This is a genomic window from Vreelandella halophytica (assembly GCF_968193635.1).
The window spans coordinates 2793738-2849474 of record NZ_OZ309107.1 but is presented as its reverse complement, the minus strand read 5'-3'; the positions used below and the strand labels follow the sequence as shown (position 1 = coordinate 2849474).

Genomic DNA, 55737 nt, shown 5'->3' with positions numbered 1-55737 from the left:
TCGGCGCCGCGGATATCCTCTAATCGTCGCTTAGAAGCGACAGCTGAATATCGTCCGGGTCGCCGTAAGGGCCTTCGCCCACCCGGTTGCGCCCGGCGCCTTTCGCGGTATAAAGCGCTTGATCCGCGGCTTTGATCAAACGCGGTAACCCCTCGCCGTGCTCCAGACTCCCCGTGCAGACGCCCACACTGACCGTCACGTACCCCGTGTGGGAGGCCTGGTGGACGATCGCGAGCGCTTCGACGCCGGCCCGTATCTGCTCGGCCAGCAAGGCCCCCGCTTTGGCGCTGTCCGAACTATCGGTATGAAGGACCAAAAACTCTTCGCCGCCGTATCGGCAGGCCGTATCGTGCCGGCCACAGGCGCTTTGAATGGCCCGGGCGATTTGTTGCAGACAGGCGTCGCCTTCGTCATGGCCGTAGGCGTCGTTGAACGCCTTGAAATGGTCCACGTCGATCAAAATGACCGCCGCGAACTTGTCCGGTACGCGCCGATTGCGCGTCAGCGAAGCGGCGTGCCGGTTCAGGCCCCGGCGGTTGGCGAGCCCGGTCAACGGGTCCAGGTGAGAAAGACGGTCCAGCGTCTCGTTACGTTTGGCAAGCTCGACGCGGAGCTCTTCCGCGTTGGCGTGCTGTAAATAGAGCTGCAGCGATTCCGTCGAGAAGCGGTAGTTCGCCAACAGGGTCAATATCAAGGTGGGCACGCCCACCACCAGGTGATTGATCACGTACTCCGTATTGGCGCCGGGTAAAAACCAGATGACGGTGTAAATGCATACGCAATTGAAGAGCGAGGCGACCAGGGTGTACTCGAACGGGTGGGCCAGCACGATGGCCAGCGCGAGCTGAAACACCAGGCCTGCGTAGAAGTAGTGCAGTACGCGCGGGTCGCTGGTGCCCAGCAGGCCCAAACACCATACCAGCAGGGCCAGGCTGACCATGATGGTGCTGGCAAGCTCCTTATGACGAATGGGAACGGGACGTTTTAGATACCAGAACATGAAGGTAGCAAGCGGCGTGGCCACGGCAAAGCGCATTATCGCCGAGTGCAGGCCGGTGTCCGACAGTAGATAGATGTCCACGGGAATGTAGGAGAAATAAAAAATCGTCAGCAGCGCGCTGAGCAGGCGCAACGTGCGAAGCCGCCGGTCGTGGCGGTCGATATCGTAGCGCTCCTTGACCGTGGAGGTGCCATTGGTCTGGGCCAGCAGCTGGAAGTAGGGCAGTCGGTACACAGTGATCTCGTAGGTTATCGCTTTTCTGAGCTACTGCGCGAAGAGAAAGGGAAATTCCTAATTCAAGGGCTGGTAAATTTGGCTGAAAGCCCTTGGGAGGATATTAGCACCAAAGAGCGCGGACCATGGCTTGGTCATATCCGTGAAACCTGCGTTTTAATCGCTTTCGGTCCTTCGCGAAGTGTGCTCGCCAAAAAAAGTAGCGTTAATAGCGGGGCTGGCAAAAAAAGGGCCGCTCGTTGTGCGGGTTTTCAAAAACACTTCGTGCGCGTTTTTCCTTAGGCTGAAATAAGGGCAGGCGGCACGTTTTGCGTCGTCTGCCGATCGTTCACGCGCAGCCAGGCCGTGCTTTAAACGAGACGGCTTAAGGAAAATGTTCATGACCACGCTATCGACAACGCTTGCCAAACGACTGGAGGACCCGCGTCTTTTCCGCCAGTACGCCTACGTGAACGGTCAATGGACCCACGGCGAGGGCGGGCGCGAAGAGGCCGTGGTCGACCCGGCCACCAACGAGGTCATTGGTCATATCCCGCTTCTCGAGGCCCGCCAGGTCACCGCCGCCGTGGATGCGGCGGAAAATGCTTTCGGCCAGTGGCGCCTGCTGCGCGCCGACGAGCGCTGCGAGCGGCTGCTCGCCTGGTATGATCTGATCCAGGCGCACCGCGAAGACCTGGCGATGATCATGACCCTGGAGCAGGGCAAGCCGCTGCCGGACGCCCGGGGCGAGGTCGAGTACGGGGCCAGTTTCGTACGCTGGTTCGCCGAAGAGGGCAAGCGCACCTACGGCGAGACCATTCCCAGTCATATTCCCAACGCAACGCTTGGCACGATCAAGGAGCCGGTGGGAATCGCGGCGATGATCACCCCCTGGAACTTCCCGCTTGCGATGATCACCCGCAAGGCCGCCGCAGCGCTTGCGGCGGGCTGCCCGGTGATCATCAAACCCGCCAACGAGACGCCGTTTTCCGCGCTGGCGCTGGCGGAGCTTGCCGAGCGCGCCGGCATTCCCGCCGGCATTTTCAACGTGGTGCTGGGCGAGCCCGCCGAGGTTTCCAAAATACTGTGCAGCGAACCGCGCATTCGCGCGCTTTCGTTTACCGGCTCCACCCGGGTCGGGCGGCTTTTGATCGAGCAAAGCGCCCACACCGTCAAGCGGCTTTCCCTGGAGCTTGGCGGCAATGCGCCGTTCATCGTCGGCCCGGACATGGACCCGAAAGAGGCGGCTTATGCCGCGGTGAACGCCAAGTTCCAGACCGCCGGGCAGGACTGCCTGGCCGCCAACCGCATTCTGGTCCACGAATCGATCCATGACGCCTTCGTTGCCGAGTTTGCCGAGCGCATGGCCGCACTTACCGTGGGTAACGGCCTGCACAGCGAGAGCGATCTGGGCCCGCTGATTCACCGCCAGGCGGTGGAGAAAGCCGCCGCCATCGTCGACGACGCGATCTCCCAGGGCGCCACCCTGGTGGCCGGCGACCAGCAAGATGCGCCGGGGGAGAATTACTTCATGCCGGTACTGCTCAAAGGCGTCACGCCGAAGATGAAGGTCTGGCGCGAGGAGAACTTCGCCCCGGTGGCCGGTATCACGGCCTACGCCAGCGACGACGAGGTCATCGCCATGGCCAACGACACCGAGTACGGCCTGGCGGCCTACGTCTATACCCACGATATCCGCCGCATCTGGAAACTGATGCGCGCGCTCGAGTACGGTATGGTCAGCGTCAACTCGGTCAAGATGACCGGCCCGCCGGTGCCCTTCGGCGGTGTGAAGCAGTCCGGCCTTGGCCGCGAGGGCGGCGCCACCGGGATCGACGAGTACCTCGAAACCAAATACTACTGCCTCGGGGCGCTGGGCTCGGTTTCCGGAAGCTAAGTGCCGGCTACGACCCATCGACAAGACCCTCCCCTTGTGGGGAGGTTTATTTTTTTCAGAGAGAACGCCATGAGCTTGCACCAGGATCTGATCGAGCGTGACCGTAAGGTCACGTTTCACGCCTCCACCCACCTCAAGGATTTCGCCCAGGGCGACGCTCCGGGCCGGGTCATCACCGGTGGTCAGGGCATCAACATCGTCGACAAGGATGGCCGCGAGTTCATCGACGGCTTCGCCGGGCTATATTGTGTGAATGTCGGCTACGGGCGCACCGAAATCGCCGAGGCGATCTACAAGCAGGCGATGGAAATTTCCTACTACCACACCTACGTGGGCCACGCCAACGAGCCGCAGATCGAGCTCTCCGAGCGCATCCTGAAAGCCGCTGGCATGAACATGTCGAAGGTCTACTACGGCATGTCAGGCTCAGATGCCAACGAAACCCAGCTCAAGATCGTGCGCTACTACAATAATGTGTTGGGCCGCCCACAGAAGAAAAAGGTGATCTCGCGGATGCGCGGCTACCACGGCTCCGGCATCGCCTCCGGGTCGTTGACCGGCTTGAAAGCGTTTCACGACCATTTCGATCTGCCCATCGACACCATTCGCCACACCGAAGCGCCGCATTACTACCTGCGCGCCGCGGAGCAGCACGGCATGACCGAACGCGAATTCTCGGCGTACTGCGCCGAGAAGCTCGAGACGATGATTCTCGAAGAGGGCCCCGAAACCGTAGCAGCCTTCATCGGCGAGCCGGTACTCGGCACCGGCGGTATCGTGCCGCCGCCGGAAGGCTACTGGGAAGCCATTCAGGCGGTGCTCGCTAAGTACGATGTGCTTTTGATCGCCGATGAAGTGGTCTGTGGCTTTGGCCGTACCGGCTCGGAGTTCGGCAGCCACCACTACGCCATGAAGCCGGATCTGGTCACCATCGCCAAGGGACTGACCAGCGCCTACCAGCCGCTTTCCGGGGTGATCGTCGGCGACAAGGTGTGGAAAGTACTCGAGCAGGGCACCGGTGAGTTCGGCCCGATCGGCCACGGCTGGACCTACTCCGGCCACGCTTTGGGGTGTGCGGCGGGGCTTGCCAATCTGGACATCATCGAGCGCGAAAACCTGGTGGGTAACGCCGCAGAAACCGGCAGCTACTTCCAGCAACAGCTCAAGGCCACGTTCGAAGGCCACCCGCTTTTGGGCGACGTGCGCGGTGTGGGCCTGATGGCCGCCCTCGAGTTCTCCCCGGATGCCCGGGAGCGGTTGCACTTCGACCCGGCGTTGAAAGTCGGCCCGCGGGTCGCCGCCGCGGCGCTTGAAGAGAATCTGATCGCCCGGGCCATGCCCCAGGGCGATATTCTCGGTTTTGCGCCGCCGCTGACGATTAATCGCCAGGAAGTGGACGAAGTGATTGCCCGCACCAAACGCGCCGTCGACCGGGTGACCGACGAGCTGACCCGCTCGGGGGATCTCAAAACCGGCGACCAGGAAGCGGCGTTTACCGTTTGAGCCGCTGAGTCTTCATTACCGGCAAGGTTAGAGCGCCGCTACGCCCTGTAGCGGCGCTTTTGTTGGGTCTTGCCGTTGCGCGCTATTGACGCCGTCTCATCCACCACCTATAAGCATTCAAGCCCTCCCTCACTCTCAGGTCGCCAGGCACTCATGTTCCTGCTCGTCGTTACCGCAACGCTTGCCATTGCCCTTTCGTTTGTATGCTCCATCCTCGAAGCCGCACTGTTGTCCATTACGCCCAGCTACATTGGCCGGCTCAAGGATGGCGACCCCGGGCTTCACGCCGCGCTCGAGGGTTTGAAGACCCATATCGACCGGCCGCTGGCGGCGATTCTCACGCTCAATACCATTGCCCACACGGTCGGGGCGACGGCGGTCGGTGCCCAGGCGGCGGTGGTGTTCGGCGAAAGCTCGATCGCGATCGTCTCCGCGGTGATGACGCTGTTGATTTTGGTGCTTTCCGAAATCATTCCCAAGACGATCGGGGCGACCTACTGGCGGGGGCTGGCGCCGTTTCTGCCGCGCCTTTTAAGGCCCATGATCTTGGCACTTCTTCCCTTTATCTGGCTCTCCGAGCAGATCACTCGCCGTTTGGGCACCGCCGAGCACGATGTCGACCTGCGTGGCGAGATCAAGGTGCTGGCGCGGGTGGGCCTCGAGCAGAAGGTGCTCGACGAGGACGAATCGCGCACCATCGTCAATATGCTCAACCTGCACGAAATCGCCGTATCCCAGGCCATGACCCCGCGTACGGTGTGCGTCACGGTCACCCCGGCCATGACCGTCGCAGCCTTTTTCGAGGCGTTCGGCAAGGCGTCGTTTACTCGCTTTCCGGTCATGGATAGCGGCGAGCAGCCTTTTGGCTACGTGCACAAAGCGGATATCTACCACGCCGACGACGACAAGACGATGAGCGAGCTTGCCCACCCCATCGGGCGAGTGGAGGGCGCCCATAACGTCGAGCGCGTTTTCGTCTCCATGCTGAAGGATCACATGCACATGCGGGTGGTCTTTGACGAGCACGGCACGTTCGTGGGCTTGATCACCCTGGAGGACATCATCGAAACCATTCTGGGTCAGGACATCGTCGATGAAACCGACCGCGTGGCGAATCTTAGACATTACGCCCGGCAGCGCTGGCTTTCGCGCATTAGACGCAACGAAAAAAGCCAGCCACCGCCCCCGGATGTTTTGATCGCAAGCGAAAAATAACATACTGGGGCCTCACGGTGGCCAGTCTCATCGCGCGCCGCCGGGTCGAGTAGCGACGTGGTGGGGGCTGGCAAGCCGGCTACTCGAGAAACCGACGACTTAAAACCGCAAGCGAGGTGAACATGCAACCGGTACTGGCTTTTGACGTATACGGCACGCTCATCGATACCCAGGGCGTTGTCGTGGAGCTCGAGCGCCGCCTGGCCCAGCCCGACAAGGCCGCGGAGTTTGCACGGCGCTGGCGCGAGAAGCAGCTGGAGTACAGCTTTCGCTTTGGTTTGATGGGCGCCTACGTAAACTTTGCCGAATGCACGCAGAAGGCGTTGGTCTTGACCGACCGCGCGATGCAAACCGGCCTTTCCGACAACGACTGCGACCACCTGATGGCCGTGTACGGTGAGCTGCCCGCCTTCGATGATGTGGCGGGCGCGCTTGGCCAATTAAAAGAGGCCGGGCTACGCTGCGTGGCGTTTTCCAACGGCACCGAAGAGGCCATGGGGGCGCTGCTCGGCAAGGCCGGGGTCACCGCCTATATGGACGACATGGTCAGCGTCGATCGTATCAAGCGCTTCAAACCCGACCCCGCGGTCTACGCCTACCTGCGCAGCCGGCTCGATACCCGCCCGGAGCATACCTGGCTCATTTCCAGCAACCCCTTTGACGTGATCGGCGCCAAACACGCCGGCCTCAAAAGCGCCTGGGTGCGCCGTCGCTCGGATGCCCCTTTCGACCCCTGGGGGATCGAACCGGATATGACCGTGACCGGCCTGGACGACCTGGCCAAGCGAATGGTGAGCCAGGCGGGCACCAGCGCTTGATAGTGGCATGACGCTATAGCGATATAGCGAAAAAATCGGCCCGCCATAACGGCCAGGGGTGGGTCTATTAGCGTTTAATGTTCTATAGTGTGCGTGCTAAAAGTCATTTTCGTTATGAGGGGTACTTGCCCCGCCGAGGAGGAACGATGTCATTACGTATCAATGCAGTCGTACCGGATTTCGACGCCGATACCAGCCAGGGCAGCATTCGCTTTCACGACTGGATTGGCGATAGCTGGGCGATTTTGTTCTCTCATCCGAAAGACTTTACCCCGGTCTGCACCACCGAGTTCGGCGCGGTCGCCAAGCTCAGTGAAGAGTGGAAAAAGCGCGGCACCAAAGTGATCGGTGTGTCTGTCGACGGCGTCGACGACCACAAACGCTGGGCGGGGGATATCGAAAGCTACAGCGGAAGTTCGGTCGAGTTTCCGATCATCGCCGACGAAGGCCTCGCGGTCTCCAAGCTTTTCGATATGCTCCCAGAAGATGCTTATCTTCCCGATGGCCGCACCCCGGCGGATAGTGCCACCGTGCGCTCGGTGTTCATCATTGGCCCGGACAAGCAGCTGAAGCTTTCCATGACCTATCCGATGACGGTCGGGCGCAACTTCGGTGAAATCCTGCGTGCCCTCGATGCGCTGCAGGCGACGGCCAAGCACGGCGTTGCCACCCCCGCGGATTGGACCGTGGGTCAGGACGTTATTATTCCGCCCAGCGTATCCAACGAAGACGCCAAAGAAAAGTTTGGTGATTTCGATGCGGTACTGCCGTACCTGCGCAAGACCAGCCTCAAGTAACGGGCACGAAAAAGCCTGCAAGGCCAGGCCTTTGATAAGAAGAAGGGCGGCGATTAGCCGCCTTTTTCTATACTCGCAGGGTCGCTTACGCGGACTGTAGAGCGAGCTGATCCACCGAGTTCGACACGCCCCGGGCGCCGGTAAGGATCTCGTTGACGATGGTCTCGATTTCACCAACGCTTATCTGGCTGTTTTTACCTTGCTCGACGACCTGCTGAACGGCCAGGCTCGTGCGCTCGACCAGGTCACTGTTTTCCTTGAGCACGCGCGTGATCTCTTCCACGGCTTCGCTCGAGCCCTTGGCCAGCTGGCGTACTTCGTTAGCGACCACGGCGAAACCACGCCCCTGTTCGCCGGCCCGGGCCGCTTCCACCGCCGCGTTGAGCGATAGCAAATTGGTTTGGTTGGCAATTCTGGCGATCGAGGCGGTGATTTTATTGATGGTTTGCGCCTGCTGGTTGAGCGCGGCCATCAGTGCCTGGGCATCCTCCAGGGTTTTGGACGCCTGCCGAGACTCCTCGACCACCTTATGCAAGTGAGTCAAACCGTTTTGGGCGATCTGTTCGGTTTGGCTGGACGTGCTTTGGGCGTTGAGCACCGCGCGCCGGGCAGCCTCGTTCTCTTGAACGGCCGAGGTGATGTCGGTGGCGAACTTGACGACCTTGATGACGTTGCCTTTGCTGTCGAACACCGGGTTATAGGTCGCTTCCAGCCAGATGCTCTGGCCCCGGCTGTTGAGCCGCTCGAACTTACCCTGCTTGAATTGGCCGCTGGCAAGCTCGCCCCAGAACACCGCGAGTTGGGGAACGAAGTCCGGCGTGCAGAAAATACGGTGATGCTGGCCGGTGATTTCGCCGCTTTTATACCCCATGGTGCGCTCGAAGTTGACGTTGGCGTTGAGGATGGTGCCATCCGGGGTGAACTCGATGACCGCCATGGAGCTATCCAGCGCTTTCAATACCGCGCTGTGGCTCTCTGCCGACTGGTGCTGCTTGGAGATGTCGCTTGCGATCTTGATGATTTTGACCACCTTGTGGCGGCGGTTTCTCACCGGCAGGTAGATCGCTTCGAGCCAGACATCCTCCCCGGTCGCGCTGATACGCCGAAAGCTGCCCTGCTGGGGCTCGCCGTTGGCAAGCGCTGCCCAGAAGCGCCGGTAATCCGGGGAGTCGACCTCTTCCTGAGCGCAGAAAATACTGTGGTGTTGGCCAACGATATCTTCCAGGCAGTAACCGACCTTCTCCAAAAACAGGGGGCTGGCGTCTTCGATGACGCCCGCCGGGGTGAAATGGATGCTGGCAGTGTGTTCCTGCAGTGCGACCGGTAGGGCGGAGTGTGTGAAGTAAGTGAGCATGGTGGCTTCCCTGTGAGCTGCGTATTTGTATAAGTATTTTTTTGAGTTGTACGGCTTGTATACAACTTTTATCTGATTATATTAGTGCGAAAGTAGCCAAAGTCTAACTATTTTTGATGAAGGCGCATGGGCAGCTGTGTAGACGATGGTGGGCGGGGGATTGTGACCATGATCCTGCTTTATTCCCCGTTTGGCTAATAGTGGTTTACTACATACAAAATAGAAGTTGACTAATAGTGGGTGGCAATCGAAGACTTGCTTGCTATAATCCACCGCCCAAGCGAAAGCTCTATCCGGGCTTATCGCGCAATATTTATTTCAAGATAGTTGCCGTCCATGTCCTTCAAACTGCGTTGGAAGATCCTTCCACCCTAGCGTTATGCCCCCCCCTCCTTGCGGCTTCGAGCCGTGTTTTGTCGCCCCCGGACGACGCGTTTTCGCGTGTCTATGGCGGGTAGTGAATAATTCAGCACACTTTTGACCAGGATATGGGTATGGCGCTTTTTAGCAAGCACGAATGGTTTTCAAACATCAAAGGCGATTCGCTTTCGGGAATAGTGGTGGCGCTTGCGCTGATCCCCGAGGCGATCGCGTTTTCGATCATCGCGGGTGTCGACCCGAAAGTAGGGCTCTACGCGTCGTTTTGTATCGCGGTGATCATCGCCTTTACCGGCGGACGCCCGGGCATGATCTCGGCGGCCACCGGCGCCATGGCGCTTCTGATGGTGACGCTGGTGCGCGAGCATGGCCTCGAGTATCTGCTGGCGGCCACGCTGCTGACCGGTGTCCTACAGATCGCGGCCGGCTATCTGAAGCTTGCCGAGCTGATGCGCTTCGTCTCACGCTCGGTGGTGACGGGCTTCGTCAACGCGCTGGCGATTCTGATCTTCATGGCGCAACTGCCGGAGCTTACCGATGTCACCTGGCACGTCTACGCCATGACCGCGGCGGGGCTTGGCATCATTTACCTGTTTCCTTACTTACCCGCTATCGGCAAGTCGCTGCCGTCGCCGCTGGTGTGCATCGTGGTGCTGACCATCGTGTACGTGGTAAGCGGCATGGATATTCGCACGGTCGGCGATATGGGCGAACTACCCGATACGCTGCCGGTCTTCTTGTGGCCCAGTGTACCGTTGACCCTTGAAACCCTGACCATCATTTTCCCCTACGCCATCATGCTGGCGGTCGTGGGCCTTCTGGAATCGATGATGACGGCGACCATCGTCGATGATCTGACCGATACCCCGAGCAACAAAAACCGTGAGTGCAAGGGGCAGGGCGCGGCCAACATCGGCGCGGGTCTGCTTGGTGGCATGGCGGGCTGCGCGATGATCGGTCAGTCGGTGATCAACATCAAATCCGGCGGGCGTACCCGGCTTTCCACGCTGATTGCCGGCGTGGTGCTGCTTTTAATGGTGGTATTTCTTTCCGATTGGGTCTCGCAGATTCCCATGGCGGCGCTGGTGGCGGTGATGATCATGGTGTCGATCGGTACCTTTAGCTGGGAGTCGATTCGCGATCTGAAAAAGCATCCCATGAGCACCAATATTGTGATGCTGGCCACGGTGGCCGTGACCGTGGGTACCCACAATCTGGCGCTTGGCGTATTCGTCGGCGTGCTGCTGGCGGCGCTGTTCTTCGCCAACAAGGTGGGCAATATCATGTACATCGGCTCGACCGAGGTCGAGGCAGGGCGTGCACGCGAGTATCAGGTGGTCGGCCAGGTGTTCTTTGCCTCTTCCGAGCGCTTTTTAGCGGCGTTCGACTTCAAAGAGAGCCTGGATAAGGTGACGATCGATCTATCCCGTGCGCACTTCTGGGACGTGACCGCCGTGCAGGCCCTTGATCGCGTCGTGATCAAGTTTCGCCGCGAAGGGACCGAGGTGGAACTTGTAGGCTTGAGCGAAGCCAGCGCCACGGTGGTCGACCGTTACGCGGTGCATAACGACCCCCAGGCCGTCGAAAAACTGATGGGCGGCCATTGACGCACGGCCACTGACGAACAAGGAGAACAGCATGACCGAATACGTTGTGACCGAATACGTCGTCGCCGCCATCGACGGCTCCCGATTTTCAGAGGGCGTCTGCGATTACGCCGCCTGGGCGAGCCGTGCGTTGAACGCGCCGCTGAGTTTCGTCCACGTGGTCGATAATCACTCCACGGCCCCCGGCGAACAGGATCTTTCCGGCAACCTGCGTTTTGGTGCCCGCGAGCACCTGATGGAAGAACTCTCTACCCTCGACGAGCAGCGCGCCAGGATAAACCGGGAACAGGGGCGGCTGATGCTGGAAGCCGCCCAGACGCGCGCCGTTGAAAAGGGCGTGATCGACCCCGGCGTGCGCCAACTGAACGGCACGCTGGTGGAAACGCTGGTCGGGCTCGAAAACGAGACGCGGCTGGTGGTGGTGGGCAAACGCGGCGAAACCGCGCATCAGGCCAGCCATCATTTGGGCGCCAATCTCGAGCGCGTCGTGCGCGAGATGCACCGTCCTGTGCTCATGGTTCCGGCCGGTTTCAAAAAGCCCCAAAAGGTGCTGATCGCCTTTGACGGCAGCAAGACGGCCCGCAAGGGGGTGGACATGCTGGCCCGCTCGCCGCTGTTTACCGGCTGCGAGTGCCACGTGCTGATCACCGGGGCCGAGACGGCGGAAAATCGTTCTCAGCTCGACTGGGCGCTGACCACGCTGCGCGACGCGGGTCACGAGGCGCTGGGTGCCATTCGCGCAGGCGAGGTCGATGAGACGCTCGATACCTACGAGCGGGAGCACGGCATCGATCTGCTGGTCATGGGGGCCTACGGGCATTCGCGCATCCGCCACCTGCTGGTGGGCAGCACCACGACACGCATGCTGCGCCAAAGCGAGCTACCGGTTCTGGTTCTTCGCTAAACACCTCTGAGCCAGCCGCTCGCCCAGCGCTACGCCACAAAGCCACATGACCAGGCTGAGCAAAACGTAGAGCAGGGCGAGCCCGGGCTCGCTTTGAAGCAGTGAAAGCACTTCCAGGCTGAACAGCGAAAAGGTCGTAAAGCCTGCGCAGAAACCCGTCACCAGCAAGGGCTGCAGGCGCGCCCAGACGCTTTCGCCCCGGTGCGACGCCATGGTGGCAAGCCAGCCTATCAAAAGTGACCCTAAGGCGTTGACGATCAGCGTGCCCCAGGCAAAGGCACCGCCCAGCGCGGCCAGCGCCCAGAGCGACACCCCGTAGCGGCAAACGCTGCCAAGCGCGGTACCCAACCCCACCGCCAGGTACGCTTTTACGCCGGCCACGCGCCACCTCCCGCCAAAAACCAGCCCACTCCCGCCATCAATAGCCCCAGGCCAAGCGTGCCCGTAAGATTGGCCGACGCCGCTAGACGGCGCTGGTTTTGCCAAAGCGAAAGCGTTTGCAGGCTAAGCGAGGAAACGGTGGTGTAGCCGCCGAGCAAACCGGCGACCACCATAAGGCCGAGCGGGGAGTTTGAAAGGTGCGCCAGGCCGTAGTGGCCCAGCAGGCCGCCGGCGGCCAGGGCGCCACTGGCGTTGACCAGCAGCGTGCCCCAGGGAAACCCCGGCCCCCAACGCCTTGCCGCAAGGTTGACGACGGCGAAACGCCCCATGCCGCCAAGCCCGGCGCCCAGGGCCAGCAGTGTCACGTTGATCAATCCTTGCCCCATCGATTCCTCTCGTCAAAGGCGTCATCGGAGGGAGTATAACAGGCCCGCGGCGGCGGGCCCTGGACGATGGGGTCAGACCGTGGCGTTGTCCGCTGGAGCGGGGGTGTTGGCACCGGATTCGAGCGAGGCGTTGATGCCCGCAAGCAGCGCTTTCAGCGAGGCGCTGACCGTGTCGCTATCTTCGGCGAAGGCGCAGATGCGCTGGCCGTCGACATTGAGCTGCACGAACGCAATGGCGTTGGCTTCGCTATCGCCGCCCAGCGAATGCTCGCTGTAGTCGACGATCGCCACGTGGCTGCCGGAGTGCTTATGCCAGGCATCGGTAAAGGCGGACATGGCGCCGTTGCCGGTACCCGCCAGTCGCAGCGTTTGGGAGCCTTCCCACAGGGTGATTTCGATACCTTCGTTTTGGCCCCTGGAGAGGCGGTAATCCGCCAGGGCCAGCGGCGCCGGGTGGCTGAAATGATCGAACATCACCTGGCGGACCATTTCGCTGGAGAGCTCGCTGTTGCGCACTTCGCTCTCTTTTTGAACGTAGGGGGCCAGCGCCAGCATCATCCAGCGCGGCAGGTTGATGCCGTAGTCGCGCTCCAGCAAGAACGCCATGCCGCCCTTGCCGGACTGGCTGTTCACGCGGATCACCGCCTGGTAGTCGCGGCCGATATCGTGGGGGTCGATGGGCAGGTACGCCACCTGCCAGGGCTCGTCCGCCTTCTGGTGCTTGAGCGACTTGCGGATCGCATCCTGGTGGCTTCCGGAAAACGCGGTGTAGACCATCTCGCCGACCCAGGGGTGGCGAGGGTGCATGGTAATGCCGGTGCATTCGTGGACCACCTGGATGATCTCGTCCGGGTTGGAGAGATCGAGCATGGGGTCGATGCCCTGGCTGTAGAGGTTCATGGCCAGGGTCACGATATCCATGTTGCCGGTGCGCTCGCCGTTGCCCAGTAGTGTGCCTTCCACCCGGTCGGCGCCGGCCAGCAGCGCAAGCTCCGCCGAGGCCACCGCGCCGCCGCGGTCGTTATGCGTGTGCACCGAGATAATCACGCTGTCGCGCCGGCTGATGTGCTGGCAGAAATACTCGATCTGGTCGGCGTGGTGATGCGGGCCGGCCACTTCCACGGTGGTGGGCAGGTTCAGGATGCAGGGGGTGTCCGGGGTGGGCTGCCACACGTCCATCACCGCCTCGCAAATCGCCAGCGAGAAGTCGATCTCGGTGCTCGAGAAGCTCTCCGGCGAGTACTGAAAACGCCAGTCGACGCCCGGGTACTGGTCGGCGTAGGTCTTGACCCAGGTGGCGCCCTGCACGGCGATATCGGTAATGCCGCCGCGGTCCATCTCGAAGACCCGCTCGCGCTGAACGGTGGACGTCGAGTTGTAGAGGTGGATGATCGCGCGCTTCACGCCAACGAGCGACTCGAACGTCTTCTCGATCAGGTGCTCGCGACACTGCACCAGCACGGCGATGGTCACATCCTCCGGGATCTGGTCCTCCTCGATCAGCCAGCGCACGAAATCAAAATCCGGCTGGCTCGCCGAAGGAAAGCCGACCATCACTTCCTTGATGCCGACCTTGACGATCTGGTGCCAGAAGCGTTTTTTCTGCTCGACGCTCATCGGCTCGAGTAGCGCCTGGTTGCCGTCGCGCAGGTCCTCGCTCACCCAGATGGGGGCGCGCTCGAGATCCTGGTCCGGCCACGTGCGGTTGAACGCGGGAACGCGGGGGGCAGGGCGGTATTTGCGATGATCGAAGGCGGACATAAACGCTTCCTGACGGTTGTTCGGAAAAGTGAGCAAGGCCTGGCGAACACTGGGCTTCTGGATCACAGTGGCCCCGTCGCCGGGCTTTTACGATAGCACCAGTATAGCGCTGTAGCCGTAGAAGATTATTGCTAATCAAGAGAACTTGCGCGGATAATTGGCAGAAACTATCTTTAAAACTCTATTTTACGGCAGGAGATAGCTGATGTTGCCGACTCCGTTAGAGCTCGATCGCTATGACCGGCATATTCTCGATGTGCTTCAACAGGAGGGGCGCATCAGCAATCAGCTGCTCGCCGAACGGATCGGGCTTTCGCCTTCGCCGTGTCTTCGCCGGGTACGCGCGCTGGAAGAAAACGGCCTGATCACAGGCTACCGCGCCGAGGTCGATGCCCGCCAGCTCGGGTACGACCTGATGGTCCTTTTGCATATTGCCATGGACCAGCATACCCAGGAGCGCTTCGATAACTTCGAGCGCCACGTCCGCGAGATTCCCAACGTCATCGAGTGTTTGATCATCACCGGCCAGGCCGCGGATTTCCAGCTCAAGATTTTGATTCGCGATATGGACGAGTACCAGCACCTGCTGCTGCGCGTCATCAACCGCATCGAAGGCGTTACCGGGGCGCACACGAGCTTCGTGCTGCGCCGGGTGTTCGAGCACCGCCCGGTCTCCACCCGGCCCTGACGGCGCCGTCATCAATTACTCTCAAGCTCTTCTCAAACCGTTTCAAGGAGAAAAACCATGTCGATCGAGCGCCACGATACCAAAGCACGCATGAGCCGCGCGGTCATCCATCAAGGGGTGGCGTATCTGTGCGGCCAGGTGGCAGGCCCCGACGCCCGCCAGGGCGATATTACCGAGCAGACGCAAAGCATGCTCGAGCGCGTCGATGCGCTGCTAAAGGAGATCGGCTCCAGCCGCGAGCAGCTTTTGAGCGCCACGGTGTATCTCAAGGAGGGCGGTGACGTGGCGGCCATGAACGCGGTGTGGGACGCCTGGGTGCCGGAAGGCTACGCCCCGGCGCGCACCTGCGTGTGCGCGGCGATGCCTTCCGAGGAGCTCAAAGTGGAAATTACCGTAACCGCTGCGGTGGGCGAGTAGCGCTCACGCGGCGCCGTTTGAGCGCTACTCCAGCGGAAAGCGCGTGTCGCGCAGGCTCTCCTTGATCTTTTTAAGGTGGGGTAGAAAATCCTCGCCCCGGCGAAGCGTCACGCCGGTGGCCAGCGCGTCGATCAGGGTGAGCTGGATGACCCGGGAGGTCATCGGCATGTAGTGGTCGGTGTCCTCCGGGGTGGCGACGTCCAGGGTGGCCGTACACTCCCGGGCCAAAGGCGAGTCCGGCGCGGTAATGCCCAGTACCACCGCCCCCGCCGCTCGGGCGATTTGGGCGATATCGACGAGCTCCCGAGTGCGGCCGGTGTAGGAGATGATCACCACGACATCCCCGGTATGGCAGGCCGCAGCCACCATGCGCTGCATCAGGACATCGATGTAGGCCATGACCGGCAGGTTGAAGCGAAAGAACTTGTGCTGGGCATCCTGGGCCACCGCACCGGAAGCACCCAAACCAAAAAAGTGAATGTGCTTGGCCTGGGTGAGGTAGTCGACCATGCGCTCGACCGCGGCCATGTCGACCTGGCGCTCGGCGTCTTTTAGCGCCGCAATCGTGGCGCCGAAGATTTTCGGGGTGTACTGGGTGGCGTTGTCGCCAGGCTCGACGGCGCGGGTTACGTAGGGCGTGCCGCCGGCCAGGCTCTGGGCCAGCTTGATCTTGAAATCCGGATACCCCTTGGCGCCAAAGTTGCGGCAAAACCGGTTGACGGTAGGCTCGCTGACCCCCGCCGCCTGGGCGAGGCTTGCGATGCTCAGGCTCGTCGCCGCTGCCGGGTCGTTCATAATGACGTTGGCCACCTTGAACTCGGAGCGGTTTAAGTCATTGAGCCGTTCGCGTAAGCGGTCAAGGAGGTCGTGGGCCATTGGGTTTCCTGAGCGTTCGTCGTGGGGGAGTGGGCGCCCCACCGAGTACAAAAGTCGTAAAATTCATCGGCGGGCAGAGGCTGGGAGTAATAATACCCCTGCGCCGCTTCACAACCAATGGAGCGCAGGTAATCCGCCTGGGCTTTCGTCTCGATTCCCTCGGCCACGACGTCGCAGCCCACCGCATGGGCCAGCCGGGTAATCGCCAGCGCCAGGTGGCGGTCGACCTCCATGTCTTCGAGGTCCATCACGAAGGCGCGGTCGATCTTTAACGTCGAGAAGGGCAGCGTCTTGATGTAGGCAAGCGAAGAGTGGCCGGTGCCGAAATCGTCGATGGCGACGGCGATGTTGTTCTCGGAGAGCTTGGCAAGCTGGGCGCGCGCATTGTGCATATCGCTCAAAAGGCCGGACTCGGTCACTTCCAAAGCGAAAAAGCGCATGGGAACGTTAAATGCGGCCAGGGTGCTTAAAAGCGTCTCGGCAAAGTCGCGCCGGCCGAGCTGGCGAGCGGCGACGTTGACCGCGATATGAAAGTTATCCTCCAACAGTCCTTGCCCACGCCAGGCCACGATGTGGCGCAGCGCCTCTTCGATGACCCACTCGCCGATGGTGAGAATATCGCCGCTGGCTTCGGCCAGCGGAATGAACTCCGCCGGTGATATACGGCCAAGCGAAGGATGATCCCAGCGCAGCAGCGCCTCGGCGCCGATCACCTGATTGGTCGAAAGCGACAGCTTGGGCTGAAAGGCCAGGCTCATTTCCCCGCGCTGGGTGGCGCCGCGAATCGACTGCTGTAAGTGCAAGCGGTGGCGCTGGAGCGTTTCGAGCTCTTCGTTGTAGCTCTGCACGCGCACGGGGCCGTTTTTCTGCGGCAAGGCAAGCGCGGCCATGTGCACCAGGCGCTCCGGGTCGAAGGCGCCTTCCGCGCTGCTGATGCCGATACGCACGGCCAGCGGCAGCAGTAAATCGTCCAGCGTCTGGTCCTGGTTGAAGCACTCCAAAAGCTGTACCGCCTGGCCGATCAACTGATCGATGCTGGTTTCTTGTAGCACGACCAGAAGTTCGCTACCGCCCCACATGCCAAGCTTGGCAGTGTCGTCTAGCCGAGCATAGAGCTGTTGGCTTACGTGTAGCATGAGTTTGTCGGCAATCGCGTAGCCATGAAAGCGCACCACCTCGTCGAGCTGGTCGATGGCGATAAACAAAAGCCCGGTCGGGGCGTTTTCGTTCGCCGCCATACGCAGCGTCTGGGTCATCGCCCGGCGGTTGGGTAGCTTGGTGATGGTGTCCGTCCGCGCCTGGTGGTCGAGCGCCTGATGCTGCTGCGCCGTTAGCCGCTCCAGGTTTTCGGCTTGCTGAGTGCGCAGCTGGTAGCGGTGTTCGACCTCCAACACGTTGTGAACGCGCTGCATGACGTCGTCGTGCTTGAAGGGTTTGGTGATGAAATCGCGCACGCCCATGGATTGGGCGCGACGGCGGGTCTCATCGTCGATTTGTGCCGTCAGCACGATGATGGGAAAGGCGTGGTCGCCGAACGCCGCGTTGAGCGCCTCCATGACCGCATAGCCGTCCATATGCGGCATGCGGATATCGAGCAGCATCAGATCCGGGCGCTTTCTTTGGCAGTAGCTCACCACCTCCCGCGGGTCGCTCATGCCATGGGTATTGTCAAAGCCGTGATCATCCAAAAGATCGAGTAGCAGCTCGACGTTGGCCGTATTGTCATCGACCACTAACAGGTGTTTGCGGGCTAGTTTCATGGATCACTTCCAGGCGCAACGTGGAGAAACTCTTTGAGCATGCTCGAGAGTTTCTCGATATTGATAGGTTTGGTCAGGTAGTCGTTAAAGCCCGCCGCCAGGCCTTCTTCTATATCCCGCGGCAGCGCATTGGCCGACAGCGCAACCACCGTCATGGCCTCGAGTCCTGGTGTTTGGCGCAGGGCTTTAAGGGCCTGATAACCGTTCATGCCCGGCAGGTGGATATCCATCAGCACCAGGTCCGGGACCGCGTGACGCAGGATATCCAGCGCAAGCTCGGCGCTGGCAACGGTTTGCAGCTCGATCTCGTCGAAATCGTCGATAATGTCCTGCATCAGCTGCTGATTCGTAGGGTTGTCCTCGACGTAGAGCACTTTAAAGCGCCGCTTGCTGCTTTGCGGGCCCGGCACGGCGGAGGCGGGCGTGTCCGCTTTCGCCACGCCGTGTTCGGCCAGTGGTAGCGTGAACCAGAACGTCGAGCCTTGTCCCGCTACGCTACTGACCCCGATATGGCCCTGCATGCGGGTGACGAGCTCCCGGGTGATGGCAAGCCCGATACCGGTACCCTCGATGGTGGTGTGTTCGGCCTCCAGCCGGTTGAAGGGCTGAAAGAGCTCGTGCTGACGCGCCTCGTCGATGCCTATGCCGGTGTCGATCACGCTGATCTTCAACGTGTCTTGCTGGGGCGTCACGACGATCTCGATCACGCCGTTGTCGCAGTTGTACTTGATCGCGTTGGAAATCAGGTTCAAAAGCACCTGCTTGGTGCGGGTGTAGTCCGCCATGACGTTTAAGCCGGCCTCCACCCTGGCGCGCTTGAGCGTGATGCCTGCCGCTTCGATATTGGCCTCGAGGGTGGCGCAGGCGTCGTCGAGCACGTTGGCGACCAGGATCGGCTCGAGGGACAGCGCCAGATGCCCCGCCTCGATTTTGGCAAGATCGAGCACCTCGTTGATCAGGCTTAAAAGGTGCTGGCCGCTGGTTTCGATCTGGCCGACTTGGCGCTGCTGTTTTTCGCTGAGGGGGTCGCGGCGGCCCTTGCTCATCAGCTGGGCAAAACCGATGATGGCATTGAGCGGCGTACGCAGTTCGTGGCTCATCGACGAGAGGAATTCGCTTTTCGCCTGGTTGGCCTTTTCGGCCTGGTCCCGGGCGGTCGCCAAATCGCAGGTGACCTGTTCGCGCTCGGCCATTTGCCGGTACAGATTGATCAGCAGTGCACAGGTATCGGTAAACGGCTGAAGCCAATCGAGCAGCGCCTGGTTGAGCGGCTGCTTGCTGTTGGCAATGGCGTACATGCCGATCAGACGTTCGCCGCTGTAAATGGGCACGCCGAGGTAGTTGTCCAGACGCGGGTGCCCGGGTGGAAAGCCGCCGCGCTCGCGGTGGCCATACACGTCGTTGGTCATCACGACCTCGCCGTGGGCAAATACTCGGCCAAGGAGCGAGCCGGGATGGGTCAGCGTCATGTCGCCACTGCGCAGGCGAGACATCAGCTCCCGGGAGGAGGCGCTCCAGGAAAGATCGGTAATGGCGTGAATCTTGAGGGCATTGGTGGTATCGGTGGGCAGTACCTCGCCAATCAGCGCGTAGTCGCTGTCGGTGAGCTCGCGCAGCGCCTCCAAAAGAAACGTCCAGAGCTGCTCGCCGGACATCAGCGCCTGGTAGTCGGTAATCCCCTGATGCAGCACCTTCAAAAGGCTCTGCTCCTTTACGATCCGCCGGTTGGCTTCGTAAATGGTGGTCAAATCGGTCAGCACGCCCAAAAACTCGACCACCTTGCCCTGGTTATCGTGAATGGCATTGACCGCCAGGTGCACCGGCACCCGGTGGCCCTGGCGGTGCATCGCCTCGACCTCGCGCCCCCGGCCAATCACCTTGGGCTCGCCCCCGTCCAGATACCGCGAGATGAACAGATCGTGTTCGCTGGCAATGTGGGGCGGGGTCAAAACGGCGATGTTTTGGTTCAAAAGCTCGTGCGCTTCGTAGCCCAAAAGGCTCAGGGCGAAGGGGTTGATCGCGATGATGGAGCCTTCGCGGTCGATGCGAATCTTGGCGGTGGCGCTTTTGCTGAACAGGGCTTCGAAGCGCCGCGCGGTGCGCGTAAGCTCGGCCCGTAGCTTGTGCTGGCGTAAAAGCTCTTCGACCTGGCCTGCCATGTTGGCCAGAAGCCGCTGTTCGCGCTCGGTAAAGTGGCGCGGCGTTTTGTCGATCAGGCAAAGCGTGCCGATCACCTGGTTGTCGACCGGGCGCAGCGGGTAGCCCGCGTAAAAGCGAATGTGCGGGGCCCCCAGGACCAGCGGATTATCGGCAAAGCGCAGGTCCTTGAAGGTGTCTTCGACAACCAAAATGTCGTTTTTGTAAACGGCGTGGGCGCAAAACGAAAACTCCTTGGGGGTTTCATCGACGTCCAATCCGGTATGCGACTTGAACCACTGGCGTTTTTCATCGACCAGTGAAATCAGCGCAATGGGCACTTCGAAGATATCGCAAGCAAGCTCGGTCAAACGTTCCAGCGTTTCGTCGGGAAGCGTGTCCAGCACCTCCAGGCTATGCAGGGCCGCTAGGCGCTGGGATTCGTTATCGGGGATGTCGGCGGCTTGCATATGTCGTCCATAAAATTGAGCCAATTCATTGTTTATCGGACATTTGGGCCCGGGCTTTAATAATCCGGCACTGAGCGGGGCGTTTTACAGGCCAAAGTAGGTAAATCGCCCGGCCGGGTTCTAGTGGGCAAACGATTGAGCGATACTGAACGTCTTGAGTGTTAATGGTTCAATGTGAGGTGCTCATGCAAGGTGGCATGTCTTCCCAGGCGCTAACACTGGTGACGCTCTCAGCAGTCGACGGCGTTACTCCCGCGCAGTGGGATGCGCTGGTAAGCCCGGAGCAGCCCTTTTTACGCCATGCGTTTTTGCGCGCGCTGGAGCAAAGCGGCTCGGTAAGCGAGGCCACCGGCTGGCAGCCGCGTCATCTAAGCGTGTGGCAGGGTGAGCGGTTGGTCGCGGCGCTGCCGATGTATCTTAAAAGTCATTCCAACGGCGAGTACGTCTTCGACTGGGGCTGGGCCGAGGCCCTCGAGCGCGCCGGCGGCGACTACTATCCCAAGGCGTTAAGCGCCATTCCGTTCACGCCGGTGCCGGGTCAGCGCATGCTCATCGCAGATGATATCGACCCGCAAAGCGCCTACGCGCTGCTGGCCAAGGGGTGGCGGCGCCAGTGCGATGAGTTGGGCCTTTCGAGCTGGCACCTGCTGTTTGCCAACGACCAGGAGGTGGCCGCCTGGCAGGCGCAAAGCCCTGATCTGATTACCCGCCAGGGCGTGCAGTTTCAGTGGCACGATCGGGGCTTCGAGGATTTCGACGGCTTTTTGGCAAGCCTGACCGCCAAGCGGCGAAAGACGATCAAGCGCGAGCGGCGTCTGGTGGCCGAGCAGGGGATTACGCTGCGCCGTCTGGAAGGTGACGAGATCGACGAGGCCGCCATGGCACACTTTTTTCAGTGCTATACGATCACCTACCACGAGCGCGGCCGCCCGCCGTACTTGAACGCGGCATTTTTTGACGCGCTGCGCCGGGACATGCCGGCCTCACTGGTGCTGGTTCAGGCGCTGGTGGAAGGCCGACCCGTGGCCGCCGCGCTCTATTTTCGCGGTGCTACCACGCTTTACGGGCGCTACTGGGGCAGTGAAGTGGTCGCCGACTGCCTGCACTTCGAGGCCTGCTACTACCAGGGCATCGAGTTCTGCCTCGCGCGGGGGCTGACGCTTTTCGACCCCGGCACCCAGGGCGAGCACAAGCTGGTGCGCGGGTTCGCCCCCACCCCCACGCAGTCGCTTCACTATGTGGCGCATCCCGGCCTTGCCGCCGGGGTGGCCGAGTTCTGCGCCCAGGAAGGGCAGCACGTAAAGGCGTACCGGGCAGCCGCGTTAGAAGCGCTACCGTTTAAAACCGAAGGCTAAAGACACGGCTCGCCGCTTCGCCCGCTAAATGGCATAATGCGCGCCGTTCACGCCTGCCCCAAAGGCACTTGATTACAGGAACTTCAGATGCATCGATGGCTGGTCGTCGCCTTGCTGGGCGTTCTAGGTTTTTTACAGTATCAGCTATGGCTGGGTAACGGCGGCTGGCAGGATCTGCAGCGCGTCGAGGCGCGCGTGACAGTGCAGGAAGCGGCGAATGCGCCCATGCGTGAGCGCAACGCCCGGCTGGCCGCCGAGGTCACCGACCTTAAAACCGGTTTGGATGCGATCGAAGAGCGCGCGCGCAGCGATATGGGCATGGTGCGAAGCGACGAGCAGTTCTTCTGGGTGCCAGGGGTGGCGATCCAAAACGAATTGATCGGCCTGAACGCGGCACTGGTGACCCAGCCAAACCTTGCGCCTGCGGCGAACGCCCCGGACAGCGACGATGAGTAAGGCGTTGTGGCTGGTGGTGCCCGCGGCGGGGCAGGGGCGACGCATGGGTAGCGCCACCCCCAAACAGTATCTGCCGATTGCGGCGCGCCCGGTGCTGGCGCATACCCTCGAGCGTCTTTACCGCGCCTTTCCCGAAGCGCGTCTGGTGCTCTGCCTGGACCCGGCGGATCGCTGGTTCGACCCGGCCTGGGTGCCGTTTGCCCAGTGGCAGCGGGTCGAGGGCGGTAACGAGCGCATGGACAGCGTGCAAAATGCGCTCGATGCCATGGCCGCCGCCCCGGACGACATCGTCATGGTGCACGACGTGGCGCGCCCCTGCGTGACGTCTCGGGATCTGCACGCGCTTTACCAGGCGGCGATGGAGCACCCGAGCGGGGCGCTTCTGGCCATGCCCGTGGCGGATACCATGAAGCGTGAAGGCGGGCCTGGTTTGAGCGCGACAACCGAGCCCCGCGACGGGCTTTGGCACGCGCTGACGCCCCAGGGCTTTCGCTTCGCGCTTTTAAAGCGTGCCCTCGATCAGGCCGTTGAAAATGGCGTAATGGTGACCGACGAAGCCTCGGCCGTCGAGGCGCTGGGCCAGGCACCGCGGCTGGTCAGTGCGCGGCGCGACAACCTGAAAATCACCCACCCTGACGACCTTGCCTTGGCGGCGGCCATTTTGGCGCTACAGGCAGGCAACAGCGAAGAGTAGTCTCGATGCGTATTGGCCATGGATTTGACGTACACCGCTTCGGCCCCGGCGACCATTTGATGGTCGGCGGGGTCGAGCTCGCTTTCGAACAAGGCTTCGTCGCCCACTCCGACGGCGACGTGCTGCTCCACGCGATCAGCGATGCCCTGTTGGGCGCCTGCGCGCTGGGCGATATCGGCCGCCACTTCCCCGACACCGACGCCGCCTGGCAAGGCGCGGACAGCCGCGAGCTGCTGCGCCACGTAGTGGCGCTGGTGCGGGAGGCGGGCTTCGTGGTCGGTAACCTGGACGCCACGATCATGGCCCAGGCGCCTAAAATGGCGCCGCATATCGACGCCATGCGCCGCGTGATTGCCGAGGATGTCGGGGCGGATATGGGGCTGGTCAGCGTCAAGGCCACCACCACCGAGCGCCTCGGTTTTACCGGCCGTGGCGAAGGTATCGCCGCCGAGGCGGTCGTGCTGCTACAGCCGGCGGCCAACTAATGGGGGCACTGCCCGTTTGGCCGCGGGTGCTCGACGCCCGCTTTGGGCCCCGCGCGCCGGGAAGTTACCGCGCCTCGCCGGAGGATTTTTGGGTCGACGAGCAGCTCGACTTCACCCCGGAAGGCAGCGGCGAGCACCTTTGGCTGCGTATCGAAAAGCGCAACCAGACCACCCTCGACGTGGTGAACGCGCTAAGCCGGCTCTGCGAGGTGAGTCCCCGCGCCGTGGGCTACTCGGGTATGAAGGATCGGACCGCGGTCACGCGCCAGTGGCTCAGCGTACAACTGCCGGGGGCGAGCGCACCGCCGACCCTCGATCATTCGCTCGAGTCGCTGGGTATCAAGGTGATCGAGCAGGGGCGCCACCCAAGAAAGCTCAAGCGGGGCGTTCACCGCACCAATCGCTTTCGCCTGCGGGTAAGCGGTGAGGCCATCAACACGGAGACGTTCTTGCCTCGCTGGGAGGCGCTCTGCCGTGAGGGAGTGGCCAACTACTTCGGTCCCCAGCGCTTTGGTAGTGAGGGGCGCAACCTGCAAAAAGCGGCGGCCATTTTGCAAAAAGGCTGGCGCAAGCGCGACGACCGCCAGGGAATGCTGCTTTCCACCGCACGCAGCTTTCTATTCAACGAAGTGTTAGGCGCGCGGATCGCGGACGGCCGCTGGAGAACCCCGCTTTTAGGCGATACCTTGATGCTCGACGGCACGCAAAGCGTGTTTAATGCCCGGGCCGAGGACGAGGGGCTCGAAGCGCGGGCCGACGCCCTCGACCTGCACCCGACCGGCCCGCTTTGGGGCACCGGCGAGCCGGCAACCGGCGAGGCGCTGGCCTACGAGCAGGCGCTTTACGCCTCCCACCCGGCGCTTTGCGATGGCCTGGTCAGGGCGGGCGTGAAAAAGAGCCACCGGGCGCTGCGCGTACGTGTCATCGAGCCCCGGCTTACCTGGGAGAGCGCGGCGGCGGTGCTCGAATTTTCGCTGCCCAGGGGAAGTTTTGCCACCTCGCTTCTCGGCGAGCTGATCGATCATCCGGACTTTTGAACCAGGCGTTACGCCCGAGACAATGCCCCAGGAGAGGCCCATGCGACGACTGCTGCTATCCAATGACGACGGCGTGTATGCGCCGGGTTTGCGCGCCCTGCACGACGGCCTGGTGAATCATGCCCACCTGCGCGTGGTCGCCCCGGACCGGGACCGCAGCGGGGCGAGCAACTCGCTGACGCTTTCGCGTCCGCTGTCGCTCACCGCACTTGATAACGGCTTTTACAGTGTCGACGGCACCCCCGCCGACTGCGTGTATCTGGGCGTCAACGGCGTGTGGGACGAGCGCCCGGACCTGGTCATTGCCGGTATTAACCACGGCAGCAACCTGGGCGACGACGTGCTCTACTCCGGCACGGTGGCTGCGGCCATGGAGGGGCGCAACCTGGGCATGACCGCGATGGCGGTGTCGCTTTGCGGTGGGCGCCACTTCGAGACCGCGGCGCGCATGGCGGCCACGCTGGTGGGCGCCGCGGGCGCACTTTCGCTGCCGCCGCGTACGCTTTTGAACGTCAACGTGCCTGACCTGCCCTGGGAGGAGATTCAGGGCGTCAAGGTGACCCGGCTTGGCTATCGGGGGCCGGCGGAAAAAGCGCTGCCGGTCCAGGACCCAAGAGGGCGCACGCGGTACTGGATCGCCCCGGTGGCGGCCAACGCTGACGACGGCGAGGATACCGATTTTGCCGCGATCAACGCAGGTTTTGTCTCGATTACCCCGCTCCAGACCGATTTAACCCGCCACCCCGCCCGCGCGGACGTGCAAGCCTGGCTGGACGCTTTTGACTGAGCTCTCGTCAGGAGAGCGCCGTGGGCGGGGCATGACGTCCCAGCGCACGCGTAATCGTATGGTCGAACGTCTGGTGGGCCAGGGCATTACGAATACCCGGGTGCTCGAGGTGATGGCCCGCGAGCCACGCCATTTGTTCGTCGACGAAGCGCTTGCCCATCGCGCCTACGAAGACACGGCGCTGCCGATTGGCTGCGGGCAAACGCTCTCGCAGCCGTTTACCGTGGCGCGGATGACCGAACTGGTGCTAAAGGCCAGGCCGCAGCGCGTGCTGGAGGTGGGCACCGGGTCCGGGTATCAGGCGCTCATTCTGGCGCGGCTGGTGCCCTCGCTCTACTCCGTCGAGCGTATAGCGACGCTTGCCGGCCGCGCCGCCAAGCGGCTCGAGTATCTGGACGCCCGCGTCCAGCTGGCCCTGGCCGACGGCGGCGAAGGCTGGCCGCAAAAAGGGCCTTTCGACGTGATTTTATTGACCGCCTGCGCGCAGTCGCTCCCGGAACCCTTGTTGGAGCAGCTAACCCGCGACGGCGTACTGATTGCCCCGCTGGAAGCGCCGGACGGCAGCCAGTGGTTAACGCAGGTCAAGCGTATCGGCGGCGCCTTCGAGAAACGAAGACTCGAGCCGGTACGGTTTGTCCCTTTATTGCAAGGAGTGGTGGATTGAAGCATCGACGCTTGGGCGTATTTTTCAAAGGCGCGGGGATGGGCGCCGCCGACGCGGTCCCCGGTGTCTCCGGTGGCACCATCGCCTTCATTACCGGTATTTATGAAGAGCTGATCCATACCATTCGCCAGTTCGGCCCCAGCGCCTGGGGGGCCTGGCGCCGGGGTGGCTGGCGCGGGCTTTTTGCTCACCTCAACCTGGGGTTTTTGCTACCGCTACTGGCGGGCGTTGCGGTGAGTCTGGTCAGCGTAGCGCATGTGGCGCTTTGGCTGATGCAGGCGCATCCGCTCTTGCTCGACGGTTTCTTTTTTGGTTTGGTGGCCGCCTCGGCGCTGGTGGTCAGCCGCGCCACCGGGCGTTGGCGGCTTATCTATATACTGCCGCTTTTGGCCGGTTTTCTGCTCGCCCGCGGGCTGCCGGCGCTGATGCCGCTTATTTTACTACTGGGTAACGAGGCGCTGATCGTGATGACCGCCGGTGCCATCGCCATCAGTGCGATGCTGCTGCCCGGGGTCTCGGGGAGCTTTTTGTTACTCACCATGGGGCTTTATGGCACCATCATGGGGGCTATCAAAAGCCTTGATATGAGTATTATCATGCTGTTTGGCGTGGGATGCCTCGTCGGCTTGATGCTTTTTTCACGGTTTTTGGGCTGGCTTTTAAAGCGCTACCACGCGGGCACCATGCAGCTATTGCTTGGCTTCATCGTCGGCTCGCTACCGGTGCTATGGCCCTGGCGCGAACTACTGAGCTACCAACAGGGGCCAGAAGGGCAGATGATTCCACTGGCTCACCGCTACTTACTGCCAAGCGAGTACGCCGCGTTGACCGGCGCTTCCGCCCAGGTGGTGGGCGTGGTCGCATTGATGCTCGTTGGGGCGCTTCTGGTAGTATTACTCAATCGGCGTGCAGCTCAAAGGCCACGCAGTTCGACATAAAGCGCGCGGCGTTGAAAAGGAGTAGGGTTTGCATGCGTAAGGTTTTGACACTGTCTTTGTTAGCGCTGGCCGTTAGCGGCTGCGCGAACCAGCAGCCACACACCCCGCAGGTACGGGACTTGAGCGAGGCGAGGCGCGCCGTGGAAGACTCGCCTCAATACACCGTCGCCCCGGGCGACACGCTTTACGGTATCGCCTGGCAGCACGACCTGGACTACCGCGAGCTGGCGGCGCTCAACGACATCGACGCGCCTTACCAGATCCATCCGGGCCAGACCATTGCGCTGCGCCAGGGAGCGGGAAGCGCGCCGGCGCGTAATCAGGCCTCCCATCAAGGCGGTGACGCTCAAGCGTCGCGTCAAAGCGGCGCGGTCGCCACGGGCTTGAACTCGACGACCGTAGCGGCCAGCAATCAGGCTGCCAGCCAAAGCGACGACCAGCAGATGGACTGGCTCTTGCCGGATGAAAGCGCGATCGAGCGTAATCAGCGCATCAATGCCGAGCGGGGCGAAAGCGAGACGCCGGATGGCCCGAGCGCCAGCGAGCCCGAAACGGCACAGGACGCCCCGCAAAGCGAGTCGCCCCAGGCGGACGAGCGCCCCCCGGAGCCCGAACCGGAACCCGAGCCGACGCCGGAACCCGAGCCGGAACCCGAACCCGCCGCCGAGCCAGAGCCCGAACCGGCGCCCGCCGCTTCCGCGCCGGATCGCTCCTCGCGAAGCTTCACCCCGGTCGACGATGTCAACTGGCGCTGGCCCACCGATGGGCAGGTGAGCGGAAACTTCGGTGAAGGCGGTACGATTACCGCCGGGATTGATATCACCGGACAAAAGGGGCAACCTGTAAGAGCCGCCGGTCCTGGCATCGTGGTATACGCCGGTAGCGGTGTGCGGGGTTACGGCAACCTCATACTGCTCAAACACAACGATCAGTATCTAAGCGCCTATGCTCACAACGACAGTTTGAGCGTCAGCGAAAACGATGTGGTCGAAGCGGGAGAAGTCATTGCCACGATGGGCGATAGCGATACCGACAGCGTCAAACTCCATTTTGAGGTGCGCCGCGATGGCCAGCCCCAAAACCCCTTGGAATTTTTACCATCGCGCTAACGCGTTCTCTCTAAACGGCTTGGTAAGGGCGCTCGGCGCCATTGGAAGAACCCGGATAGCTTGATAAGAGCGTCATATAACAATAACGGTGTACGCGCACATTGAAGTGCGACCACCCATACTTTTCTACATGGCGGTTAGGCAAGACAACGGGGGTAAGACCATGAGTATGCTGGAGAAGGACCTACAGGAGGTTGACCTGGAGACGGTGGAAGAAGCGTTGGACGACGCTGAAGACACCGCCACCGAAGAGGAAAACGCCTTCGAAAAAGCGCTGGGTCGCGAGGATCGTCAAGCGACCCAAAGCCTGGACGCTACGCAAATTTATCTCAACGAGATCGGTTTTTCGCCGCTGTTGACGCCAGAAGAAGAGGTCTATTACGGCCGTTTGGCGCGCAAGGGTGACCCGCTTGGGCGCTCGCGAATGATCGAATCGAACCTGCGCCTGGTGGTAAAAATTGCCCGGCGCTACCTCAATCGTGGCCTGACGCTGTTGGATTTGATCGAGGAAGGCAATCTGGGTCTGATCCGCGCCGTCGAAAAGTTCGACCCCGAGCGCGGTTTTCGTTTTTCGACCTACGCGACCTGGTGGATTCGCCAAACGATCGAACGGGCGCTGATGAACCAGACCCGCACCATTCGTTTGCCCATTCACGTGGTCAAGGAACTCAATATCTACCTGCGCGCCGCGCGGGAACTCACCCAAAAGCTCGACCACGAGGCAACGGCGGAAGAGATCGCCGAACACCTGGATAAACCGGTCGAAACCGTCAAGAAGATGCTGGGGCTCAACGAGCGCGTCTCCTCCGTGGACTACCCCATGGGCGGCGAAAGTGACAAGCCCTTGATCGATACCCTGGCAGATGACGATGTCTCCGGCCCGGAATCGCTTCTGGTGGATGGGGACGTGCGCGAGCACGTGGATCACTGGCTCGACGAGCTGAGTGAAAAGCAGCGTGAAGTCGTGGTTCGCCGCTTTGGCCTGCGCGGACACGAATCGGCGACCCTCGAGGAAGTCGGCGCTGAAATCGGCCTGACCCGGGAACGGGTTCGTCAGATACAGGTGGAAGCCTTAAAGAAGCTTCGCCGCGCGCTGGAAAAACAGGGTCTTTCTCTCGACGCTATTTTCGAGAGCTAATACCCCCAGCGAGCCTTACAAAAGGCAAGACCTAACGCACCGGATTAACTATCCGGTGCGTTAATGTTAGTGGGCTACCCATTCGGGCGCCTTCAATATCCGATTTCATGAACGACCGTCGTCAGGCGCCGCGAGACGTCTGTAAGTGAGAACCGTTAAAATGCGCCCGCTAGCGGCCCATATCGATTTAGACGCGCTGCGTCATAACTATCAGCTAGCCGCGGGCTGCGCGCCCCAAAGCCAGTCCGTTGCGGTCATCAAGGCCAACGCCTACGGCCACGGCGCGCTTGCCTGCGCCCGCGCGCTGGCGTCCCAGGTGCCGGCCTTCGCGGTGGCCTGTATCGAAGAGGCCATCACCCTGCGCGAGGGTGGCATACAAGGGCCCATCGTGCTGCTTGAAGGCTTTTTCAGCGCCGACGAATTGGCCCTGGTGGATACCCTTGGCCTATGGGTCAGCGTGCACAGCGACTGGCAGGTCGAGGCGCTTTTAGCCTGCACGCCCAAAAAACCGATCCCCGTGTGGGTGAAGGTGGATTCGGGGATGCATCGGCTGGGCTTTGACCCAGAGCGTGTGAAGCAGGTATGGCACCGCCTGAGCACCGCGCCTCAGGTGGGCGCGCTTCATCTGATGAGCCACTTCGCCACGGCGGATGCCGGCGAGCGTGGCTATTTCGACCGGCAAATGACGACGGTCAAAGCGCTCGCTGAAACCCTCGGCGCTTCGCTTTGCCTGGCGAACTCTCCCGCAACGCTTGCCCACCGCGCCGCCCACGGCGCCTGGAACCGGCCCGGCGTGATGCTTTACGGCAGCAATCCACTCGAGGTGGATAACGCCATCACCCGCGCGCTTCGCCCGGTCATGAGCCTGCGCTCAGAAATCATCGCCCTGCGCAGTGTCGAAAAAGGCGAGCCGGTGGGCTACGGGGGGCGCTGGTTAGCGCCGCGGCGCTCGCGCATCGCCGTGGTGGCCGCAGGCTACGGTGATGGGTATGACCGCCACGCCGTTGACGGCACGCCGGTACTCGTCAACGGTCAGCGCTGCCCCATCGCCGGGCGGGTGTCGATGGATATGCTCACGGTCGATGTGAGCGATATCGACGCCGGGATTGGCAGCGAGGTGGTGCTTTGGGGCCAAAGTGCCCACGGGGCGTTGCTGTGCGTCGATGAAGTGGCCCGCCACTGCGATACGATCAGCTATACGCTGTTGACCGGGGTCTTGCCTCGCGTGCCGCGCATTTACAGCGGCGCGCTCACTTAACGGTTACTGGTATGTCTAAAAAAACGTTTCCCCGCTCTTTCGCGCATCCGCGCTACTGGCCCACCTGGGTCGCCATTGGCGCGATGTATCTCGTCGCCTGGCTGCCCTGGCGGCTTAAGCTTTGGATCGGCAAGATGATCGGCCTGCTCGCCTGGGCGCTGATCAAACGCCGGCGCCACATTACCGCCACCAATATCGCGCTCTGCTTTCCCGAGAAAAGCGTTGATGCCCAGCGACAGCTGGTCAAGGAGACCTTCATCGCCAACGGGATCGGGCTGGTGGAAACCGCCACCGGGTGGTGTCGCAGCGCGCAGGGCTTCAGGCACCGTGTCGCCTATAACGGCGAGGAGCACCTGGCCCGGGCGAAGGCCCAGGGCAAGGGCGTACTGGTGGTTGGCATTCACTTTTCGACGCTGGATTTGGGCGGGGCGCTGCACTCGCTCTTCTTCCCGGCGGACGTGGTGTACCGGCCCCACAACAACCCGCTGTTCGAGCGTTTCATGACCCGTGCCCGTTCGCGCATTTTCGGCCAGGCCATCGACCGCCACGACCTGCGCGGGGTGGTGCGCCGTATCAAGGCGGGCCATATCGTCTGGTACTCGCCGGATCAGGATTTCGGCCGCGATGTCAGCGTCTTCGCGCCGCTATTCGGTCAACAGGCGGCGACCATTCGCTTGACCTCCAAGATCGCCCGTATGACCGGCGCGCCAGTGGTGCCATTGATGTTCCATAGAAACCCGGATAACCGCACCTATACCATCGAGTGCCTGCCCGCCTTCGAGAACTTCCCGAGCAAGGACGAGGTAGAGGATGCCACCCGGGTCAACCAGTTCATCGAACGGGCGATTCGCAAACACCCGGAGCAGTATCTGTGGCTGCACCGGCGCTTCAAAACGCGCCCGGAAGGAGAGGAAAAGGTTTACTAGCCGAGGATCGATACAAAGCTATGCGCTCAGTGGGAGGAGGATCGTGTAACCCGTAGCGGGGGTCTTTCGCCAGGGAAGGCGAAAGTAGCTTACAGGGAAGTATTCACAGCGCCCCCGCGTAGGGTTGCGCGAGCCTCCGGGCCCGGAGCCGCCATCAAAAAAGCCGACGCGCAGGCGTCGGCTTTTTTGTTTTCGATCGCCAAAGGCTAATCGATATTGCGCGAGTAGAAGATCTCCAGCATCTCCTTGCGCAGGCGGTTTTCGATTTCCCGCGCTTCCTCAAAAGTGATGTCCCGGCGCGAGGTGCCGAACAGGTAGTTATCCAGTTCGAAATCCTTGAGCAGCATCTTGGTATGGAACATGTTGTCCTGATACACGTTCACATCCATCATCTGATACGCCTGCTTGGTATCCTCGGCCAGGTAGTCCTGAATCGAGGTGATGGCGTGATCGATGAAGAGCTTCTTGCCGTCCACATCCCGGGTGAAACCGCGTACCCGGTAGTCGATGGTGACGATATCGGAATCGAAGCTGTGGATCAGGTAGTTCAGCGCCTTGAGCGGGCTGATGTGGCCACAGGTGGAGACGTCGATATCCAGCCGGAACGTGCTGATGCCGTTATCCGGGTGGGATTCCGGGTAGCTATGCACCGTGACGTGGCTTTTATCCAAATGGCCGACCACGGTTTCCGGTAGCGGCCCCGGGCCCGGCTTGGTCTGCGCGGGTAGCGGCTCGTCCAACTCGTGCTCGGCGATCAGCACCGTCACGCTCGCGCCGTGGGGCTCGTAATCCTGACGTGCGATATTGAGCACGTGAGCACCAATGATATTGGTCACATCCTTGAGAATCTGCGTCAAACGCTCGGCGTTATAAAGCTCGTCGATATAATCGATATACTCGCCGCGCTGCTCTTCGGTCTTGGCGTAGCAGATATCGTAAATGTTGAAGCTTAACGAGCTGGTGAGGTTGTTAAACCCGTGGAGTCGGAGATTATCAGGCAATTCCGCGCCTCCTGGTAGCAGTGAAAACACCCCGACGAGCCAGCGCCGGAACCGGATCCGTACATGTTCCTGATTTTACGTTGCCCGGGGACCGGGCGGGCGTATTATGCCCGCCCGGTCCCCGAGTTGCATCCAGCGACGCGATTTTAATCCGCCGCGGCGTCCTGAATTTCGAAGGAGTGAGTCACGTCGACCCCGCCCTTGACCAGCATGATCGAGGCGCTGCAGTACTTCTCGGCGGAAAGCTCCACGGCGCGCTGTACCTGCTTCTCTTTGAGCGCCCGCCCGGTCACCACGAAATGAACGTGGATGCGGGTGAACACCGACGGCACCTCGTCAGCGCGCTCGGCGTCGATCTCCGCTACGCAGTCGGTGACGTCTGCCCGGGCCTTGTCGAGAATGTTGAGCACGTCAAAGGCGGTGCAGCTACCCATGCCCATCAGCAGCATTTCCATGGGGCGGGGGCCGGTATCGCGCCCGCCGTGATCCGGCGGGCCATCGATCACAACGCTATGGCCACTGCCCGATTCCGCCACGAACTGGCGGCCGTCTGTCCACTTCACCCGTGCTTTCACGCGGCTCTCCTCTCTCAACGATTCGTACGTGGCGCGCAGCATAACACGCCTTTGCGCCAACCGGCGCTATCCCTCTACCGGCCAGCCGCCTTCGCCGATGGCGCTCAGTGCGGCGGTATCCGGGTTGTAGAGGTACACCCAAGCGTCGCCAAAGCGAGTGGCAAGCGTGACGCGCTGATACTCGCCGTCAAAGGGCGCTTGTGGGCGGTGATCTTCCAGTACATCCAGCGCCGCCAGGGTCTCTTTACCGACGCGGTAAATCTCCAGCGCGATCCCTTTGGAGTCACGGCGTTTGGCGCCAGGGTAGGGGCCGACGTCGTAGAGCGTAAGGAGCGCGCTCCGGTCACCGCCCAAAAACTCGGCGCCCTCCAGCACGTGGGCGTTGTTGAGGCCTTTTTTCAGCGTGCCGTAAACCGCGACCAGCGGCGTCAGGGCAATATCATCGGCAAGGCTCACGGGTCCTCCTGTCAAAAGGGTGAATCAGTTTAGCGCGCTGCCAAATGGCGTTCGAGCACGCCAAGCCGCGCCGGCGTGCCCACGTCGACCCAGTGGCCGGCAAAGTGCTCGGCGCTGACCAGGCCCTTGGCTATCGCCGCTTTAAAAAGCGGCGCCAGGGCGAAGGCGCCGGCGCTGCAGTTTTCAAACAGCGCCGGGTGGAGAACGCCGATGCCCGAATAGGTGAGCGCGGGTGTGGCCATCCGGGCCAGGCCTTCGATGATGGCGAAGTCGCCCTCCGGGTGTTGTGGCGGGTTATCCACTAACACCAGATGGGCCAGCTTGCCCGGGGCAAGGGTGGGCGTGGGCAGCCAGTCGCACCAGACATCGCCGTTGACCAGCAAAAAGGGCGCCTCGCCTAAAAGCGGTAGCGCGTTGAAAATGCCACCGCCGGTCTCCAAAGGCGTTGGCTCGACGCTATAGCGAATCGAAAGCCCGAAGCGCTCGCCATCGCCCAGCGCCTCGATGATCTGATCGGCGCGGTAGCTTACGTTGATGACGACCTCGTCGATACCGGCCAGGCGTAGGTGCTCCAGGTGGTGCTCGATCAGCGCCTTGCCGCCTACCGGCAAAAGCGGCTTGGGGCAGGTGTCGGTCAGCGGGCGCATACGCGTGCCAAGCCCGGCGGCCAGAATCATCGCCTTCATGCAGTCTCATCCAGCTTTGCGGTGATCGCGGGGCGCAGGGTGTCACGCAGCCAGGTGGTGAACGCGGCGTGCTGGCCAAGTGCTGCCAGGCTGTCCTCGAGGTGGTTCAAAAAGTGCGGCAAACGCGCCAGGTACCCGGTTTTGGCGTCGCGCAGGGTCAGGCGGCAGAAAATCCCCAGCACCTTGAGCGAACGCTGGGCGGCCATGGCGCGGCACTGGGTCAAAAACGTGGTTTCATCGACTTTCGAGCAGAGGCGCCCGTCCCGGCGTGCCTGCGTGTAGAAGTGCCTGACCAGGGCGTCGAATTCGGCGGGCTCGAAGCGCCAGTAGCGCCCGCAAAGAATCGAGATGACGTCATAGCTGATGGGGCCGGCCACCGCGTCCTGAAAATCGATCATGTAGAGCTTTCCGGCGTGGGGCATGAGGTTCATGGCATCGAAATCCCGGTGTACACTCACCACCGGCTGCGCCAGCGCCTGGGCGATCAGGTCGTCGTTCAGCGCGGCCAGGCTTTCCGGCGCCTCGAGGCCAAGCCACTGGGTTAAACACCAGGTGGGGAACAGCTCGAGTTCGCGGCGTAGTAGCGAGGCATCGTACGGCGCCAGAGCGTCAGGGCTGGCGGCGTTTTGCAGCCGACCGATCAGCTCGAGCGCTTCACCGGTGCGCGCGCGGGCGCTGGCGGCATCGGTAAACGCCGCCTGAAGCGGGGTATCGCCCAGGTCTTCGAGCAGCATGAAACCGGCGTCAAGATCGGCGTGGTAGATGGCGGGCACGGGGAGGTTCGCCGCGTGCCATTGCCGGCCGATGGCGACGAACGGCGCCGAGTCCTCTTGCTCGGGCGGGGCGTCCATGACAATTTGTGTTTCGCCTGAGGGCAGTATCAGGCGAAAATAGCGGCGAAAACTCGCATCTCCCCCGGCCGGGGCGAGGGTGAGAGCGGACGGCGCGAGACCGTTTTTTTCAGCGACCCATCGGGTGAGGGCGTCGATCCTGGAAGTGGGCATGCAAGCTCCTTGCTGGTCGGACATCTAGCGAGCTGTATAATACCGATTCTGAATGCCAAGGATAACGAACATGGGCAAGCGATTTACGCGCACTGCGCCGGTAGGACACACGCTGGTGGGCATTTTTGCGCTCACCGCGTATTCAGCGATGGCGCAGAGTGAACCCTTGCCTGCCGAGGCGCTGGACTGGCAACCGTACCGGCCCGCCGAGGCCGAGGGCCAGCTATGCCGCGGGCGCTACGTCATGCCCGGCTACCGGTTACCCGCCGAGCAAAACCCCGAAACGCTCTCGATTGAAACGACACAAGCCGACTACGCCCAGAATGGTGAAGCGCTGCTGCGCGGCGACGTAGTGCTGCGCCGGGCGGATAGCGAGCTTCAGGCCGCGCAGGTTTTTCTGCCGTCCAGCCGGGAACAGGTCGAGGTCGAAGGCGGACTGGCACTGCGCAACGGCCAGGCGCTTTTGCGCGGTGACCAGGCCACCCTGCGTCTCAACGAAGACCGCGGCCGTATCGACGACAGCCGTTTCGTGCTCTACGAGCCCCACCTGCGCGGCCAGGCCAGCCAGCTCGAACAGACCGGCGAAAACCAGTATCGGCTGCACGATGCCCGTTTTACCACCTGCGATCCGGGCGAAAACACCTGGCAGTTGGTGAGTAGCGATATCCGCCTCGATCAGGCCGCGGGCTTTGGCACCGCGCGCAACGCCCGCCTCGAGGTCAAGGACGTGCCGGTGTTTTACTGGCCCTGGGTGCGCTTTCCGCTGGATGAGCGCCGCCAAACCGGCTTTTTGTGGCCGACCCTGGGCTTTTCAAACAGCGGGCTGGACTACGCCCAGCCGTTTTACTGGAACATCGCGCCCAATCAGGACGCCACCATCACCCCGCGCTTGATGAGTGACCGCGGCCTTCTTTTAAACGGCGAATACCGCTACCTGCTCGATGAGAGTCAGGGCATGGTCGAGGGTGGCTATCTGGCCGACGACGGCGGTCGGCGCACCGGCGATAACCGTTTCGAAGGCGAGGATCGCTGGTATATCGACGCCCGCCACCGCGGCCGCGTCAACCCGCGCAGCAACTACAGCCTGCGCTACGGCGGGGCCAGCGACGGGCGCTACTTCGACGACTTCGGCGCCGAGTTCGGCCGCAGCGACCGCGCCGCGATGGAGCGTTTGGCCCAGGTCGACTACCGCGGCGAGCGCTGGCAGCTCGACGCCCGCGCCCAGGGGTTTCAGCGCCTGGAAGACCCGCTAAGCGACAGCGACAAGCCCTTTTACCGGCTACCGAGTTTGACGGCCAACACCAACAACTGGCAGCTCGGGAACGGCTTTTATAGCCAGTGGCGCTCCAACGCCACCTACTTCTGGCGCGATGTCGATGAAACTCTGGTGCCGGAGCGCGAAGCCGCCAACGGCTCCCGGCTTCACCTTTCGCCGGCGGCGGGCTGGCGTTTCGAGGAGCCCTGGGGGTATATCGAGCCGCGCACCGAGTTTTGGAACACCGCCTACGAGCTCGATTACGGCAACCGTGACACCAGTCGCAGCACCTCGCCTACGCGCAGCGTCGCGATTACCTCTATCGACAGCGGCCTGGTGTTCGAGCGCGAACTGGCGCTGGGCGAAAGCGACTACCGCCAGACCCTGGAGCCGCGGCTCCACTACGCCTACGTTCCACGTACCGATCAGGTGGATTTGCCCGAGTTCGACAGCCGCGAGCGCGCCTTCTCTTGGGATCAGCTTTGGTCGCCCCATCGCTTTTCCGGCGCCGACCGGGTGGGCGATCTCAACCGGGTGTCGTTAGGCGTTCAGTCACGTTTGATCGAGGATGGTGCCGGGCGGGACCGGCTGAGCTTCGGCGTCGGCCAAAGCGTGTACTTCGCCGAGCGGCGCATCGACAGCGACGGCGACCCGGATACGCTGCCCGACCGCCCGGAAGAGAACCCGAACGTGAACCCGCAAAGCCGCTACCAGGCGACCCGCGAGCGCTCGCCGCTGGTCACCCGGCTCGATTGGCAGATCAGCGATCGCTGGAGCACCGGCTACGAGTGGCTGTACGATGATCAACGCGAGCAGACCGAGCGCTCCAGCGTCGACGTAGCTTATCGTCATCCCGAGGGCCACGTAGTGAACCTTGGCTACCGTTGGGAGATCGAAGGGTTCGACCCGGGCGTGGTACCCGGTGACGACGGCTTTCGCGACTATAGCCGCGAAGAGTGGGATCTCTCGGTGGGCTACAAGGCCGCCCCGCAGATCGACCTGATCGGGCGCTATCTGTATGACCAAACCAACGACCGGGCGCTGGAGCAGCTCGCCGGTGTGCAGTGGAACGACTGCTGCTACGGCGTGCAGGTGGTCTGGCGCGAGTGGATCGACGATAACGACACCGCCCGAGCAGGGGACGATTTCAGCGACCGCGGGCTGTTTCTGCGCTTCGTGTTCCGCGGTTTGGGCGGCGTTGGCCAGGGAGCGAACACGTATTTCGACCGGGCGGTTCCGGGCTATACCCCGTCACCTTTGTAACGCATGACCATCCAATACCCCGCTTTTATTCAATAGCGACGACAAGAGATTTTTCTATGACGATGAACAAGAGCCTGGCAGGTGGCGGTTTTTCACGGCAGCTAAAGTGGCTATCGACGGCCGGGGCGCTGGCGCTGTGTCTGGGCGCGAGCGCGGCGCTGGTAAGCGTTAATGCCCACGCCCAGGATTTCCAAAATAGCCAACGCCAAACCCTGGACAGCGTGGCCGCGGTGGTCAACGACGGCGTGATCATGCAAAGCGAGCTCGACGAGCGTATGGCGCAGGTCGAGCAGCAAGCCCAGGCCCAGGGCGGGAACCTGCCGCCGCGCCGCCAGCTCCAGGAGCAGGTGCTCGAGCGCATGGTGCTCGACGAAATCCAGCTGCAAATGGCCCGCCAGGCCAATCTGAGCGTCGACGATACCGAGCTCAATCGTCAGCTAAGAACCATCGCCGAATCCAACGGCCTGAGCATGGACGCCTTTGCCGACGCCGTCGAAGCCGACGGTATGTCGCTTGCCGAGGTGCGCGAAGACGTGCGCCGCGAGATGCTCATGCGCCAGGTCCAGCAGCGCCAGATTCAGCAGCGCGTCAGCGTCAGCGACCGCGATGTCGAGCGCTTCCTCGAGCAGCAGCCCGCGCAGCAGGGCCAGGCGTTCATCGAAGAGAGCCAGGCGCGCCATATTCTGGTGGAGCTTACGCCCACCCGCAATGAAGACCAGGCGCGGGAGCGCGCCGAACAGGCCCGCGCGCGCCTGCAGCAGGGCGAGGCGTTCGGTGCGGTGGCCCGTGAACTGAGCGACGACCGGGGCAGCGCCATGAACGGCGGCGACCTTGGCTGGGTACGCCCGGGCCAGACCGTGCCCGCCTTCGAAGAGGCGATGAACGACCTAAGTGCCGGCCAGGTCTCCGCGCCGGTGCGCTCGCAGTTCGGCTACCACATCATCGAAGTGCTCGACCGCCGCCGTCAGGACGTGACCGACGAGAGCCGTCGCGAGCAGGTACGCCAGGCGATTTTCCAGCGCCGTGCCAACGAAGAGCTGCAAAACTGGCAGCGTGAGATTCGTGACCAGGCCTTTGTGGATATCCGCCGGTAATGGCTGAAAGCGCTCCTCTTCCGCTGTTGATCACCACCGGGGAGCCCGCCGGCATCGGCCCGGAACTGGTCCTGATGCTTGCAGCCCAGGGGCGTCTCGGCCCCGAGGTGCTGGCGGTGGGCGACCCCGGGATGCTGCAAGATCGCGCCGCGCGCCTTGGCCTGGACCTGGAAATCGTCGTCGCCGAGGACGGGCATTTGGAGCGCCCCGGCACGCCGCATCTGGGGGTTTGGCCGGTAGCGCTGAAAGCACCGTGCACCCCGGGTGTCCTCGACCCGGCCAACGCCGCCTACGTGATCGAAACCCTCGAGGTGGGCGTTCGCGCCTGCCAGCAAGGCCTGGCCGGCGCCATCGTCACCGCGCCGCTGCACAAGGGCGTGATCATCGACGGCGGCTTCAAGGATTTTACCGGCCACACCGAGTGGCTGCGCGACGCCTGTGGGGTCGACGAGGTGGTGATGATGCTGGCCACCGACCGCGCGCTGCATACTCAGGCAAGCAGTTGGCAGGGCAGTGGGGACCTTCGCGTGGCGCTGGCGACCACCCACCTGGCGCTTCGCGACGTCGCCGATGCGATCACCTTCGAGCGTCTAACGCGGATCGTAACGATTCTTGCCGCCGATCTAACCCGCCAGTTCGGTATTGCCGCGCCACGCATTGCCGTGTGCGGGCTGAACCCCCACGCCGGGGAGGACGGGCACTTGGGGCGCGAGGAGATCGAGACGATCACCCCGGCGCTTACCCACCTGCGTGGCCAGGGCATCGACGTGCGCGGCCCTTTCCCGGCGGATACGCTGTTTACCCCGCGCCACTTGCAAGAGGTCGACGCCGTGCTGGCGATGTATCACGACCAGGGGCTTTCAGTGCTAAAGTATGCAGGCTTTGGTCAGGCGGCCAATATCACCCTGGGCCTGCCGCTGGTGCGCACCTCGGTAGACCACGGCACCGCGCTCGATTTGGCCGGCCGCGGCGTGGCAAACCCGGATAGCCTTCTGGTGGCGCTCAACCTGGCGCGCCGATTAAGCGGGCGCCGCGCCGCCGCGCTGCCCGCTTAGCCGTCACTGGCCCGCCCACACCGTTACATGCTCTATCCTACTCAAGGACTTTCGTTAGATGTCTCAAGCGCCCCTTCAACACCGAGCTAGAAAACGCTTCGGTCAGAACTTTCTTCGTGACCCTGGCACCATTTCGCGCATCATTCGCGCTATTGGGCCGGCGAAGGGCGACCGGCTGATCGAGATCGGCCCGGGTCAGGGCGCGCTGACCGGGCCGCTTCTGGACGCCAACGGCGCTCTTGAAGTGGTCGAGCTCGACCGTGACCTGATCCCGGGGCTGCGCGTGCAGTTTTTCAACTACCCGGGCTTTGTCATTCACGAAGGCGACGCGCTGAAGTTCGACTTTCACGCGCTCAAGGGCGACGGCCCGGCGCTGCGCGTAGTGGGCAACCTGCCTTACAACATCTCGACGCCGTTGATCATCCACCTGCTGGGCATGGGGTCCGCGGTGGCGGATATGCACTTCATGCTGCAAAAGGAAGTCGTCGAGCGGCTGGCCGCCGAACCCGGCGGCACCGACTGGGGGCGGCTTTCGGTCATGGCGCAGTACTACTGCCAGGTCGAGCAGCTCTTCGTCGTGGCGCCGGAGGCGTTCGTGCCGCAGCCCAAGGTGGATTCCGCCATCGTGCGGCTGACCCCCCATGAGGAGCTGCCCCATACGGCGACGGACCCGGCGCTTTTGTTCGAGCTGGTCAAGCTCGCCTTCGGCCAGCGGCGCAAGACGCTGCGCAACAACCTCAAGGGGCGGGTTAGCGCCGAGACCCTGGAAAGCCTCGAGATCGACCCGGGCCGGCGCCCCCAAACGCTGAGCGTAGAAGAGTACGTCACGATCGCCAACCACGTGGCCGCGCTTTCGCCGGACGCCGAGCGGGGTGATTCGTGAGCCAGTTAGCGATCGAGGTGAGCGTGGTCCCGGCGTACTGCCCGGAGGAGTCCAGCGAAAGCGAGTCGCGTTACGTGTTCAGCTATACCGTGACGGTGCATAACCAGAGCCCGCACAGCGTGCAGCTGATGGCGCGCTACTGGAAGATCACCCAGGGCAGTGGCGACGCCCAGGAAGTACGCGGCAAGGGCGTGGTCGGCCAGCAGCCGCTCATCGGCCCCGGCCAGCGCTTTCGCTACACCAGCCGGGCGATTCTGCAAACCCCGGTCGGCGTCATGGAAGGCGCCTATACGCTGCTCAACACCTCCACCCAGCGCGCTTTCGACGTCGCCATCGCGCCGTTTCGTCTGGCCGCGCCCAGCCAGCTCCACTAGCCAGGTATCTCGCCACGCAGCTTTTCGTCGAGGTGAACGCCAAGGCGCAGGGCGAGCTGCACGATGGTGAGCGTGGGGTTGGCATGGCCGGCGCTTGCGAACACGCTGGAGCCGGCCACGTACATGTTTTGCTGGGCGAAGAGTCGGCAGTCGCGATCGACCACGCCCTGGTCGGCGCTCTCACTCATGCGCGTACCACCCATGTGATGGCGCCCGGCAATTTCCCCCTCTTCGGGCAGCGCTACCGGCTCCGCGGCTAGCCAGTCGGCGAACTGCACGCGGCCAATATTCTGCTTAAGCAGGTACTCGCCCAAAAGCATCAGGCTTTCGCGAATCGTATGCCGGTCGAGTGCCGACTGCTGCCACACCAGCCGACTCAACGGCACGCCCAGCGCGTCGCGCTCATTGGAAAGCTCCACGGCGTTGTCGAATCGCGGCTCCTGCTCCCAGGCGGCGCGCAGGTACACCCCGTGCATGACCGGGCCACCCGCTCTTCCCGCGAGTTCGGCGCCAAGCCCGGGCGCCTGCTCGGCAAGCTCCGTGATGAGCGCCTCGGTGGCTTCCGGGGCCATGCGGTGCAGACGCAGCCCGCAGTTGAGGATGCCGCGCTCGGCCATGGCGGCGGCGGTGGGCGAGAGATAGACGTTGTAATCGGTGTCGAGCCCGAAGCGGGCGGGCTCGAACAACAGCGCCTGGCCGATGGTCGCGTGGGGGTGCTCCATCCAGTAGCGGCCAAGCGTTCTGTCATCCGGCACCAGCCGCCCGCCGCTTTGCTGATTGCACCAAAGCAGCAGGCGCGAGTTTTCGATGCCGCCGCAGGCCAGCACGAAGGTGCGCGCGCGTATGGTTTTGCGTACGCCGTCGAAGTCGCTAAACGTAGCCGCGTGCACGCGGTCACCGTCGGTCTCGAGCCCGACCAGGTTGGCGGTCAGGCAGTAGGTGAGGGTCTCGAGCCCGTTCAGGGTGGCGGCGAACTTGTCCTTCATGCGCACGGCATGACCCAGCGAGAAATAAACGCGCTCGAGCCCCGCGCCGTCGATGGGCGCATCCGGTGGGATGGTTTCCAGGTCCAAAAGCGCCGCGGCGGCTTCGAAATAAGGGGCGAGCGCTTGCTTGCCGATCGGCCAGCCGGTTTGTGGCGCGGCGGTCTTGGCGGTGAAGTCGTGGGCGTCAAGCGTCCGGCATACGCCGCCCCAGTGGTTGGTCGAGCCGCCCATATAGCGAAGCCGGATACTGGCCAGATCCAGGTAGGTGTCGCCTACGCTGGTACCCCGGTAAAGTGCCTGGGAGCGCTCGCTTCGCGAGGCCTCGCCGCCTTCGCATAGAAGCACCTGGTGGCCCTGCTGGGCCAGGGTCATGGCAAGGGTAATGCCCGCCGCCCCGGCGCCGATCACGCAGACATCATAAGGCTGGCGCTCGCTTAGCGCTTCAAATGGCTGATACATTAATGGTTAGTGTCCAGGTCGGCGGGGGCGAGCAGCCAGCCGTTTTTGATCACCGGTGCCGCGGTTTGGGCGGCAAAGGCGCTGGTCCAGGGGGCGCCGGCCAATAGCGCGCTCCCGGCGCCCAGCGAGGCAGCTTTTAAAAGCGCCCGGCGTGCAGGGTCTTTCGCCGTTGACGGCTGACCGGTCTTCGTTAAAGAGATAGCTCGCATAGGGCCCGTTTTTCGTTGTGATGGTCGTCCCCCCAGATTAGCCGATCGGATGCCGGGAGCGGGGCATTTTCTTTAACGTTTTAATCTTTATTAGCCAACCATAAGGCTTTTTTTATGAGTACATACGCCATCGGGGATCTGCACGGCTGCCACGCGGAGTTCGTCGCCCTGCTCGATAAGCTCAGCTTCGACCCGACCCGCGATACGCTGTGGCTGGTGGGGGATCTGATCAACCGTGGCCCCGGCTCGCTTGCCTGCCTGCAAGAGGCCAAGGCGCTGGGAAGTGCCGCGCGCTGCGTACTGGGCAATCATGATTTTCACCTGCTGGTGGCCGCCCGGGGCGGCGGGCGGCTCAAGCGCGGCGACACCCTGGACGATATTCTGGGCGCCCCCAAACGCGAGGCGCTGCTCGACTGGCTTCAGGCCCAGCCACTGGCGGTCGTAGAAGAAACCACCCTGATGGCCCACGCCGGAATACTTCCGAGCTGGGGCGCCGAGGCCGCGCTTGGCTACAGCGCCGAGGTCCAGGCCGCGCTTGCAAGCGAGTCTTCCGGGCGCTTTCTCGAGACGCTTTACGGCAATGAGCCGGCGCGCTTCACCGAGGCACTGGACGGCATGGACCGGCTGCGCGCCCTGGTCAACGTGTTTTGCCGTATGCGCTTTATCAGCGCCGATGGCACCCTCGATTTTGCCGCCAAGGAGGGCCTGGATAGCGCGCCAGCCGGTTTCTACCCCTGGTTTCAGTTCCCGCGGGAGGACGATATTCGGCTCATATTCGGCCACTGGGCTGCGCTCGAGGGCCAGACCCCAAAGGCTAAAATCGACGTCCACGCCCTGGATACCGGCTGCGTGTGGGGCGGCGCGTTGACCGCGATGAACCTCGATACCGGCGAGCGCATCGCGGTGGCCAGTCAAAATGAAGGAGCTTAAGGTGGCCGAACACGATCGTCGCCTGGAGGGGCTGGAGGTTTACCGGGTGGGCGGCGCCGTGCGCGATGCGCTGCTGGGCTGGCCGGTTTATGACAACGACTGGGTCGTGGTGGGCGCCACGGTCGATGCGATGCGTGAGCGCGGCTTCAAGCCCGTAGGCCGTGATTTTCCCGTGTTTTTGCACCCGGAAACGGCCGAGGAGTACGCCCTGGCGCGTACCGAGCGCAAGGCCGGTCACGGCTATAGTGGCTTCGAGGTGCACGCAAGCCCACAGGTGACGCTCGAAGAGGATTTGCTGCGCCGGGATTTGACCATCAACGCTATCGCCCAGCGCCCGGACGCCACGCTTTGCGACCCGTTCGACGGCCAGGGCGATCTCGAAAAACGCGTGCTGCGCCACGTTTCGCCGGCGTTTGGCGAAGACCCGCTGCGCGTGCTGCGCACCGCCCGTTTTCTGGCCCGCTACGCGGAGCTTGGTTTTGTCATCGCCGATGAAACGCGTGCGCTGATGCGACAGATGAGCGACGCCGGCGAGCTCGAACACCTGGCCGCCGAGCGGGTGTGGGTAGAAACCGAAAAGGCGCTGGGCGAGCCGAGCCCGGCGGCGTATTTCACCACCCTGAACGATTGCGGGGCGCTTGAGAGCTGGTGGCCAGGGCTTGCGCCGGTGCTTGTCGAGGCGCTTGCGCTGATGCGCCTGGCCCCGCCCGAGCAGGGCCAGGCGCTGGCCCACTGGCGTATGGCGTTACTGGCAAGTGCCCTCAGTGATACCAAACGGGAGGCGCTGGTCGAGCGGCTGCGCCTGCCCAACGCCGTGGCCGCGCTTTGCCGCCACGTGGCGCTCACCCGTGCGCTGTTGAAGGCCGCCCTGAGCGCCGAGGGCGTATTCAACTGGCTGGAGCGGCTGGACGCCTTTCGTAAACCCGCTCAGGTCGAAGCACAGCTCGAGCTGGTGGCGACGCTGGCGCCGGACTTACGGGAACCGTTGACCCAGGCATTTGAGCACGCGCGCAAGGTCAACCCCCAGGCGCTGATAGCCGAGGGCTTTCGCGGTGGGGAGCTTGGCCAGGCACTGCGCGAGCGGCGCCAGTGGGCGGTTTCTGAGGCGCTGTCAGGTTAAAAAGCTCAGGGCGAGATCGCCACGCCGCGCCACTCGAAGGCCACCGGCCAGAGGCGCTGGTTTTGGAAATCGGCGCGCTCGAAAAGCGTTTTGTAAGGGGTCTGGCAGCGGGGGTGGCGCTGGTCGGGCAGAAGCTCCGCCAGCGGCTGGAGCACGAAGGCGTAGCGGGTGATGTCGTCCCGGGGAAGCGTAAGCTCACCCATTTGCGCGCAGATGTCGCCCACGCTCAAAAGGTCGATATCCAGCGCCTTGGGCTGGTGGCGCTGGGTGGCGACGCGCGGGTTTAGCGCCGCTTCCTGGGCCTTCGTCCAGGCGCTGAGCGCCGGGATACTCCAATCGCTTTTGAACGCCACCACCGCGTTATAAAAGTTGGCTTCGCCTTCGCAGCCGACCGGCTCGCTTTCGAAGACCCGCGAGATGCTGACCTCGCCAAAGGTTTGCTCGAGCGCCTCGAAACAGGCGGCCAAATGGCGTAGTGGCTCGGCGTTGCTGCCAAGGCTTAAACACACCAGGTTCACGGCGTGGATGCCTCGATGACCTCGGGGATCTCGCCGCGCACGATTTCAAGGCCGACGCTTTGTGCCTGGGGTACTGCACCGGGCTTGCGCACGGCCAGGCGTAGCCAGCTAATCGGAAACTCGTGGCGCAGGTATTCGCAAAGCCGTTCGGCGAAGGTTTCGATCAGTGCGAACTGATGCGCGTCGGCGAACTGCTGAATACGCTGGCAGATCGCGGCGTAGTCCAGGGTCAGGCGTAAATCGTCCGTCGCCGCGGCCGGGCGTATATCCGTTGCAAGCGTTAGATCCAGGCGCAGCGACTGGGTGATGGTGCGCTCCCAGTCGTAAACGCCAATAACGGTTTCAATCACCAGGCCTTCAATTAAAATACGGTCCATGCGTCTTATCCCCATCACAGTCAGGAAATAGTGTACGTGAGCAAGCCGGTCAACGATACAAAACAGCGGGTTGTTGCCGGGTGGTAGCGCTTCTCTGCGTGGTGTTGGGTTACCTTTGCGGTAGCTGGCTCGCCGCGCTTTTCGTGTGCCGCCTGGCCCGGGTGGCGGACCCGCGGGAGTGCGGTTCCTGCAATCCCGGTGTTTCCAACGTGCTGCGCCTTTACGGGCCGCGCCTGGCGGGCGCGACGCTTGTCCTCGATGCCGCCAAAGCGATGCCCGTGCTTGCCCTGGCCAAAGGCCAGGGGCTGCCGGTATGGGTTCAGGGCGGGGTGGGCCTGGCGGTGCTGCTGGGCCACAGCTACCCGCTGTGGCACGGCTTTCGCGGCGGCAAGGCGGTGGCCTGCGCCTTTGGGGCGCTGTTGGTGCTGGTGCCCTGGGTGGCGCTATCAAGCGCGGCATGCTGGGCGCTGCTGGCCTGGCGGCTGCGCACCGCGGCGGCGGCCTCGCTTATAAGCGCGCTGCTCGCTTTGCTGCTGGCGCTTTGGTTTTCCCCGGCCTACGTCTATGTGGTGGGCACCTTTACGCTGGTGGTGTTCTTACGCCACGCGTTCAATATTCGCCGCTTGCGCCGAGGCGAGGAGCCCGACCTTGGCGGGCGCCGCTAACGCGCGGGCGGGGTGAGCTTCTCCAGTGGCCAGCGCGGCGTGGCCTGCATGATGCCGACCTGGTCATGCTCGCCGGCGTTCAGGCGCATCGCACCCACATAAGCGATCATCGCCCCGTTGTCGGTGCAAAACCGCGCACGGGGGTAGAAGGTGTCGGCGCCGCGCTTTCGGGTCTCCACGGCCAGGCGCTCGCGCAGGCGCGCGTTGGCGCTGACCCCGCCGGCCATCACCAGCCGCTTGAGGCCGGTTTCGTCCAGCGCCCGACGGCACTTGATCACCATGGTATCGACGACCGCCTCCTCGAACGCCCGGGCAACGTCGGCGCGGGCCTGCTCGTCGAGCGCCCCCTCGGCATCGAGTTTTTTTAGCGTCGTCAGGGTGTGGGTCTTGAGCCCGGAAAAGCTGAAGTCGAGCCCGGGGCGGTCGGTCATCGGCCGCGGAAAGCGAAAACGCTTGGGGTCGCCGCGTTCGGCGAGTTGGGCGACCAGCGGGCCGCCGGGGTAGGCAAGGCCCAGCATCTTGGCGGCCTTGTCGAAGGCTTCACCCGCGGCGTCGTCCACGGACTCGCCCAGCAGCCGGTAGCGGCCGAGCCCGGCCACTTCGACCAGCTGGGTATGCCCGCCGGAGACCAAAAGCGCGGCGAAGGGAAACGCCGGGGCGTGCTCCTCGAGCATCGGCGCGAGCAGGTGGCCCTCCATGTGGTGCACGCCCAGCACCGGAATATCCAGCGCCCGAGCCATGCCGTGGGCGGTGCTGGCACCCACCATCAGCGCGCCGACAAGCCCCGGCCCGGCGGTGTAGGCGATACCGTCAAGGTCCTGTTTGCCAAGACCTGCCTGGTGCAAGACCTGGTCGATCAGCGGTAACAGCTTACGGGTATGATCCCTTGAGGCGAGCTCGGGCACGACGCCGCCGTACTCGGCGTGCATGGCCACCTGGCTGTAAAGCGCATCGGCCAAAAGCCCTTCGCCCTCGGGCTTTTGTGTATCAAATATCGCTACGCCGGTTTCGTCGCAGGAGGTCTCAATGCCAAGCACACGCATAGGGGGTCTCTGTAAATCACTTGATGGCGGCGATTTTATCACGCTTACCCGGCGAGCCGTTATGCGCTTTCGTCGTTCACCGGCGGTTGACGCCAGGAAAAGCTCGACTAGCTTTAGTGAAGATCCGTTTATCCACTTCGAGGAGATCGTAATGCGGGACCCGTTCAGTATTACCCGGCGTAGGCTTTTGGGCACAGTGTCCGCCGTCGCGGGGGCAAGCTTGATCCCCGCCGCCTACGCAAGCGACTCCTCAAACGAGAGCGGTGAAGACGCATCCGAAGCCTCACCCCAGCGCTGGTGTATCAAAGGCGCCACCGTGCTGACCATGGAGCCGGGCCGCGCGCCGCTGGAAAAAGCCGACGTCTGGGTCGTCGATGGCAAGATCGAAGCGGTGGGTGAAAATCTCGATACCGGCGATAGCGAAATCATCAACGGCGAAGGCTTCATCGTCATGCCGGGGCTCGTCGATACTCACAACCATCTGTGGCAAACCCAAATGCGCGGTATGTTCGGCCAGCGCGAGGACAACCTGTTCTTCCCGCTGACCAACCACCTGGCCGAGCATTTTCGCGCCTCCGATATCTGGGTCGGCGAATATCTGGGGGCGATGGAGAACGTTAGCGCCGGGATCACGACCAGTAATGACTTTTTCGACAATAACCGTAGCCACGAGCATAGCCAGGCGGCGCTTGAGGCGCTGTCCGCCTCGCCGCTGCGCGTGCGGCTGCTTTTCGGCAACGAAAGCAAAACCAACGGCAGCCAGATCGATCTGGAGCGCCTGAGCGAGCTTCACGACAACTGGGAGCGTTACGGCGAGCAGGGGCGCCTTTCCCTGGGCCTGGCCTGGCGGCTGCCGAATAATCTGGGCAACCAGGACGCGCTGACCATGAAGCGCCGAGAGTTCGACACCGCGCGGGAGCTTGACCTGCCGATTTCCGTGCACGTAAGCGGCGAAGGCCGCCACGAGATGTTCCAGCATCTGATCGATGGCGAGTTTTTGGTACCCCGGCTTCAGGTGGTGCACGCCACCGACGCGCGCGAAGAGCACCTGGCCGCCCTGGCCGAGGCCGGGGCGAGCCTTTCGCTGACGCCGGTCACCGAGCACCGGGTCGGCTACGGGCTCACCCGTCTTTCCCACTTCAAGGACGTCGAGCGTTTGGGGCTGGGTATCGACGGCAACGCCCTGGCGGGTTGCGGCGATATGTTCGCGGTGATGAAGCACGCCGCGCTGACCGAGATTGGCGCCAGCGGCGAGCAGGAAGGCGTCGACTGCGAGCGCCTCGTTTCCCTTGCCACCCGCCAGGGCGCCGAGTCCATCGGTATGGGCGAGGAGATCGGTACGCTCACCCCGGGCAAGCAGGCGGATCTGATCATGCTCGATACTAAAAGCGTCAGCCTTGGCATGCTGCCCACCGAGCCTTTTGCCTTTATCGTATTCGCCGCCACCCCGGCCAACGTGTCGCTGGTCGCCGTGGGCGGGCGCATCGCCAAACGCGGCGGCGAGCTTTTGGACCTGGACGAAGAGCAGCTTGCCTCGCGCATTGGCGCCTCGCTTTCACACCTGCGCGAGCAGCTTTGAGCCCTGGCCGCCCACGGTGTTTGGCGAAGGCGGCCCAAAAGCGGCCGGTTGCAAAATTGCCTTGTGGCGACTAGACTACTCGGCGCTGTAAAAAGGGTCGTACACTGTATCTACAGATGTTGTATAAAGCGGTGTACGCACTATCCGAACTAAGTCTCCTTAAGGTGGTGAGTGCTTAATGCCTTCTGTAAAAGTACGTGATAACGAGCCGTTTGACGTCGCCCTGCGTCGCTTCAAGCGTTCTTGCGAAAAAGCCGGTGTTCTTTCCGAAGTACGCCGTCGTGAGCATTACGAGAAGCCGACTGCTGAGCGCAAGCGCAAAGCGGCCGCGGCCGTAAAACGTCACGCCAAGAAGATTCAGCGTGAGCAAAAGCGTTTCGAACGGCTCTATTGATCCGTACCCAGAAATATCCACGTTGGTTTTAGTGGATATTTCAAGAGGGATGCCAAGCGGCCGCCGTAAGGTGGCCGTTTGTTTTTAAGGCGCCCCAAAAATCGATGCTTACAAGAGAGAGTGGCGTAACCCAAGCAGGCCGTTTGGGTTACATTATTTTGTCTTGCCCCGCGCAGGAAACGTTCACCCATGGCCGGACAGATCCCCCAGCGATTCATTGACGATCTATTGGACCGCGTCGACGTCGTCGAGGTGGTGGGTGAGCGCGTGCAACTTAAAAAGGCCGGGCGTAACTACTCGGGCCTTTGCCCCTTCCATCAGGAAAAGACCCCTTCATTTACGGTGAGCGCCGACAAGCAGTTCTACCACTGCTTTGGCTGCGGCGCCAACGGCAACGCGCTGCGCTTTTTAATGGAGTACGACAAGCTCCCTTTCCCCGAAGCCGTCGAACAGCTGGCCGCACGCCAGGGGCTCGAGGTTCCGCGCGAAGGCGGTGACGACCCCCGGGAGCGCAAGCGCGAGCAAAAGCGCAAAGAGGGCGTGAACCTTCTGGAGCTTGCCGGTAGCTTTTACCGCGAGCGGCTCAAAATGCAGGAAGGCCAGGCCGCCAAGGCGTACCTCAAAAAGCGGGATTTGTCCGACGAGGTGATCAGTACCTACGGTATCGGGTTCGCCCCGGACGGCTGGGAGGCGCTCAAGCAGCACCTCGGCGCCAAGGGCGTGAGCGAAGAGGTTCAGGTCGAATACGGGCTTTTGATTCACCGCGAAGATACCGGGCGCACCTATGACCGTTTCCGCGACCGGGTGATGTTCCCCATCCGCGACCTGCGCGGGCGCACGCTGGGCTTTGGCGGGCGCATCATGGGGGACGGCCAGCCGAAGTACCTGAACTCGCCAGAAACGCCGGTGTTTCATAAAGGCCGCGAGCTTTACGGGCTTTATGAGGCCCGCCGGGCGGTCAATAAGCTCGAACAGCTGATCATGGTCGAAGGCTACATGGACGTGGTGGCGCTGGCGCAGTATGGCATTCACAACGCCGTGGCAACCCTTGGCACTGCGACTACCGAAGATCACCTGCATCGCCTTTTTCGCTTGGTCAACCGCGTGGTGTTCTGCTTCGACGGCGACCGCGCCGGGCGTCAGGCCGCCAGCCGGGCGCTGGAAACGGCGCTGCCGCAGATGATCGACGGGCGCGAGGCGCGCTTTTTGTTTCTGCCCGAAGGCGAAGACCCGGATTCGCTGGTACGCCGCGAAGGCGAAAAAGCCTTTCAGGACCGGGTCACCTGCGCGATGCCGCTGTCCGAGTTTTTGTTCGAGCAGGCCGGCCAGGGGCGCGATTTGAATACGGTCGAGGGGCGCGAACGCTTTGCAAGCCAGGTACTGCAGGCGATTGGTAAGGTGCCGGAGGGCATGCTTCAGTCGCTGCTGTTCGAGGCGCTTGCCAAGCGAAGCGGGCTCGCCAAAGAGCAGCTTCAGGCCATGCTCGAAAAGCGCGCCCCGGCGCCTGCCGCCGAGGTCGATGTCGACGAGTCGGCGCAGTCTGCGCCTTCCCCCGCCGCCCCCCGGAAAGCGGCCAGGCCGCGGTCGGCGCTTGGTAAGGTGCTCTCGAGCGTCGAACGTATCAATCAATTGCTGCTTTTCGAGCCGCGGTTGGTCGAAGCACTACCGGGCGAGCTCGACTGGCTGCCGGAAGACGACAGTCATACGCCGCTTTGTCGCGAGCTGGTCACGCTTTTGCGCGCCGGGCGCTATAAAAGCCCCCAGGTGGTGCTGGCGCATTTTCAAGGCAGCGAAGAGGGCCAGGTGCTGGCCGAGCTTGCCCGGCGGGAGCTTTTGATTCCGGCGGCTACGCGCGAAACCGAGCTTTTAGGGCTGGTCGAACACCTAAGCGCCCATCAGCGCAAGCGCTCGCCGGAAGAGGAGTACCACGCGCTGCTGGCGCTCGAGCGTTCGGGGCAGAAACTTGATAAAACCCAGCGGCAACGTTTGGCCACCCTGGTGGTCGAACTGACACGCAAGCAGTAGCGTCACAACAGGAAATGAAATCGAGAAGCGCTCGAAGCGAAGAGCAGGGTAGGGCGTTTGAAAAGAGCGCAGTGTGCGGGTTGAATTTCCGCCGCCAGGCGCCATATAGGGAGTATTACGGGCCATAAAATGGTCTAACCGAACAAACTAACACACCTGATTCACCGCGCAAATACGTTTCGCTGGGAAAAAACCAGCAAATTACGCTATAATGTTCGGCTTGTTGAGTTTAATCGATTCAGCGCCCCAGGTGTTTCATTCTTCTTCGTCGAGATAGGGTTTCTATGGCTGGAAATGCGCAGCAGCAGTCGCGTCTGAAGGAGTTGATCGCGCGCGGCAAGGAACAGGGTTACCTGACCTATGCCGAGGTCAACGACCATCTACCCGAGGATATCGCCGACCCGGATCAAGTGGAAGACATCATTGGCATGATCAACGACATGGGTATCAATGTCGTTGAAGAAGCGCCGGATGAAGACACTTTGATGATGTCGGATCACTCCACGGACGAGTCCGCTGCGGAAGAGGCCGTTGCGGCCCTTGCCGCCGTGGAAAGCGACGTAGGTCGCACGACCGACCCGGTGCGCATGTACATGCGCGAGATGGGTACGGTCGAGCTTCTGACCCGCGAAGGCGAAATCGAAATCGCCAAACGGATCGAAGAGGGCACGCGGGAAGTGATGTCGTCACTTGCCTATTTGCCGGGCGCGGTGACCTCCATCCTCGACGCCTACGACGCGACCCAGGACGAGGAGGCGCCAGGCCGACTGTCGGATCTTTTCTCCGGCTTCATCGACCCGGACGAAGGTATTCCAGGCGTTGCCGAAGCCGAAGTGGTTGAGCCCGAAGTCGACCCTGAGCCTGGCGATGACGCCGAGATCGACGGCGACGGTGAGGACGAGGACGACGATAGCACCGCCAGCGAAGGTGGCCCGGACCCGGAAGAGGCGCGTGCGCGCTTCGAGCAGATCCGTGAGCAAAACGCCGCTGTGGACACCGCGTTCAAAAAGCATGGCCGCGGCAGTGCCGAGCTCAAGGCCGAGCAGGCGCGTCTGGCCGAGCTGTTCTCGCCGATCAAGCTCGTGCCCAAGCACTTCGAACGTCTGGTGGGCCAGGTGCGTATCAGCGTCGAGCAGGTGCGGGCCCAGGAAAAGGCCATCATGCAGCTTTGCGTGAAAAAGGCCAAGGTACCGCGCAAGCTGTTCATCAAGTCCTTCCCCGGTTTTGAATCGAACAAGGGCTGGCTGGATAAATTCCAGGAAGAGCAGCCGAAGTACGCCGATCGTTTGGAGCCGCTGCGCGCCGATATCGCCCGCTGCCAGCGCAAGATCGCCTTTGAAGAGGACATGGTCCAGCTGATCGTGTCGGATCTCAAAGAGGTCAACCGCAAGCTCTCGATCGGTGAGGCCAAGGCGCGCCGGGCCAAGAAAGAGATGGTCGAGGCCAACCTGCGTCTGGTGATCTCGATCGCCAAGAAGTACACCAACCGTGGCCTTCAGTTCCTGGATCTCATTCAGGAAGGCAACATCGGTTTGATGAAAGCGGTCGACAAGTTCGAATACCGCCGCGGTTACAAGTTCTCGACCTACGCCACCTGGTGGATTCGTCAGGCGATTACCCGTTCGATCGCCGACCAGGCGCGCACCATCCGTATTCCGGTGCACATGATCGAAACGATCAACAAGCTCAACCGCGTATCGCGTCAGATGCTTCAGGAAATGGGCCGCGAGCCCACGCCGGAAGAGCTTGGCGAGCGCCTTGAGATGCCGGAAGACAAGGTACGCAAGGTCCTGAAGATCGCCAAGGAGCCGATCTCCATGGAGACGCCCATCGGTGACGACGACGACTCGCACCTGGGTGACTTCATCGAAGACGGCACCATGCTGCTGCCGATCGACCTGGCCACCGGCGAAGGCTTGATCGAGGCGACCCGCAATGTGCTCGGTGGCTTGACCGCCCGGGAAGCCAAGGTGCTGCGCATGCGTTTCGGTATCGATATGAACACCGACCACACCCTCGAGGAAGTGGGCAAGCAGTTCGACGTGACCCGCGAGCGTATCCGCCAGATCGAAGCCAAAGCGCTTCGCAAGCTGCGCCACCCCAGCCGCTCGGAGCCGCTACGCTCGTTTCTCGATGAGTAGTGAAGCGTGAGTGGTAAGTAGTGAGTGGTAATTAGTGAGTGGTGAGTAGTAAGTGGTAAATAGTAAGTAGTAAGTAGTAAGTCGTGGAAAGCAAAAGCCCGCCGTTCTTTGAACGGCGGGCTTTTTCGTGCAGTGGGCTTTTTATAGCGTGTAGTAGGTGGCCGCCCCCGGGCCGACCGGTAGTCCAAATACGAACACCCAGATGAAGAACAAAATGCTCCAGCCCACCAGCATGAACAGGGTATAGGGCAGCATCAGCGCGACCAGGGTGCCGATTCCCATGTCCTTACGATAACGCGAGGCGACGGCCAAAATCAGACCGAAGTAGCTCATCATTGGCGTGATCAGGTTGGTGGTGGAGTCGCCGATCCGGTAGGCGGCCTGGATGACCTCCGGGGCGTAGCCCATCAGCATCAGCATGGGCACGAAGATCGGCGCGGTCACCGCCCACTGGGCCGAAGCGCTACCCAGCGACAGATTGACGAAGGCGCACATCAAGATGAACAGCGCGAAAAGCCCCGGACCGCTCAGGCCTAATGAGTCCAGAAGGCTCGCGCCGGCGACCGCCGTCACCGTACCGAAGTTGCTCCAGTTGAAGAGGGCGACGAACTGCGCGGCGAAAAACACCAGCACGATATAGAGCCCGAGGCTGCTCATGCTCTTGGCCATGGCGTTCACTACGTCGCGGTCGGTGTGCATGGTGCCCGCCATACGCCCGTAGACAAAGCCGAGCAGGGTAAACGATACCGCTACGATCACCACGATACCGCTCAAAAAGGGCGAGCCACCGATCGCGCCGGTTTCCTGATTACGCAGCACACCGCTTTCCGGTACCACCAGCGCGAGGAGCACGGCGACGATGGCGAGTAGGGCTAGGCCGGTCCCCTTGAGCGCGCGCTTTTCGCTCGCTTTTAGCCCTGCCATTTGCTGGTCGTCGATATCGCTTTCGGCATAGGCCTGGTCGAACTTGCCAAGTTTGGGCTCGACGATGTACTCGGTCACCAGCCCCCCGATGATGGTCACGAAAAAGGTGCTTACGAACATGAAGAACCAGTTGGCCTCGGCACCCACGATATAGGCCGGGTCGAGAAGCCGCGCCGCTTCCTGGGTAATGCCGGAGAGCAGCGGGTCGACGGTGCCGATCAGAAGGTTCGCGCTATAGCCGCCGGACACCCCGCAGAACGCCGCGGCCAGCCCCGCCAGGGGGTGGCGACCCAGGGAGTGAAAGATCATCGCGGCCAGCGGAATCAGCACCACGTAGCCGAGTTCGGCGGCCATGTTGGATAGTATGCCGGCAAACACGACGGCGTAGGTGACCAAACGCGGCGAGCGGTTGAGCACCAGCGCGCGCATGGAGGCGGATAAAAGCCCCGAGTGCTCCGCCACGCCCACGCCGAGCATGGCGACCAGCACGGTGCCAAGCGGCGCGAACCCGGTGAAGTTGGTGACCACTTCGGTAATCAGGCGGCGAAGCCCGTCGGCGTTCAAGAGCGAATTGACCGTAATCCATTCGCCTTCGTTGGCGGGGCGCGGGTCGGCCACCGAGACGTCTAGAGCGCCGGCAATGCCGCTGGCCACGACCACGAGAACACACAAAATGGCGAATAGCGTCACCGGGTGGGGCAGCAGGTTGCCCAGCCACTCGACGCTATCCAGAAAGCGCGTGAACGCGCTGCGCTTGGATGCCTTTTCGGCGCTGTTGGGGTTTTCCATGAGAGGAATGTATCCGGTTGATTATTGGGAAGGTTTAAAAAGTGTTAAACGAAAACACTACGGTCATGCCAAAACCTTCGCAAATGGCTTTACGAATAGCGGTATATAAAAAATGAAACGCCGCCTCGAGGGCGGCATTAAAAAGCGGGCGGCAGGGCGTATCAGGGCAGGGGTTTGGCCGCCTGGCGGGCAAGGTAGATCCGCCGCGCCATCAGCAGAAGCTCGAGGGTGGCAAACAGGATCAGGCTATAGCCGAGAAGCTCGACGACCTCTTCCGCAGCGTCCTTGAAGGTGCGCTCGTAGCCTTCGCCAAGCACTGCTTCCCAGAAAATGCTCCGCCCGTACAGGCGCGAAAAGACGTAAGTCGTCAACACTCCGCCGGCGAAAAGGCCGAAAGCGAAGGTGTTGCTGTAGTAGCGGAACTCGTCCAAAAACTGTTGGCGCTTGATCACCACCCAGGCAATCGAAGGAATCACGATCAGCGCGACCAGGATTTTCCAGGTATTGCGGGCGATGTACTCGTC

The 55737-nt window shown here is 62.4% G+C and carries 54 protein-coding genes (2 of these 54 running past the window's edge); 34 read left to right on the top strand and 20 right to left on the bottom strand.

What is annotated here, in order from left to right:
- Positions 1–23 carry the 3' portion of an Lrp/AsnC family transcriptional regulator gene (locus ACWHXT_RS13175; RefSeq protein WP_447956170.1) on the top strand. Its footprint begins 454 nt before the window's first position, so 23 of the gene's 477 nt are visible here — the last part of the coding sequence; its start codon lies off the left edge, out of view; the stop codon is at positions 21–23.
- On the opposite strand, the gene ACWHXT_RS13170 is transcribed toward ACWHXT_RS13175, so the two are convergent.
- Positions 20–1234 carry a GGDEF domain-containing protein gene (locus ACWHXT_RS13170; protein WP_447956169.1) on the bottom strand — a complete coding sequence of 405 codons (1215 nt, stop codon included), beginning with the start codon at positions 1232–1234 and terminating at the stop codon, positions 20–22. The two genes, ACWHXT_RS13175 and ACWHXT_RS13170, sit on opposite strands and share 4 nt — an antisense overlap.
- Before the next feature lie 379 nt (positions 1235–1613).
- On the opposite strand from ACWHXT_RS13170, the gene ACWHXT_RS13165 reads away from it, so the two are divergent.
- From ACWHXT_RS13165 to ACWHXT_RS13145, 5 genes are all read left to right on the top strand, one after another.
- On the top strand, positions 1614–3110 hold the full coding sequence (locus ACWHXT_RS13165) for an NAD-dependent succinate-semialdehyde dehydrogenase (RefSeq protein ID WP_447956168.1): 1497 nt from the start codon (positions 1614–1616) through the stop codon (positions 3108–3110).
- A 69-nt stretch (positions 3111–3179) separates the two neighbouring features.
- Positions 3180–4613: an aminotransferase gene (locus ACWHXT_RS13160; protein WP_447956167.1), complete on the top strand. Its 1434-nt coding sequence runs from the start codon at positions 3180–3182 to the stop codon at positions 4611–4613.
- A gap of 153 nt (positions 4614–4766) precedes the next feature.
- Positions 4767–5828, top strand: a complete 1062-nt coding sequence (locus ACWHXT_RS13155) for a CNNM domain-containing protein (RefSeq protein ID WP_447956166.1) — start codon at positions 4767–4769, stop codon at positions 5826–5828.
- Positions 5829–5950: 122 nt separating this feature from the next.
- On the top strand, positions 5951–6646 hold the full coding sequence (locus ACWHXT_RS13150; RefSeq protein WP_447956165.1) for a haloacid dehalogenase type II: 696 nt from the start codon (positions 5951–5953) through the stop codon (positions 6644–6646).
- A gap of 146 nt (positions 6647–6792) precedes the next feature.
- The gene (locus ACWHXT_RS13145; RefSeq protein ID WP_447956164.1) at positions 6793–7443 is read left to right on the top strand and encodes a peroxiredoxin; all 651 of its coding nucleotides are present in this window, start codon (positions 6793–6795) and stop codon (positions 7441–7443) included.
- Between the two features lie 85 nt (positions 7444–7528).
- Here ACWHXT_RS13145 and ACWHXT_RS13140 read toward each other — a convergent pair whose 3' ends face one another.
- Positions 7529–8797 carry a methyl-accepting chemotaxis protein gene (locus ACWHXT_RS13140; RefSeq protein WP_447956163.1) on the bottom strand — a complete coding sequence of 423 codons (1269 nt, stop codon included), beginning with the start codon at positions 8795–8797 and terminating at the stop codon, positions 7529–7531.
- A gap of 494 nt (positions 8798–9291) precedes the next feature.
- On the opposite strand from ACWHXT_RS13140, the gene ACWHXT_RS13135 reads away from it, so the two are divergent.
- Positions 9292–10782 (top strand): SulP family inorganic anion transporter, encoded by a 1491-nt coding sequence (locus ACWHXT_RS13135; RefSeq protein ID WP_447929157.1) that lies wholly within the window; start codon positions 9292–9294, stop codon positions 10780–10782.
- A gap of 46 nt (positions 10783–10828) precedes the next feature.
- Entirely contained in the window at positions 10829–11686 is an 858-nt protein-coding gene (locus tag ACWHXT_RS13130) for a universal stress protein (RefSeq protein WP_447958046.1), read from the top strand.
- Here the strand turns inward: ACWHXT_RS13130 and ACWHXT_RS13125 are convergent.
- The 3 genes from ACWHXT_RS13125 to ACWHXT_RS13115 all read right to left on the bottom strand — a co-directional run bounded on the left by ACWHXT_RS13125 (position 11663) and on the right by ACWHXT_RS13115 (position 14214).
- Positions 11663–12067 carry a fluoride efflux transporter FluC gene (locus ACWHXT_RS13125; RefSeq protein WP_447956162.1) on the bottom strand — a complete coding sequence of 135 codons (405 nt, stop codon included), beginning with the start codon at positions 12065–12067 and terminating at the stop codon, positions 11663–11665. The two genes, ACWHXT_RS13130 and ACWHXT_RS13125, sit on opposite strands and share 24 nt — an antisense overlap.
- A complete protein-coding gene (locus ACWHXT_RS13120) occupies positions 12055–12453 on the bottom strand; it encodes a CrcB family protein (RefSeq protein WP_447956161.1) in 399 nt (132 codons plus the stop codon). The genes ACWHXT_RS13125 and ACWHXT_RS13120 overlap by 13 nt, the downstream gene beginning before the upstream one ends.
- Before the next feature lie 72 nt (positions 12454–12525).
- Positions 12526–14214 (bottom strand): 2-isopropylmalate synthase, encoded by a 1689-nt coding sequence (locus tag ACWHXT_RS13115; protein ID WP_447956160.1) that lies wholly within the window; start codon positions 14212–14214, stop codon positions 12526–12528.
- Between the two features lie 205 nt (positions 14215–14419).
- Here ACWHXT_RS13115 and ACWHXT_RS13110 point away from each other — a divergent pair, with 205 nt between their 5' ends.
- Together ACWHXT_RS13110 and ACWHXT_RS13105 are read left to right on the top strand one after the other, a co-directional pair.
- A complete protein-coding gene (locus tag ACWHXT_RS13110) occupies positions 14420–14902 on the top strand; it encodes an Lrp/AsnC family transcriptional regulator (protein ID WP_447529583.1) in 483 nt (160 codons plus the stop codon).
- Positions 14903–14959: 57 nt separating this feature from the next.
- Positions 14960–15319 (top strand): RidA family protein, encoded by a 360-nt coding sequence (locus ACWHXT_RS13105; RefSeq protein WP_447529582.1) that lies wholly within the window; start codon positions 14960–14962, stop codon positions 15317–15319.
- Between the two features lie 24 nt (positions 15320–15343).
- Here ACWHXT_RS13105 and hexR read toward each other — a convergent pair whose 3' ends face one another.
- Genes hexR through ACWHXT_RS13090 form a run of 3 tightly spaced genes read right to left on the bottom strand, consistent with a single transcriptional unit; the run spans position 15344 to position 20561 of the window.
- Entirely contained in the window at positions 15344–16195 is an 852-nt protein-coding gene (gene hexR, locus ACWHXT_RS13100) for a transcriptional regulator HexR (protein ID WP_447926712.1), read from the bottom strand.
- Positions 16147–17955 (bottom strand): GGDEF/EAL domain-containing response regulator, encoded by a 1809-nt coding sequence (locus ACWHXT_RS13095; protein WP_447956159.1) that lies wholly within the window; start codon positions 17953–17955, stop codon positions 16147–16149. The genes hexR and ACWHXT_RS13095 overlap by 49 nt, the downstream gene beginning before the upstream one ends.
- Positions 17952–20561 carry a GAF domain-containing protein gene (locus tag ACWHXT_RS13090; RefSeq protein WP_447956158.1) on the bottom strand — a complete coding sequence of 870 codons (2610 nt, stop codon included), beginning with the start codon at positions 20559–20561 and terminating at the stop codon, positions 17952–17954. The genes ACWHXT_RS13095 and ACWHXT_RS13090 overlap by 4 nt, the downstream gene beginning before the upstream one ends.
- A 197-nt stretch (positions 20562–20758) precedes the next feature.
- On the opposite strand from ACWHXT_RS13090, the gene ACWHXT_RS13085 reads away from it, so the two are divergent.
- From ACWHXT_RS13085 to lpxL, 12 genes are all read left to right on the top strand, one after another.
- Positions 20759–21916, top strand: coding sequence for a GNAT family N-acetyltransferase (locus ACWHXT_RS13085; protein WP_447958045.1), 1158 nt, complete (start codon positions 20759–20761; stop codon positions 21914–21916).
- 87 nt (positions 21917–22003) lie between these two features.
- Complete coding sequence (gene ftsB / locus ACWHXT_RS13080; RefSeq protein ID WP_447926709.1) at positions 22004–22372, top strand: cell division protein FtsB; 369 nt, start codon at positions 22004–22006, stop codon at positions 22370–22372.
- Positions 22365–23066, top strand: a complete 702-nt coding sequence (ispD, locus tag ACWHXT_RS13075) for a 2-C-methyl-D-erythritol 4-phosphate cytidylyltransferase (RefSeq protein ID WP_447956157.1) — start codon at positions 22365–22367, stop codon at positions 23064–23066. The genes ftsB and ispD overlap by 8 nt, the downstream gene beginning before the upstream one ends.
- A 5-nt stretch (positions 23067–23071) precedes the next feature.
- Positions 23072–23551, top strand: coding sequence for a 2-C-methyl-D-erythritol 2,4-cyclodiphosphate synthase (ispF, locus tag ACWHXT_RS13070; RefSeq protein ID WP_447956156.1), 480 nt, complete (start codon positions 23072–23074; stop codon positions 23549–23551).
- Positions 23551–24588 (top strand): tRNA pseudouridine(13) synthase TruD, encoded by a 1038-nt coding sequence (gene truD / locus ACWHXT_RS13065; RefSeq protein WP_447956155.1) that lies wholly within the window; start codon positions 23551–23553, stop codon positions 24586–24588. The genes ispF and truD overlap by 1 nt, the downstream gene beginning before the upstream one ends.
- A gap of 40 nt (positions 24589–24628) precedes the next feature.
- Positions 24629–25375, top strand: a complete 747-nt coding sequence (gene surE, locus ACWHXT_RS13060) for a 5'/3'-nucleotidase SurE (RefSeq protein WP_447926705.1) — start codon at positions 24629–24631, stop codon at positions 25373–25375.
- Positions 25376–25406: 31 nt separating this feature from the next.
- The gene (locus ACWHXT_RS13055) at positions 25407–26039 is read left to right on the top strand and encodes a protein-L-isoaspartate(D-aspartate) O-methyltransferase (RefSeq protein ID WP_447956154.1); all 633 of its coding nucleotides are present in this window, start codon (positions 25407–25409) and stop codon (positions 26037–26039) included.
- Entirely contained in the window at positions 26036–26977 is a 942-nt protein-coding gene (locus ACWHXT_RS13050) for a DUF368 domain-containing protein (RefSeq protein ID WP_447926703.1), read from the top strand. The genes ACWHXT_RS13055 and ACWHXT_RS13050 overlap by 4 nt, the downstream gene beginning before the upstream one ends.
- 32 nt (positions 26978–27009) lie before the next feature.
- Positions 27010–28086 (top strand): peptidoglycan DD-metalloendopeptidase family protein, encoded by a 1077-nt coding sequence (locus ACWHXT_RS13045; RefSeq protein ID WP_447926702.1) that lies wholly within the window; start codon positions 27010–27012, stop codon positions 28084–28086.
- Between the two features lie 163 nt (positions 28087–28249).
- Entirely contained in the window at positions 28250–29224 is a 975-nt protein-coding gene (rpoS, locus tag ACWHXT_RS13040; RefSeq protein WP_447529570.1) for an RNA polymerase sigma factor RpoS, read from the top strand.
- A gap of 160 nt (positions 29225–29384) precedes the next feature.
- Positions 29385–30482 carry an alanine racemase gene (gene alr, locus ACWHXT_RS13035; protein WP_447956153.1) on the top strand — a complete coding sequence of 366 codons (1098 nt, stop codon included), beginning with the start codon at positions 29385–29387 and terminating at the stop codon, positions 30480–30482.
- Positions 30483–30493: 11 nt separating this feature from the next.
- Positions 30494–31408, top strand: a complete 915-nt coding sequence (gene lpxL, locus ACWHXT_RS13030; RefSeq protein ID WP_447956152.1) for an LpxL/LpxP family Kdo(2)-lipid IV(A) lauroyl/palmitoleoyl acyltransferase — start codon at positions 30494–30496, stop codon at positions 31406–31408.
- A 206-nt stretch (positions 31409–31614) separates the two neighbouring features.
- On the opposite strand, the gene speD is transcribed toward lpxL, so the two are convergent.
- From speD to ACWHXT_RS13005, 5 genes are all read right to left on the bottom strand, one after another.
- Complete coding sequence (gene speD, locus ACWHXT_RS13025) at positions 31615–32409, bottom strand: adenosylmethionine decarboxylase (RefSeq protein ID WP_447529568.1); 795 nt, start codon at positions 32407–32409, stop codon at positions 31615–31617.
- Between the two features lie 146 nt (positions 32410–32555).
- On the bottom strand, positions 32556–32984 hold the full coding sequence (locus tag ACWHXT_RS13020) for an OsmC family protein (protein ID WP_447529567.1): 429 nt from the start codon (positions 32982–32984) through the stop codon (positions 32556–32558).
- A 66-nt stretch (positions 32985–33050) separates the two neighbouring features.
- The gene (locus ACWHXT_RS13015) at positions 33051–33440 is read right to left on the bottom strand and encodes a gamma-glutamylcyclotransferase family protein (RefSeq protein WP_447956151.1); all 390 of its coding nucleotides are present in this window, start codon (positions 33438–33440) and stop codon (positions 33051–33053) included.
- A gap of 29 nt (positions 33441–33469) precedes the next feature.
- Positions 33470–34126, bottom strand: coding sequence for an N-acetylmuramate alpha-1-phosphate uridylyltransferase MurU (gene murU, locus ACWHXT_RS13010; protein ID WP_447956150.1), 657 nt, complete (start codon positions 34124–34126; stop codon positions 33470–33472).
- On the bottom strand, positions 34123–35130 hold the full coding sequence (locus ACWHXT_RS13005) for an aminoglycoside phosphotransferase family protein (RefSeq protein WP_447956149.1): 1008 nt from the start codon (positions 35128–35130) through the stop codon (positions 34123–34125). The genes murU and ACWHXT_RS13005 overlap by 4 nt, the downstream gene beginning before the upstream one ends.
- A 70-nt stretch (positions 35131–35200) precedes the next feature.
- Here ACWHXT_RS13005 and ACWHXT_RS13000 point away from each other — a divergent pair, with 70 nt between their 5' ends.
- Genes ACWHXT_RS13000 through apaG form a run of 5 tightly spaced genes read left to right on the top strand, consistent with a single transcriptional unit; the run spans position 35201 to position 41054 of the window.
- On the top strand, positions 35201–37648 hold the full coding sequence (locus tag ACWHXT_RS13000) for an LPS-assembly protein LptD (protein WP_447956148.1): 2448 nt from the start codon (positions 35201–35203) through the stop codon (positions 37646–37648).
- Positions 37649–37704: 56 nt separating this feature from the next.
- Complete coding sequence (locus tag ACWHXT_RS12995) at positions 37705–38742, top strand: peptidylprolyl isomerase (RefSeq protein ID WP_447529562.1); 1038 nt, start codon at positions 37705–37707, stop codon at positions 38740–38742.
- Positions 38742–39797, top strand: coding sequence for a 4-hydroxythreonine-4-phosphate dehydrogenase PdxA (gene pdxA / locus ACWHXT_RS12990; RefSeq protein WP_447956147.1), 1056 nt, complete (start codon positions 38742–38744; stop codon positions 39795–39797). Before ACWHXT_RS12995 ends, pdxA begins: the two co-directional genes overlap by 1 nt.
- A gap of 58 nt (positions 39798–39855) precedes the next feature.
- Complete coding sequence (gene rsmA, locus ACWHXT_RS12985; protein ID WP_447956146.1) at positions 39856–40680, top strand: 16S rRNA (adenine(1518)-N(6)/adenine(1519)-N(6))-dimethyltransferase RsmA; 825 nt, start codon at positions 39856–39858, stop codon at positions 40678–40680.
- On the top strand, positions 40677–41054 hold the full coding sequence (gene apaG, locus ACWHXT_RS12980) for a Co2+/Mg2+ efflux protein ApaG (protein WP_447956145.1): 378 nt from the start codon (positions 40677–40679) through the stop codon (positions 41052–41054). Before rsmA ends, apaG begins: the two co-directional genes overlap by 4 nt.
- Here apaG and ACWHXT_RS12975 read toward each other — a convergent pair.
- Together ACWHXT_RS12975 and ACWHXT_RS12970 are read right to left on the bottom strand one after the other, a co-directional pair.
- Positions 41051–42499 (bottom strand): FAD-dependent oxidoreductase, encoded by a 1449-nt coding sequence (locus ACWHXT_RS12975; protein ID WP_447956144.1) that lies wholly within the window; start codon positions 42497–42499, stop codon positions 41051–41053. The two genes, apaG and ACWHXT_RS12975, sit on opposite strands and share 4 nt — an antisense overlap.
- The gene (locus tag ACWHXT_RS12970) at positions 42499–42708 is read right to left on the bottom strand and encodes a hypothetical protein (protein ID WP_447956143.1); all 210 of its coding nucleotides are present in this window, start codon (positions 42706–42708) and stop codon (positions 42499–42501) included. Before ACWHXT_RS12970 ends, ACWHXT_RS12975 begins: the two co-directional genes overlap by 1 nt.
- A 114-nt stretch (positions 42709–42822) precedes the next feature.
- Here ACWHXT_RS12970 and ACWHXT_RS12965 point away from each other — a divergent pair, with 114 nt between their 5' ends.
- Together ACWHXT_RS12965 and ACWHXT_RS12960 are read left to right on the top strand one after the other, a co-directional pair.
- Complete coding sequence (locus ACWHXT_RS12965) at positions 42823–43638, top strand: symmetrical bis(5'-nucleosyl)-tetraphosphatase (RefSeq protein ID WP_447956142.1); 816 nt, start codon at positions 42823–42825, stop codon at positions 43636–43638.
- Between the two features lies 1 nt (position 43639).
- Positions 43640–44758: a polynucleotide adenylyltransferase gene (locus tag ACWHXT_RS12960; RefSeq protein WP_447956141.1), complete on the top strand. Its 1119-nt coding sequence runs from the start codon at positions 43640–43642 to the stop codon at positions 44756–44758.
- Between the two features lie 5 nt (positions 44759–44763).
- Here the strand turns inward: ACWHXT_RS12960 and folK are convergent, their stop codons facing one another.
- A complete protein-coding gene (gene folK / locus ACWHXT_RS12955) occupies positions 44764–45276 on the bottom strand; it encodes a 2-amino-4-hydroxy-6-hydroxymethyldihydropteridine diphosphokinase (RefSeq protein WP_447956140.1) in 513 nt (170 codons plus the stop codon).
- Positions 45273–45653, bottom strand: a complete 381-nt coding sequence (folB, locus tag ACWHXT_RS12950; protein WP_447529553.1) for a dihydroneopterin aldolase — start codon at positions 45651–45653, stop codon at positions 45273–45275. The genes folK and folB overlap by 4 nt, the downstream gene beginning before the upstream one ends.
- A gap of 80 nt (positions 45654–45733) precedes the next feature.
- Here folB and plsY point away from each other — a divergent pair, with 80 nt between their 5' ends.
- The gene (gene plsY / locus ACWHXT_RS12945) at positions 45734–46318 is read left to right on the top strand and encodes a glycerol-3-phosphate 1-O-acyltransferase PlsY (protein ID WP_447956139.1); all 585 of its coding nucleotides are present in this window, start codon (positions 45734–45736) and stop codon (positions 46316–46318) included.
- Here the strand turns inward: plsY and tsaD are convergent.
- Positions 46315–47361 (bottom strand): tRNA (adenosine(37)-N6)-threonylcarbamoyltransferase complex transferase subunit TsaD, encoded by a 1047-nt coding sequence (gene tsaD, locus ACWHXT_RS12940; RefSeq protein WP_447926686.1) that lies wholly within the window; start codon positions 47359–47361, stop codon positions 46315–46317. The genes plsY and tsaD overlap by 4 nt on opposite strands.
- Positions 47362–47512: 151 nt before the next feature.
- On the opposite strand from tsaD, the gene ACWHXT_RS12935 reads away from it, so the two are divergent.
- From ACWHXT_RS12935 to rpoD, 4 genes are all read left to right on the top strand, one after another.
- On the top strand, positions 47513–48940 hold the full coding sequence (locus tag ACWHXT_RS12935) for an amidohydrolase family protein (RefSeq protein WP_447956138.1): 1428 nt from the start codon (positions 47513–47515) through the stop codon (positions 48938–48940).
- Between the two features lie 178 nt (positions 48941–49118).
- Positions 49119–49334 carry a 30S ribosomal protein S21 gene (gene rpsU / locus ACWHXT_RS12930; RefSeq protein WP_007113641.1) on the top strand — a complete coding sequence of 72 codons (216 nt, stop codon included), beginning with the start codon at positions 49119–49121 and terminating at the stop codon, positions 49332–49334.
- Between the two features lie 189 nt (positions 49335–49523).
- Positions 49524–51359 (top strand): DNA primase, encoded by a 1836-nt coding sequence (gene dnaG, locus ACWHXT_RS12925; RefSeq protein WP_447956137.1) that lies wholly within the window; start codon positions 49524–49526, stop codon positions 51357–51359.
- A gap of 284 nt (positions 51360–51643) precedes the next feature.
- A complete protein-coding gene (rpoD, locus tag ACWHXT_RS12920) occupies positions 51644–53500 on the top strand; it encodes an RNA polymerase sigma factor RpoD (RefSeq protein WP_447529548.1) in 1857 nt (618 codons plus the stop codon).
- 141 nt (positions 53501–53641) lie between these two features.
- On the opposite strand, the gene ACWHXT_RS12915 is transcribed toward rpoD, so the two are convergent.
- Complete coding sequence (locus ACWHXT_RS12915) at positions 53642–55213, bottom strand: AbgT family transporter (RefSeq protein ID WP_447956136.1); 1572 nt, start codon at positions 55211–55213, stop codon at positions 53642–53644.
- A 161-nt stretch (positions 55214–55374) separates the two neighbouring features.
- A protein-coding gene (locus ACWHXT_RS12910) for a hypothetical protein (RefSeq protein ID WP_447926682.1) crosses the window boundary here: on the bottom strand, positions 55375–55737 show its 3' portion. It continues 297 nt past the right edge of the window; 363 of the gene's 660 nt are visible here — the last part of the coding sequence; the start codon falls outside the window, past its right edge — the gene reads right to left on this strand; it ends in the stop codon at positions 55375–55377.

Excerpts from the sequence above, each read along its gene's own strand:
- surE (WP_447926705.1), top strand. The coding sequence starts at position 24,629 with ATGCGACGACTGCTGCTATCCAATGACGACGGCGTGTATGCGCCGGGT.
- pdxA (WP_447956147.1), top strand. The coding sequence starts at position 38,742 with ATGGCTGAAAGCGCTCCTCTTCCGCTGTTGATCACCACCGGGGAGCCC.
- tsaD (WP_447926686.1), bottom strand. The coding sequence starts at position 47,361 with ATGCGTGTGCTTGGCATTGAGACCTCCTGCGACGAAACCGGCGTAGCG.
- ACWHXT_RS13120 (WP_447956161.1), bottom strand. The coding sequence starts at position 12,453 with ATGGGGCAAGGATTGATCAACGTGACACTGCTGGCCCTGGGCGCCGGG.
- ACWHXT_RS13140 (WP_447956163.1), bottom strand. The coding sequence starts at position 8,797 with ATGCTCACTTACTTCACACACTCCGCCCTACCGGTCGCACTGCAGGAA.
- alr (WP_447956153.1), top strand. The coding sequence starts at position 29,385 with ATGCGCCCGCTAGCGGCCCATATCGATTTAGACGCGCTGCGTCATAAC.
- ACWHXT_RS13115 (WP_447956160.1), bottom strand. The coding sequence starts at position 14,214 with ATGTCCGCCTTCGATCATCGCAAATACCGCCCTGCCCCCCGCGTTCCC.
- ACWHXT_RS12915 (WP_447956136.1), bottom strand. The coding sequence starts at position 55,213 with ATGGAAAACCCCAACAGCGCCGAAAAGGCATCCAAGCGCAGCGCGTTC.
- ACWHXT_RS13110 (WP_447529583.1), top strand. The coding sequence starts at position 14,420 with ATGTTGCCGACTCCGTTAGAGCTCGATCGCTATGACCGGCATATTCTC.
- truD (WP_447956155.1), top strand. The coding sequence starts at position 23,551 with ATGGGGGCACTGCCCGTTTGGCCGCGGGTGCTCGACGCCCGCTTTGGG.
- ispF (WP_447956156.1), top strand. The coding sequence starts at position 23,072 with ATGCGTATTGGCCATGGATTTGACGTACACCGCTTCGGCCCCGGCGAC.
- ftsB (WP_447926709.1), top strand. The coding sequence starts at position 22,004 with ATGCATCGATGGCTGGTCGTCGCCTTGCTGGGCGTTCTAGGTTTTTTA.
- ACWHXT_RS13145 (WP_447956164.1), top strand. The coding sequence starts at position 6,793 with ATGTCATTACGTATCAATGCAGTCGTACCGGATTTCGACGCCGATACC.
- ACWHXT_RS13000 (WP_447956148.1), top strand. The coding sequence starts at position 35,201 with ATGGGCAAGCGATTTACGCGCACTGCGCCGGTAGGACACACGCTGGTG.
- ACWHXT_RS12975 (WP_447956144.1), bottom strand. The coding sequence starts at position 42,499 with ATGTATCAGCCATTTGAAGCGCTAAGCGAGCGCCAGCCTTATGATGTC.
- ACWHXT_RS13105 (WP_447529582.1), top strand. The coding sequence starts at position 14,960 with ATGTCGATCGAGCGCCACGATACCAAAGCACGCATGAGCCGCGCGGTC.
- ACWHXT_RS13090 (WP_447956158.1), bottom strand. The coding sequence starts at position 20,561 with ATGCAAGCCGCCGACATCCCCGATAACGAATCCCAGCGCCTAGCGGCC.
- ACWHXT_RS13085 (WP_447958045.1), top strand. The coding sequence starts at position 20,759 with ATGTCTTCCCAGGCGCTAACACTGGTGACGCTCTCAGCAGTCGACGGC.
- ACWHXT_RS13005 (WP_447956149.1), bottom strand. The coding sequence starts at position 35,130 with ATGCCCACTTCCAGGATCGACGCCCTCACCCGATGGGTCGCTGAAAAA.
- ACWHXT_RS13155 (WP_447956166.1), top strand. The coding sequence starts at position 4,767 with ATGTTCCTGCTCGTCGTTACCGCAACGCTTGCCATTGCCCTTTCGTTT.
- ACWHXT_RS12995 (WP_447529562.1), top strand. The coding sequence starts at position 37,705 with ATGACGATGAACAAGAGCCTGGCAGGTGGCGGTTTTTCACGGCAGCTA.
- rsmA (WP_447956146.1), top strand. The coding sequence starts at position 39,856 with ATGTCTCAAGCGCCCCTTCAACACCGAGCTAGAAAACGCTTCGGTCAG.
- ispD (WP_447956157.1), top strand. The coding sequence starts at position 22,365 with ATGAGTAAGGCGTTGTGGCTGGTGGTGCCCGCGGCGGGGCAGGGGCGA.
- folB (WP_447529553.1), bottom strand. The coding sequence starts at position 45,653 with ATGGACCGTATTTTAATTGAAGGCCTGGTGATTGAAACCGTTATTGGC.
- murU (WP_447956150.1), bottom strand. The coding sequence starts at position 34,126 with ATGAAGGCGATGATTCTGGCCGCCGGGCTTGGCACGCGTATGCGCCCG.
- lpxL (WP_447956152.1), top strand. The coding sequence starts at position 30,494 with ATGTCTAAAAAAACGTTTCCCCGCTCTTTCGCGCATCCGCGCTACTGG.
- ACWHXT_RS13165 (WP_447956168.1), top strand. The coding sequence starts at position 1,614 with ATGACCACGCTATCGACAACGCTTGCCAAACGACTGGAGGACCCGCGT.
- ACWHXT_RS12935 (WP_447956138.1), top strand. The coding sequence starts at position 47,513 with ATGCGGGACCCGTTCAGTATTACCCGGCGTAGGCTTTTGGGCACAGTG.
- dnaG (WP_447956137.1), top strand. The coding sequence starts at position 49,524 with ATGGCCGGACAGATCCCCCAGCGATTCATTGACGATCTATTGGACCGC.
- hexR (WP_447926712.1), bottom strand. The coding sequence starts at position 16,195 with ATGGCCCACGACCTCCTTGACCGCTTACGCGAACGGCTCAATGACTTA.
- rpsU (WP_007113641.1), top strand. The coding sequence starts at position 49,119 with ATGCCTTCTGTAAAAGTACGTGATAACGAGCCGTTTGACGTCGCCCTG.
- ACWHXT_RS13160 (WP_447956167.1), top strand. The coding sequence starts at position 3,180 with ATGAGCTTGCACCAGGATCTGATCGAGCGTGACCGTAAGGTCACGTTT.
- ACWHXT_RS13095 (WP_447956159.1), bottom strand. The coding sequence starts at position 17,955 with ATGAAACTAGCCCGCAAACACCTGTTAGTGGTCGATGACAATACGGCC.
- ACWHXT_RS12970 (WP_447956143.1), bottom strand. The coding sequence starts at position 42,708 with ATGCGAGCTATCTCTTTAACGAAGACCGGTCAGCCGTCAACGGCGAAA.
- ACWHXT_RS13045 (WP_447926702.1), top strand. The coding sequence starts at position 27,010 with ATGCGTAAGGTTTTGACACTGTCTTTGTTAGCGCTGGCCGTTAGCGGC.
- ACWHXT_RS12965 (WP_447956142.1), top strand. The coding sequence starts at position 42,823 with ATGAGTACATACGCCATCGGGGATCTGCACGGCTGCCACGCGGAGTTC.
- ACWHXT_RS13150 (WP_447956165.1), top strand. The coding sequence starts at position 5,951 with ATGCAACCGGTACTGGCTTTTGACGTATACGGCACGCTCATCGATACC.
- ACWHXT_RS13055 (WP_447956154.1), top strand. The coding sequence starts at position 25,407 with ATGACGTCCCAGCGCACGCGTAATCGTATGGTCGAACGTCTGGTGGGC.
- rpoS (WP_447529570.1), top strand. The coding sequence starts at position 28,250 with ATGAGTATGCTGGAGAAGGACCTACAGGAGGTTGACCTGGAGACGGTG.
- ACWHXT_RS13135 (WP_447929157.1), top strand. The coding sequence starts at position 9,292 with ATGGCGCTTTTTAGCAAGCACGAATGGTTTTCAAACATCAAAGGCGAT.
- rpoD (WP_447529548.1), top strand. The coding sequence starts at position 51,644 with ATGGCTGGAAATGCGCAGCAGCAGTCGCGTCTGAAGGAGTTGATCGCG.